The following is a 57,671-nucleotide window of genomic DNA, read 5'->3' as shown; positions in this document are numbered from 1 at the left end:
GGTTGAGCTAGATCCCATAAGGAATGAAATGTTATAAAAAGGTTAACCATGGGAATAAACTTTTAAAAACATCAACTTACAGAGACTCACTTTTGAGATATGCAATTGTAAGCATTTGTTAGGAAAGGAATTTTCTCTTTTTTGCGTGTTACATAACAGATATGAACAGAAACTCAGACATTATACTTAAGTATAAATAAATCAATAAACACACTGCTATCTAATGATAAATAGCAAAAGTAAGTTCTCTTTCATACCAACGGAACATATATATATTTCCATTTTTTTGCTCGCATAAAATAAAAACCACAATTATCTGTGGCTTTTATTTTTAGTCTTGTTGGTTTATTCCAAAGTTATTATTAACTTCGAATAAAGATGCTGCTCTTCTATGGTGCAGTGTCCACTTGTACTGGTAAATAGTGCTCCGGTTTTAAATGCAACCATTCTGGCAACACGGTACCGATCGAGATCGACGACCATGTACCCGATAGCACACCAATAAACATCGCGGTCGAGAAGCCTTCCAATGCATTACCGCCCATAAACCATAGTGCGGCAATCGTAATTAAGGTAGTTCCCGATGTCACCATTGTGCGCGAAAAGGTTCCTAGTACCGCTTGGTCGTTAATGTTTTCCGTGGTTTCATTTTGTTTGGCAATCAGCAATTCTCGTATCCGGTCCGCAATGATAATTGAGTCGTTCAATGAATAACCAAGGATAGCGAGTATGGCGGCAAATACCGTTAGGTTGAACTCCATTTGTGTGATCGCAAAAAAACCCAACACAAGCACCACATCGTGAAGCAGTGCGAGTAGAGAACCACTCGCTAAGCGCCATTCAAAACGGAAGCAAAGATACCCGAGAATACACAAGATACTGATCAACAACGCCATACCACCTTGATCAACAAGATCTTGGCCAACTTGCGAGCCGACTACGCTGTTGCTGATGGTGGTGACATGGTGGGACACACCATCTAACACTTGCTGAATGTTTGGTGCTTGAGTTTCCCCTTCAGGAAGAGAGTAACGAATAATCCATCTCCCCTCTTCACCCGATTTAGTGACCGTTGTTGACTCACCTAATACGGGTTTTAATTGATCCAGAAGTTGGTGATTGGTTAACCCTGCGTCCAACTTCACTTCGGTCACCATCCCTCCAGTAAAGTCCAAACCTAAATTTAAGCCACGCAGGCCCAATGCCACTAAAGAGACCACCATCAACGCCAAGGAAATCACGCTGGTTAGGTAGCGGATAGCGCGGATGTGTTTTTTCATAAATTCAACCATGGTTATACCCTCACATTACGACGACTATCTTTACCCCACACCAAATTGATCATGGCGCGAGAGGCAAACACTCCAGTAAACATACTGGTTAAAAGCCCTAGACCTAACGTTAAGGCAAAACCTTGGATCGGCCCGTTACCGATGGCATACAGCACAACAGCAGTAATCATGGTCGTAATGTTGGCATCAAGAATGGTGGCAAACGCGCTGTCAAAGCCGCTATCGATGGCCTGGGCTAAACTGCGCCCTTCTCGCATCTTGTCTTTGATTCGCTCAAAAATAATCACGTTCGTATCCACGGCCATACCAACGGTCAACACCAAACCCGCGATCCCAGGTAAGGTTAATACGGCCCCCGGTAGCAGGGCGATTAGGCCAAGCAAACAAAGCATGTTTGCAACAAGTGCAACGTTTGCAACCCAGCCTAAACGGCGATACCACAGCGCCATAAACGTCAGTGTTAAGCCCATACCGAGAGCAAGTGCCGCAAAGCCATTTTGGATGTTTTCAGCCCCCAATGACGCGCCAATGGTGCGCTCTTCAACAATCGAAACCGGTGCAGTCAACGAACCAGCACGAAGCAATAACGCAAGTTGTTGCGCTTCATCCATGCTGCCTGCGCCAGTAATGCGGAACTGGCTGCCTAATTGTGACTGAATGGTGGCAACGCTAATCACGCGCTCACTACGAGCAATATCACCATTTTCTTGAGTGGTGTATTCACGATAAACGGTAGCCATTGGCTTACCAATGTGAGTGGCGGAAAAATCGCTCATCTTCTTACCACCAGCGTGATCCAAAGAGATGTTGACTTCCGACATGCCCATCTTGTCAACACCCGCTCGTGCATTGACAATATGCTCACCCGTTAACACTGGTCTCTTTTCAAGCACGACAGAACGGCCATCGGCGTCTTGCAGCACCAAATCATCACCACTTCTGGCATCACTTGGTGATTTGACGGAATAGAATGCTAGGCTCGCCGTTGCACCAATCACGTTCTTCGCTTGCGCTGGATCTTGTACACCTGGTAACTCAATACGAATGCTGTGAGCGCCTTGACGTTGAACCAACGCTTCAGTAATACCAAGCTCTTCAATTCGACCACGCATGATCTTCAAGTTTTGCTGGAGGGTTGTGGTTTGAAACTCCGCAGCATAAGCGTCCGAAGGTTTCACTTCCAATGAGTCGGAATGGGTGCGAACTTGCCAGTTAGGATAGTTGCTGCGTAGATAGTTGCTCACTTTTTCCAACGCCACCGCGTTGTCGCTTTGTACGGTCAGTTGGGCAGTGCCTGTATTGCGAACCTGAACACCACGAAGTTTTTCCGTGCGCAACATAGCACGAATTTCATCCGATAAAACATCACGTTGTTCATCGAACGCTTTATCTACATCGACATTAAGTAAAAATTGCACACCGCCGCGTAAGTCTAGGCCCAACTTGATAGGGTTGAATCCCATATCAGAAAGCCATTGCGGTGCCACAGAAACATAAGAAAAGCTGATGTTGGCATCATCACCAAGAGTGTTGTCTAAAATTTTTCTCGCTTGGCTTTGCGCATTTTCATCAGAGAAAACTAAGGTCGTCACGCCTTCTTTTTCCGTCACTTTGTCGACTGAAACCGATTGATGCTCAAGCAAGCCTTTTAGCTGTACAACGTCGTAATGCTCGGTTGTCGGCCCTTTGGCGTTATTTTGATAAGAAATTTGGATAGAAGGCTGTTCACCAAACCATGTTGGAATGGCGCTTAACGTTAAAATAACCAGTGTCGTAATCAACACCACGTATTTCCAAGCGGAATAGTGGTTAAGCAACTTCTGCGCTGCTTTATGTTTTTTTGTCATAGAGTTCCCCTCCGTCGCAAAAGACAGAGTTAATACAGTCAAAATAAAATGTGTTTTTGTTGGACTGAGTTACGAGAACTGACTATTGAGTGCCACATACATGGCATTGGTTTCTTTCCAACCCGCTAAGCGATGATTGGCGACGTAGTGATACTGAGTCTGAAGCGCTTTACGAGCAATGGCACAGAAAACATCGGCATGAACGTTTGGTAGCGCATCTGAGCTTGCGTGCCCATCGCCAAACATCAAAGGCGTTGTGTCGGATGCGTTTTCTTCTCGCTGAGATACGTTCCAGCGACCTGCGTTGAGAATACCTGCTGCGTCTGTTTTGAAGTGGGATTCTGATACTGGCAGTGGTGAAGAGTCTGATTCTTCGCTCTTCGTTGTTTCTTGTGTCGTGTGGTCGATTTGGTGTTTGAGCACCGTAAATTGACCATTTGATGCATGATTACGCTGATTGCTCTCTGCAATAGATGCAATCACTTCCACTGGCATCATCACCAATGTAAGCAGTAAAGCAAATAATCGCAGTAAGCTGTTGTGCATAACTCTTCTCTGAAGATCAAAAAGAGCAGGCAAGTTTGCCTGCTCTCGCATAGTATGCCCGGATGTGATTTAGCTCAACTAAAAAGTTCTAAAAGTTAACCCTATAAAAGCCGACCGACCAATAAGGTACGTTGATTATCGATAAAAAATCTCGCCCGTTTGTACATCGAGATAAATCTTGTTTTCTTGGGCTAACCCCCCGCAGTAGATGAAATAGACATCCCTATTCTGAAACGTCACCGATCGCACCCAACCACCTAGCTCCTCAAAGTCCTCGGGTTTGCAGGTACCGTCGTTTAGCAAGTTCTGAGTGTACTTGCGAAAAATATCTCGATGCTCTTTTAAATCATCGGATTTGACCAAATAGCCATCCAGAATTTCCAATCGTTCCATCTCTTCAATCACAGGCTTTTCCGCAGAGAGTTTGGCCATTTCAACCCATTCGCCTCTCTCTTCACCACCCTCTTCGTAAACAATATAATCGGTGATCCTCCCCCAACCATCTTGTTTTTCAAGGATCGTCACTTTTTCACCTTTGTATAACGCATCAACAATCAGCGCTTGCGATTCCGCTTTGTTTCTCACCTCGACACGTCGCTCGATCACGTAATATTCGACGATTTCTGGCTCAGCTTTAGAGAGCTCCATTATGGGCTTTGTCGCCATCTCAGGGGCTTCCTGAGGTAATGCTTTAACGACCTCTTCCTGTTCACTCTGCATGAAGAAGACGTAATACCCCGCGCCACCACCAATCAGCAGCAAAACAATAATCAGTATGATCATGATTTTTTTCATGAATAAGTACCACCATCTTTATCTCTTGTGCCAGCAGGACAAATGAGATGTTCATTTTGCAAGTGAGTTATTGAAACAACACATTCCTCTCAGCATGCATGATAAGCGATGCTCTGAATCTCAGATCTTCAAGCCACTGGCGTCTATTCTGCCAGCTCAAGGCATTTTTCTCTAATTACGGACGCCAATAGTTCTCACAAAATCACATATACTGTAAGCATAGCCCTGTAATGACTAACGCTCATGGTGAAACGCGCACTGACAACACTGCTCATGTTTATACTGACGACTCCTTTCGTTGAAGCCGCTCAGTGTAGTCAGCGAGGCTGGAAAAAACTTCAATCTTATCAATTGGAGCTCGAGTCCTACTACAATACTCGTGCAACACAATACAACGCACTGTTAGGTATTCATAAGCAACGGCGTTTGCTTTCTCAGCAGTTTACCTTTGAAGAACTGGTTCAGCTTTGGCAACATGCCGATCCTATTTATCATCGAGATTTCGAGCAGCAAATTCGCAGCGCACGTCAATATGCTAATGCCGTTACATCGCTCAAACAGCAGCTTGTCGATAAGCAGCAAGAAGCAAAAACGATGGCCCAAAGTTGGTTTGCCATGGCAGATGAATGCAAACAACAAAAACACACCGCCAATTTCAACTCTGCGTTGTGGTATAGCCGTTCTTCAAAAGATCTTGCTCAAGAACTCGCAAAATTAGAACAAAAATTCACCTTGCTTGGTCACATCTATGAGAAAGAAGCAACACAATTAGAGAGTGCACAACTCTATTCTGGGCAAACAAACTAGCTCAGATTATTTCACCTTAATAACTGAACAAAACCCGACCAATCAAACTAAAAATAGCGACACACATCACAATAATGCTTTACTTATGTTCGAATTTTGAGTAATTTACTATTCATAAGTTTTCATAAAACATAACAATTGGCTGGTGAAAATGCAAAACGACATGGTTTTCAAGTGGTTGAGTCACATGGATAGTCAAAGCGTTACGAAAAACAAGTTTCTCTCAGTAGTTAGGCACGTGAAAGAGTATGGTTCAATCAACGATCTCGAACTTTGTAAGATCTTTGGTGAAACCATTTGGAGCGATGGTGGTGAGTATCATTCCGCAGCATTCTCCTTCAAAATTGATAAACAAACAGGAAGCTGCGAAATTTCGCAGATTCGTAGCTGTTGACGAATACTAAAACGGAGCAGATAAGCTCCGTTTTTTCATTTCTGATTCAGACCATAAATCGGCACTTGGTGTGAGTTTTTTACTTTCCGAATGGCTAAGTGGGTATGAATGTCTTTGACGTTCTGTAATCTCTGTAATTGCCGAGTAAAAGATTCATAGCCAACAAGATCATTTGCAACCACCTCTAACAGATAGTCATAAGCACCCGAAACCACATGGCAGCTCACAACTTCATCCATCGCTAAAATCGACTGTTCAAAGTCATCGATCGATTTCACTTGATGATTGTTTAAGCTCACCTCTACAAATACTGTCATCGCAATACCGACGCGCTCCCGAGCAATCAACGCATGGTAACCCGCAATCACGCCATTCTGCTCGAGTCGCTTAATTCGACGGGCGCAAGGTGATGGAGAAAGCCCTACTGCATCTGCAATTTCAGCCGCTGTAATGTGAGCATTTTTTTGCAACAGCTCTAATATTTTTTTATCCACGCGATCCATGCTTGCCAACCTTCCCTTAATCACGAGTGTAAATTAATTATTTTTGGCAAATATGCCTTCAATCAGGATCATTATTGCCAATTATTACCTTCAAAGATAGTTAACAATTAGCACCTAGTGAATAACAATTAACTAACCTTTGGGTGTTAGAATTATGCTGCAAGGATACTTAGCCATCGGAACCACACTATTACTTTGGTCTGGCTTCTTTCTCTCGTTGAAAGGTGGTGCAAACTCATTACTGCAACCAGCGGATATCGCGCTCTGTCGATTTCTCATTCCTGCTTTATTGCTGTTACCTATGTTGATGAAATCACACTCAGAAGTGAACGCTGTCCCCCTTCGCTATTGGCTCGGGATGTTTGTCGGCAGTGGCCTACCCTATCTTCTGGTTGCAAGTAGTGCGATGCACTATGTTCCTGTATCACATGGCAGCGCACTCGTCCCTGGCACGCTTCCTCTGTTTGTGACAAGTATTGCCGTTATCTTGTTTAAGCAACCACTCAGCACTCATCGTATCGCGGGGCTGGCTTTAGTGCTTGTTGGTATCGCACTGTTTGTAGTGCCGAACTTAGGTTCATCTGGCAACTCTACCGAGACACAAGGTCACTTACTTTTCCTCCTTGGTAGCTTGATGTGGGCAGTATTTACCATTTGTGCCCGAGTGGCCAATCTGAATCCTCTACTGACATCAGCAACGATAGCGCTTGCTTCTCTGGTTACTCTTGTCATCGCTATTGGATTTGGCTGGCTACCGAGTTATCTTGCTGTCACACCCATATCCAATTGGCCGACAAATGACCTAATTGGGCATTTGCTCACTCAAGGCTTGGGTGCGGGTCTGATCGCCGCTTTTAGTTATCTCTACGCGGTAAAAACACTTGGTGCAGAAAGAAGTGCTGCTTTTGGCAGCGCCACCCCCGTGATTGCCACATTACTCGCTATTCCCATTTTCTCTGAGATGCCAAACACCATAACTTGGGCGGCGCTTTTTCTCGTGAGTGCTGGCAGTTTGGTCGCGAGTAATGTATTTCTGCGACATGATGCTTCTCTGAACTATCAACCTCCGAGTCATGCTGTCGCCTCCTCCTCGGATGAATCGAAAGTTTAGCTAATCACGTCACTCGGGATAGTTCACGAAACCAAACAAAATCTCCAATCTACGCAGCACCACGGTTTGTATATTAGGCTGGGCGGTTTATAGTTTAGGGAGTTGATTTTAAAAGTGAATAACCATGCCGGCGACGTACACCAAAGAGGATATCCCACGCTTTGTAAAACCAGGGATGAGGCTAAACGCCACCTTTGAATTTGGGCCTCAAGACTCTCTCACCTTACCTGCTTTCTTTGTTGGTTTGAAACATGCTCAATACTTGATTATTGAAGTCGTGGATAAAGAAGATTTCGTCTTGAGAAAACTTGAAAACGCCGATGTTATTTTACGTGGGATCGCCGACACGGAACTAGGGCACGTCGTCGCCTTTAAAACCAGCGTACTATCTGTGATCACTAAGCCAGATTTTCTGCTCTTTTTACGTTTTCCTACTGCTTTGGCAACAAAACCGATACGCGAACATGAGCGCTATAAGATTGATCTACAAGGAACGCTCAATCACGATGGAAATTTGTATGAAGGAAGGATGAGCGACTTTTCCCTGTCGGGCTGTGGGTTTATTACCTTGGCTCAGCCGGAGTTTCATAAAGGTGAAATCGTCAAAGTAGAGACACCTTTAAATCGCTTTTTGTCCGCGGATAATCCCGCGAAAGTCGCCAGTATCCGTAAACTCGCTAATGGGTGGTCTGTGGGCATTAAATACGAGAAGCCCGTTCTGCTAAGTAAAGAGCTCAAAAGAGAGTTACTTGAACTCTCTTTTCATGCAGGTTTAGTTTGACCTAGGAGGTCAAGACTCAAACCAAAAGTTCTTTTTGAAATGCACGAGTGCTTCGTGCAATTCATGCTCTTTAATTGGCTTGACAATAACTCGATTTGCGCCAGCTGCTAAAAACTGATTTTTAATCGTTTCTTGTGCATCTGCTGTGCAAGCGTAGATAGGGGTGCCCAGTTTCAACTGTTCGCGAATCTCACGTGTTGTTTCAATTCCTCCCATTTTGGGTAGTTGATTATCCATCATGATCAAATCAAATACGTGCTCGCGAAGCATCTCTAGTGCTTGCGTGCCATCTTGTACCCACTCAACACTCATCCGATATTTTTGGCAAAAAGCTTTTAAAATAAAAGCATTGGTGTGGTTATCTTCCACAAGAAGCACTTTAGGTGATTGTGTAAAAAGCGTCTCGAATCTTTCAGTGAAATGCGGATTGTCAACATGAACCTCCCCTTTTTCGACAGGAAGAGTGACGCAGAATGTCGCCCCATTCCCAAGCTTACTTGAAACCGAGATGTCACCTTCCAACATTTCAACAAGGTTTTTCACTATGGTTAAACCCAAGCCACTACCCGCATATTCTCTTGTAGACAGTGAATCTGCTTGGACAAAAGGCTCAAAAATACTGTCCAGCTTACTCTCATCGATACCAATACCGGTATCTTTGACTTTTATCGACAGCAAAACACACTCTGTTTTCGCGAACTGCTCTAACTCAAAAAAGATCTCAATTTTTCCGCTAGGGGTGAACTTCACTGCATTACTGATCAAGTTGAACATGATCTGATTTAGACGGACTTGATCTCCGTAGAGTTGACAGTTGAGAGGTATTTGGTTGTGGATGATAAACTGAACGTTTTTTTCCACACAGACAGGGCGATAGATATTCTCGAGGGTGTTCACCGTATTGGAAAAGCTGAAGTTTCGCTTCTTGATGTTGAGCTTGCCTTGTTCAATTCTTGAAAAATCGAGAATATCATTCAGCACGGCCAAAAGATGCTCCCCGCTGTCACAAAGTACATCGACTTGTCTTAGGCTCTCTTTATCATGAACCGAACGTTTCAGTAACTGAGCGATACCTAGGATCCCATTGAGTGGTGTTCGTATCTCATGACTCATTTTGGCTAAGAAATCAGCACGTGTTTTGGCTGAATTTTCAGCTTCACGACGTGCGAGGTTACTTTGCTTCTCTGCGTCAATTAGCGTCGTAATGTCTTGACCTTGCACTATGATACCGCTAATGCCATTTTCCACCACAATCGGGGAGAGGTTCCAACGGAAAACTTTTTCTCCAATGGGCACGTTAATCCCTGTTAATGTCGCACCTTGTGCCGCCATCTTAAGATGCGGTGACAACTTCAACTTAAATAACTGAAATAAGGGATTAGTGAAATCTTGCGCAGTGCTATGCTCCACCGCCAACTCTTTCATCGCGGCTGGGTTCACTTGAATGAGCAAACCGCTTTCCGACCAAACCATCATTGGAGAAAGCGCAAAATTAAACAGATCCTGAAATGAGCGTCGTTGAGATTCTAACTGCTCAAACGTATGTTCTAGCGTATGGCCTATATGTGAAAACTCTAAAATATCCGAGCCATCAAAACGCTTATATTGCTCACCCGTTCCTGCAAAACGGCTGTACGCCATCAAAGATTCCAAAGCTCTCGCTACACGATTTTGGATCCAAGATCGAATCACTAGAGACAATAACAACATTAGAATCAAAGATGCGGCTAGGCTTAAGTAATGCTGTCGCTGCAATGAAGCCACGTGACTATTTTCTTGCACCGCTAGAACACTTAATAACGTATCCGTTGAATTGATTTCTATTGGGGTTTGGCTGATGAGGCAGTCATCAAAAGCGGTCGGCTTATCACGCATTCTCAACAACTCACTCAGTTCATAGGGCTCTCGACCACTTAAGGAGTGAGCAATGACTTTATCCCCAAAAAGCATCACGATGTTGTCGCTATTACTGCCCGATTCTAGCATTTCCACTAAAGGGAAATTATTGTCGAGCACCACGGAAATATAATACTGACCTAATACCTCACCCGTCTCTGTTGCAATAACAGGAGAACGCCTGACCAGCATGTTCCTTGGCCCCATTAAGGTATGCAACGACATAAAATGCCAGTTATTGCCAAACAACACACTTTGGGACATTTTGTGCAGGAGTGTTTCGTTTACACCATAAAAATGAGCATTACCATCGTCCCACAGCAGCCCTTTTGTCGTCGTTAGGAAGCGAAATTCTGGAGTATGAGTGGGATCCGCCTGATCCATACTTAAAAAGTAATATTCCAGTTCCTCTTCGTCACCATCTACAAAAAAAGACCTAATCGACTCATTTTTGGAGTTGCTATCGTGGTGAATCTGCAAAATGGAAAGATGGTTATTGAGCAAACTCTTCACTAAGGCGGAAGTTTGTTGTTGTGTCAACCGCACTTCTTGTTTGATGATCCGGCTACTAAAATAGTAACTTTGAACAAAGATACCAATCGCAATAAACCCTAGTACCAAAAAAATGATACGAGTTATTAAAGTGGCGAGCGAGTGATGTTTACGTGATATTTTGTCTGTCATTGTGGTAGGTCGGAGTATCTAAAAGCACGTTTCTTGAGATTTTCTATTCGTTCCAGAGAGTCGTTTTTGGTCACGACCTCAAAATCACCCGAAAACACAGTAGGGACTGGCTTACCTTCCAAATCCCATTTGATGGCTTCAGCCATCGCTATACCAGTGTCATCGTTCATGCGCATAACCGTCAGATCGAGCTCTCCCGCTTCAATTGCCTCGAGCTCAGCAGAACCTCCCCCCCAACCATTAATGACAATGTTACTTCGCCCCATCTCTTTCAAAGCATCCATTGCCCCTAAAGCAACATCCGTTGAACAAGCGTAAATAAAGTCGATGTCAGGATAGCGTGCCAAGCTCGTTTTTGCCGATTGATAACCTGATTCTTTGGTCGCTTTGGTATAAAAAGAGCTCTTTAATTCAAAGCGATTACTGTGGTTCATTTGATGAATAAACGTGTCTCCACGAGCATCGCTGACATAACCTTCTGAATAATAAAGCACAGAGTAACTCGCTCCTTGGGGGTAAAGCTCTTTAAACTTACTCGCTAGTGCAATACTCCCTTCTGCATGGTCGAAGCCAACGTAAAGGAAAGGCTGCCTCTTCTCCCATGCCTGTACTGGTGTGGTGATGTTTTGCAGAATCAACTTGGTTTCCGACGAATCGAGCACGTGCTCAATAAACTTGCGATGGCGGGTGGTGTCTAGCGTAAAAATAAGGTAATCCGATTTACTTTTTAGTGCCTCCATCAGTGACACGCTTTGTTGCTTGATATCGGCATTTGGTCTAGTAAACACTTGATTAATTTGATAACTAATCTGAAGCTCATCCATACGATGCTCAAATGCAGAAAGCGTTCTTACCCAATAATCCGATATTTGTTGGCCGGGCAAGACCACAGAAATCTTGATAGGTGCTGACTGCCCGCGCTGCAAAGGGACAGGGGCATGTCGAACGACTTCAGACAACGCTTCGGTCAACGTGCCTTGGCGAGGAAATTTTTCTAAAAACTCTTGATAGGCCCAATAACCATTGAGCACTTCTGATGTATGACAGTTCACATTAAAACTGGCGGTAGCTAGCAAACAACTGAGTGTTATCTTCTTCATTTAATTATCTTTTTGTTTTTCTTTTAACAAACATTAAGCCTGACTGTGGTAAAGAGTACCGTGAATCTTCACCTGATTCCACATCAATTGCTTTTGAAGCGTCGCTTTCTTTTGGGTGATTAAAAATAAACAAAACCGCCGAGATCGGCGGCTTTAATACATTGATACGTCACTAAACCCGAGATTAAAAAGTAAACGCTAAGTTGCCCGAAACGCCAAACTGATTATCTCCAGCATAATTGCCCGCAATATCTAAGCTCACCACATCGAATGGGCTGATACCAATACCTGCTGTAAACGCATTTTCTACCGTGTCTTCCAAATCAATTTCATAACCTGCTCGTAGTTGAGCCCAACCCCATGCGTTACCTTCAACACCGACACGAACAAATTGTGTTTCATCATTGAGCGATTTGAAACGTTCTTGCTTTGTTAAATCCGCATCGAATGCAACCGTCACAAACTCGGAATGGTAGGAAACGCCAGCTGACACTTGAGTGTTCAGTTCATAAACGTCTCTTTTAACACCCATGGTATCATTTAAATCGATTTCTTGACTTAGTAGGTCTTTGACCGCTAGGCCAACTTGAAAATTGTTTTTGTACCAAACGGCACCGAGATCCAAGTTAAAGGCACTTTGTGAGTTTTCACTTTGATCGTAATCTTCAACATCAAAGTCCTTTACCGTTGGTTTCATGTAGTAAGTTGTCAGCTGTTGAATCTTCGGTGTTACACCAAAAGAAACGCGCTCTTCATATAAAACAAACTCTCTTGCCAGCGCTAAGCCAAACTCCGTATACCCAAACGCAGCTACCGCAACTTCGGTCTCATTGAAACGGTCTTCAACGTTTTGCGCCGTATCTCCTTTATAATCCGCGACATCGGGTGCAGCAATCACTTCGACATAACCTCTAGCAAACAGATTTGCCGATACCCACTTGGTTGGAATAGCCAATGCTAAGCCTAAAGAGCTGCTCACGGTTAATGGAGAGTTGCCTTGCAAATCATCTAAGTACTGGTTCAACTCATCAATGTTTTCTTGGCTAGGAGTCATTACAGATTCGAACTCATCAATGGAATCCTGCAAATCGGATATCGTTTGCAAGCTTTCATCGCTGTCTCGCACATTAACGCCAATCGCTGGTAATAGCAGTGCGAAGTCGTCTTCATTTTTATAGTTTGCAACTAATGCTGGGTTGAAGAAGGCAGCGCTCAGATAGTCTGCAGACGAAACGCCCGTGTTGCCCATACCATTACTGCGCCCATCTGCAACATGATTTGCAGCCAAAGCCGAACACGAAGTAAGAGCCACACCGACACAAAAAGCCACTTTGTTCCACTGTTTCATTTTATAAGATCCATTTGATTAACATTGCTCTTAATGTTAGTAAAAACGAAACATTATTGCATTCAGTCAACTGATGTATGTCGCAAAATTTTATCCATTTGAAGAATCAGATCACCTTTTACTAAGCGCTCTTTGTCTAGTTTGCGTAGAGATTTGATGTGGTGCTCGACTTTCAAGGCAGTGCTGTGGTCGCCAACAGCAAAGACCCATACCAGCTCTAAAGGACCTTTACCGCGTAGCGCTTTTGCCCCTTTACCCTGCTGATGGGCAGAAAAGCGGCGTTCCAAATTGTTGGTGACACCGCAGTACAAAGCATTATGGCGCGTTCTGATCAAGTACACAGACCAATCAGGACACGACTTGGACGTTGTCATTATAGAAGAGATTGAACCAGTGCTTTGAGGTCTGACAACTCTTGTTTCAAGGTTTCGACTTCCTCCTCAAGATGCACGATACGCTCGTCATTTAGAGAAGCAGTCGCCATGTTCACAGGCGATGAGGATTGATAAGAGGCCACATCGACATCGCCACAAAACTGGTGCATATAGCGTGATTCACGTTTACCAGGCTCAATCGATAACTTAACCACAAGCTGGCCACGCTCTTCACTCGCCAACTTATCTAATACGGTTTCGACTTCTTTAACATCTGCGAAAGTCGCCAAACGATTGGTGCGCGTTCTCAACTCTCCCGGTGTTTGTGGCCCCCGCAGCAGCATACAACAAACAATGCCTTTTTCTTGCGCAGACAACTTGAGATCACCAAATTCCGTATTGCAGAATCGATGTTGATATTTGCTCACACGGCTATTAAAGCCACTTTCATCACTGACTAGACGACGTGAAATCAGTTGGTCGACAGCATCAAGAACCTCAGATTCCGACAAGGACATCACAGGCTCGCGATTACTCTTCTGATTACACGCATTGGTCAGTGCATTTAAGCTCAATGGATATTGGTCTGGCGTTGTGACTTCTTTTTCGATTAAACAACCAATGACACGGGCTTCAATGGGGGTCAACTCAGTTCTCATGTTGCTTCTCCTTTTTATTCGTTTCTTTGCTTCACCTTAGCATGTTTCTATCCAGATGAGACAAAAGGTTAGTGTTCTGAAATGAGAGTGAATTTGGTCAATTTTCCGTTTTCGTCCATGAAGACGATCTTTGAACGGTTTAGTTCAACCTCAACGGTTTCCATTTTCACTCTTTCATCTATATAAGCGGACTTGAGCTTTAAGCTGGTTTTGGAACACTTTGCTGGCTCTTGATTCTCACTATTTGGTGAATCAAGATCGGAACCATCGGACTTCATGCTACTGTCTTTGAGAGAGATTTCGTTCATGGTGCTGATAATATCTTGTTATGGTACACAAACACAATTGCATCGCTGGGAAGTGTATTTTTCTTAACCAGACAGACAATCGATTGATCTAAAGACTGTTATGAATATGTGTGATGTGCTTTAATCTCAGCGTGGTTGGTAAAAGTCACTTCAAGATGTTTCTAACAGCAGTGAAATACACATCTTGAAGTCATTTTTGAGAGTTATCATTCACTTTTATTGAAGGTAAGGGACCTATGAATACCGTATTTGAAATTGTTGCTCAGGCACGCCGTAAGAACAAACTACAACGCGAACTACTAGACAACGAAAAGAAAGTTCGCGACAACCGTAAACGTGTTGAACTGCTTGAAAACCTACTGGACTACATTAAGCCAAACATGTCTCAAGATGAGATCATGACCATCATCAAAAACATGAAAGCAGATTACGAAGATCGCGTTGATGACCACATTATCAAGAGCGCAGAAATTTCTAAAGCTCGTCGCGACATCAGCCGCCGTATCCGTGAACTAACGGAAGAAGACAAACAAACAAGTGGCAAAAAATAATTTCGATGACACATTTGCCAAGTTTCAAAGCCTCGCCATGCGAGGCTTTTTGTTATCACTCTTTTCTCTACCAGATGAAAAGACATTACCATTCCTAACTATTAGGTTATTAATTTTTATTACGATAGACTACCAGCAGTTTCCACAATACTAATACACTATGACAAACTCCTTTTCTCCATTAGCACGCCAACTTTTCTCAATGACTTGGCCAATGCTATTTGGGGTACTGTCACTGATGAGTTTTCAGTTGGTTGACAGTGCCTTCATCGGCCAACTTGGTATACTTCCGCTTGCTGCTCAAGGTTTTACTTTACCTCTGCAGATGGTAATCATTGGTATTCAAGTCGGGCTTGGTATTGCAACGACAGCGGTGATATCCAAAGCGCTAGGTGCACAAAACGAACAATATGCCCGTCAACTCGCTGGACTGATTCTCGTCATAGGCGCAATCGGTGTGTCTTTGGTCTGCTTGCTGATTTGGTTGAGTCGACATCTGATTTTGTTTCTGCTTGGCGCACCCGAATCCGTTTATGCAGTAATTGATAGCTACTGGCCTTATTGGCTAGTCAGCGCTTGGGTAGGCGCGATGCTCTACTTTTTTTACAGTATCTGTCGTTCAAACGGAAACACGATGTTACCGGGTACTATGATGATGCTAACCAGTGGACTCAACTTGCTGCTCGACCCACTCTTCATTTTCACCTTTGATTTAGGCATTAATGGCGCAGCTATTGCAACAATCGTCGCCTTCGGGTTTGGCATCGTGATTGTCGCACCCAAAGTGCACCGCCATTCGTGGGTTAGCTTCGACAAAGAAGGACTAGATGTAGCTGAAAGTGTCAAAGCGATTGGGCATATTATGGGGCCTGCGATGATCAGTCAGTTGTTGCCCCCTCTGTCATCGATGCTTGCCACCAAGCTGATTGCTGGCTTTGGTACGGCAGCGGTTGCCTCTTGGGCGTTGGGCTCACGTTTTGAGTTCTTTACCCTTGTTTCGGTACTGGCTCTAACCATGTCAATGCCTCCCATGATAGGAAGACTGTTAGGAGCAAAAAACTTTACGGATATTCGAACGCTCGTTTCCATTGCTTGCCGTTTCATTATAGTGTTTCAAACACTTCTCGCGATCATGAGTATGTTCGCAGCTGGCGCCTTATCTGCCTTGATGACCAGCGAGCAAGCCGTTGAGCAAATTTTGCACATGCACTTATTGATTGTTCCCATTAGTTTGGGTGGATTGGGCATTTGTATGTTGATGGTTTCGATCTGTAACGCATTAGGACGTGCGTACACTGCGCTACGCATTTCTGCTTTACGTTTGTTTGCCTTTTTCTTGCCAGCATTGTGGATGGGTTCAATAATTGGTGGTATTCAAGGACTGCTGATAGGGGCTGCTGTGGGTAATCTATTAGCCGGAGTTGCCGCTTGGTTAACTTATCGCTCTGTAATTCATCAGCTCACCGAGTTAAGTACGAGTGAAAATAGCACATCGAAATCTTAAACAACCAATAACCACAAACAACCGAGATTCTTTTCTCGGTTGTTTTTGTCTTCATAGCAGATCAGCTCGACACACTTCATCTACACTACATGCAAGTGACGCGGCAAACAGATATTAACTAAGCGATTTTCAACTCACTGAACAAGTCGTAAAGCTGGTTGGATTTATAAGGTTTGGGTAAATAGGCATCCATACCCGCTTCAAAACAACTTTGAATATCTTCTTCAAGCACGCTAGCGGTTAGCGCAATAATCGGTGTCTTTCCACTACCCTGCTCATTTTCCCAACGTCGAATTTCTCTGGTGGCGGTAATGCCATCCATCACGGGCATCATGCAGTCCATTAAAACTGCATCAAACTTACCACCTTGAGTAATGGCATCCAATGCCTCCTGTCCATTGCTGGTAATTAAATAGTCGAAGCCCGCTTTTTCGAGGAAGAAGCTAGCAATCTTCTGATTCATTAGGTTGTCTTCTGCGATGAGTATACGTCGATGATTACGACCATAACCTTGAACGACTCGCGCTGTTTGCCTTGGGAACACACTTTCAGACGCCCTATTACTCTGCCTATTTTTCTGTTCTAACGCTTCAATGCTCGCTTTGAAACGTTGCCCTAAAAAAGGTTGGGTGAGAACGGCATGTACTCGCTCAGTATTAACATGGCTAACAAACAAGTGGTGTTGACAAACAATCACGCGTTGCAGGGATAAACTCTGCTCCAACACCTCCAAATCATTCGATGCATTCTGATGCAAACTGTGACAGTAGAAAACCACATCAAAGTCTTTGTTCAGCATGCTGATTTGTTCAACATCTTCGGCCATCGTAAGCTCAATTCCCGCTAATCGACATTCGTTCACTAGTTGACTGGTGTAGCCATAGTTTTGTGCAATCAACAGGCCCTTTCTTATTACTTCAGAGCGCCAAACTTCCCCTGCTAATCTCTCGACTGGGATGGTGAACGAGAAACAACTGCCTAACCCTTTGGTTGATGTAGCGGTTAATTCCCCGCCCATCATGGCAACAAGTTGTCGACAAATGGCCAGTCCCAGCCCAGTACCACCAAACTGCCTTGTGATACTGTCGTCTTCCTGAGTAAACGGCTCAAAAATGGTTTCCAGCTTCTCTTGCTCAATACCAATTCCCGTATCTGTCACTTTGAACGTTAGATGCCCGTGACGGCCCGATTCATCTGCTTGGAAATTGGCAAACGTCGAAATATAGCCTTCTTTAGTAAATTTGATCGCGTTGCCAATCAGATTAGTGAGCACTTGCTTTATCCGATGATCGTCGGCCATCACTTTAGCGGGGATGTCTTCACCTAACGTGATGTGCAACTCAATATTCTTGCTGGTCGCTTTGGATTGAAACAGCGTCATCGCTTGGTACGCTGTTTCACGAATATCTGACTCTTGGAGAGAAATGTTCAAATTTCCCGACTCAATTTTTGAGAGATCAAGAATATCGTTCAATAGAATCAATAGCGATTGAGAAGAGGTATCGATATCGCCCAAAATCTCTTTTTGTGGCACGGTTAAATCGCTCTGAGATAAGATCTCCGTCATACCTATGATGCCATTGAGCGGTGTGCGTATTTCATGAGACATGTTGGCCAAAAATACCGATTTGGCTCGATTTGCAGAAATGGCCGACTCTTTCGCATGAATAATTTCCAGCATCTGCTGCTGCTTTTCTTCAATGATTTGATTAATCTGCTTAGCAAAGAGTGTAAACTCATCATTACCATCCGTCACAATGCGGGAGTGTTGGTTAAACTCGTCATCTTTGGTTAACCCTTGAAGCGCACTTAGTATCGCATTGAGTTTGCTATACACTCTCAACCAAGTTGATGTGCCCAAAGTGAATAGAAAAAACAGCACCGCAAACACCGCTCCCGTCATCGCAGTGAAGTACCACTGTTGGCGTTCGATTTCTTTTTTAAGCTCCGCTTCCGCCTGAATGGAAAAACTGTTGATCAGTAGCAGTAGCGTTTGCAAACGGTAGTTCAGCTCGACGTTATAGACACTAAGATCTTCTTTGGAAAGTTTACCTGCAGCAATCGCATCACGCTCTTGCACGCTCGATTGATACCGCTCTGAAGAGAAAAACTCTAATAACTTTTCCACTTGCAGGTGACTAGCTCCCGTATCAAGAAAACGTTCCAGAGCTTGCTGCTGGCGAACAATTGCTTGATAAAACGCCCCTGAATCAAAAGGGTTGCTGTCATCCTGTTGACGTTTGTAGGTTAGTAATGCCTCTTTCTGCGCCCAAAAAGAGAGTGAGATTAGCTGAGATATCAACATTTCGGTGGTATCGGCACGATCGGAGTAAAGATGGGTATGTTCGTTATGTACTTGCTCCAGAATCTCTTGCAGAACATCAAAGCCCCATTCTGCGGAGATCAGCTTTTCCGCGTTAGGTTGGCTTTTTATCTCTGAAAGCGATTCGATCAACTCTGTCTGTAAACTCGCCAACTCGGGGGTTTGCGACAAAGAGGCCATAAACTGGTTAAAGGAATCACTGCTCGAGAGCTCGTCCAGATAATGCATGTCCCCTTCAACACCTTGGTAGATTTTGAATGCGGTCTCCGTAATCCCATTTTGAATGTGAATACGGCTGATGGTTTTATCAAGAGACTCCAATTGACGTCGATTATTCACTAACTCCTGCACCGTAAAACCCGTGATAAAAATAGCGGGTAATAGTGAAAGCAGGGCGAGACGAGTTTTTATAGAGAATTTCATCATGTTATTTCGTCCTTGCAAGCATCGGGACCTAGCCTATCCTTAATACTAGACCAATTTCATAACAACCAAACAAAACTTCTTTGACGTCGCAGATAACGAGTTTAACAGTGAGAGGTTAATGCCTAAATTTCGTCGCGTGGCTTTAATAATTGTGCTTATTATGCTCTTTCCACACAGTGTCAGAGCAAGTGAACAGTTTGTCATTTTTTCACTAAATAAACAGATACCTACACTAAGCACCAGTCAAGTTAAGATGATCTATAGAGGAAAAATGACTCAAATCGAAGGCACTCCAATTGAGTTAGTTGATCTGCCTTCCGATTCAGAGAATCGTCATTTGTTTTACCAGCACTTACTCAACAAAAACCCTTCCCAAATGGCCGCTATTTGGGCAAAGCAAACCTTTTCAGGACGCACAAAACAACCTTTTCAGCTCTCCGAACAAAGCATTAAAGAGGTAATGGAATGGCTAGCCATTACACCTTCAGGTATTGCTTATTTTCCAGCGAATGAGGTACCCAGTGACGTGCATGTGCTCTATCAATTCACTATCGAGGAAGAATAAATGAGGCTTAAATTTATTTTACCCCTGTTAATACTCTGCCCCCCCACATATGGAGAGTGGGCACTATCAGACACACTTTCGCTTAGTGGTTTTGGCTCAGCATCGGCAAGCAAATCTAACCAATCTATCCCTATCATCCAACAAAAAGAGTTCACCGAAGAATGGTGTTACGACTGTGAAACAACCCTCGGTTTGCAATTGGATTGGTCAATGAACGAAAACTGGCGAGCATCACTACAAGTCGTCAAACAACCGCACGATGAGTTTTCAGATCCTGCGCTCGCATGGGCTTTTGTCGAATATCGCTGGGATGATTGGAGCACAAAAGTAGGCCGTCAGAGAATTCCACTTTTTCTTATGTCTGAGTACTTATTTGTCTCACAAGCCTACCCATGGCTGCGACCTCCCATCGATGTCTATGAAAGCGTGTTAGGTATTTCAAACTACGATGGGCTTTCTCTCGATGTACAGAAGTGGATAACCTCTGATATTCCAGTGCGATTCGCTACTTTTGTTGCCAAATCGAGCAGCGACGATTACTCCTTATATGGACAACCCCTGACCATCGATACCGATATTTCTTATGGCATCACCACCGAAATCGACTTTGATGAGAATCTTGTTCGTGCAGCGCTCATACACACGATATTTGAACAAACATATGCTGCAACCACCATTATTCCCGGAGGGGAACAATCGTTAACCTTGTTCAGTTTGGGCACAATATACAACTGGCAGCAATGGCAATTTATTGCTGAGTTGCTGACCAGTAATCGCTATCACGCCCATTGGTATGTCAGCCTCAACTACCAATGGAACGATATCACTCCCTACGTCACGTACAGTCAAAGGAGAAAATCCGTCGAAAACGAAACATACAGCGTGGGCTTGAAATACTCACTGTTACCTAATTTGAGTCTTTATGGCGAATGGCTTTACATACAAAGCCCTAAAAGTGTGATTAGCGGCCACTTTACACAACCACAATTGCCGCCCGACCAAGCGATAGGGGAAGTGGATCTCTTTAGTTTAGGAATTTCGTTTACGTTTTGAGTTTTAAACGTGACGAATTCCAAATTTAAAGCGCAAATCGATGATCTATTTTCATTTATAGAGTGCTAATAAACATTATTCGCACAAAATAAGTTCGCAAAAATAAAAAAGTCAATAGGTCGTTGGACATCAAAAAACCTATCAATGCCAACAATTTTCCCACTTTAAAGTATTTTTCACTGACTTTATTTTTCCTAGCAGAATAACGACTTGAACTGTAAAATCCCGCCACATAAATATTACAAGACTATTACAACCCTTATCCCTACTTTCTGTTCCCCCTACATTCAGAAAGTAAGGTCAGCCCCAAAAACGTGAAAGGTCTAATACAAACATGAGTCCAGAGAAATATCTCCAAGACTGGCAAACCAGCCAAACGATTGCGGAATCCATCACTCCACTCATCGGCAAGCTGTACCGCCAAAAAGGTGTCGAAATCATTCTTTTTGGTAAAACCCTGATTAATGCAACCACTATCGACATTCTCAAAACTCACCGTGTCGCTCGACACTACACCGGTACACCACTTTCGCTTGAGCAAACCCTCCCCATTATTGAAAAAGTGTGTGAAATGAGCATTTCTGCTTGCCGTGTTGATGTTGGCCAACTTGCTCATCAATATTGGGAAAGCCACGACGATGCGTCTGCACTGGATGACTACTTACAAACCGCGTTAATTGGTGCATTGGATGCAGGCTCTTCGCTCGCATCACGAGATGTTGTGTTGTACGGTTTTGGCCGAATTGGCCGTCTATTAACCCGCCTTCTTATTGAAAAGAGTGGCCCTGGCTATCCACTAAAACTGCGTGCCATTGTTGTCCGTGGTGGACGAGATGGTGATTTGCAAAAACGCGCAAGTTTGCTTCGTCGTGACTCTGTACACGGCCAATTCAACGGCAGTATCGTCATTGATGAAGCAAACAGCGCATTGGTGATCAACGGCAACTTCGTTCAGATCATTTATGCGAACAAACCTGAAGAGGTCGACTACACCGCATATGGCATTCAAAACGCGCTAGTGGTCGACAATACTGGCGTGTGGCGTGATGCAGAAGGCTTAGGCCAACATTTGCAATGCCAAGGCGCTGCGAAAGTCCTACTGACTGCACCAGGTAAAGGCGATATCAAAAACGTGGTATTTGGTGTGAACGAAGATGTAATTAAGTCGGACGACACCATCATCTCTGCCGCAAGTTGTACCACCAACGCCATCACACCGGTGCTGAAAGTGATTAACGACAAATATGGCGTCATCTCAGGTCACATCGAAACAGTGCACTCTTACACTAACGATCAAAACTTAATCGACAACTTCCACAAGGGTGATCGTCGAGGTCGTGGCGCGGCACTGAACATGGTATTGACCTCAACGGGTGCAGCCAAAGCAGTAGCGAAGGCACTGCCTGAGCTGGCTGGGCGTTTAACTGGCAATGCGATTCGCGTTCCAACCCCGAACGTGTCGATGGCCGTCGCTAATCTCAACCTTGAAAAAGGTACAACAAAAGAAGAACTTAACGAGTATCTACGTGAAATGGCGCTGGCTTCACCACTTTCTGCACAAATAGACTATACCGATTCGACAGAGATTGTTTCTAGCGATCTGGTCGGCTCACGTCATGCGGGGGTTGTGGATGGTCAAGCGACGATTGCACAAGATAACCGCGCAGTGCTGTATATATGGTATGACAACGAGTTTGGCTATAGCTGCCAAGTTGTTCACTGTATGGAACAAATGATGGGTGTTCGTTATCAGACTTTCCCTCGTGTGTAATTAGCTTGCTCCACAACTAACGACACCTTGATAACGAAGCCACCAGCGGGTTTGTTTACCTACGGCAAAGCCGCTGGTTCAAATATTTGTTCTCTTATAACGACAATAATAATCTCTCCCCCATTGCGCCTGTACCCCTGATACAGGCGCCTTTTAACCATCATATCGTTGTATTTATCTTACCTTGTGACCGTCGAAGCACACATCGGCTTTCCTCATCCACCTACCAACTTGATCAAATGTCAGCGCTTTGTACTTTTTGAATCATATTCATATTTCGTTCATCTTCACCACCGCAGTATGACTCCATAGAACCACCAAAGAGGCAATATTTATGAACCGCATTATTATGACTGCATTGACTGCGATTACCGCTCTGTTCACGCTCATGTTCAGCTTGCTCTTGGCAATTCCGTTGACCATCGTCGCGCTGATCACTGGTAAAAGAATCGAAAAGCAGCTAAAACAAGCCGCACAACAAGCGCAAGCACAACGCACACAACACGATGACGGCCAGCAGCATCGAGTCATCGATGGTGAGTTCGAAGAAGTCTCACGTTAATGCCAATCGGTCGATTGTGCATACTCTTCAACCCACCCAAGTAATTGCTTCGCCGCTTTCGACAGAACTTGGTTTTGTCGAACAATATAGCCAAAATCGGTTGCAGGAAAATCCTCTAAATGCGTGACTTTCCTGCTTAACGTGGTTTTGGTATGCAAAGAAAAATCCGGCACAATCGCGGTGCCAAATCCAGCCTCCGCCCAATCGATTTGAGCTTCGACACTCCCCACTTCCATCACTCGAAAACGAGGCAGATTCAATTTCGGCAAAGAGGCATCAATCAGCTCCCGAGTACGAGTATCGTGCCCGAGCAAGATGAGTGTCGGCTTGTCTTGCGCCTCCCACGCTTTCTCCAATAAATCATCACCAAATGCACACCATTTAATCTGAGTCAAAGGCGTGAAGTGCAGTGGTTGACTCTCTTTTTGTGCGATCACAAAACCAATATCAGCACGGGCACTTTTGACCAATTCGACAGCTTGAGAAGAGGTGGTATTGAACAAAGCCAAATCGATACCCGGATAGTCATTTTTGAAGCGTTGAAAAGGTTCAATCAGCAGCAAACGCGAAACAATGTCACTGGCTGCAATAGAGAGTGTCCCTTGTGTTAATTCATTAATGGCATTGAGATCGGACTGGCAAATTTGCAGCTCATTGAGCATCAACTTAGCAGACTTTAACAATCGACGCCCCGCCGGCGTTAACTGAACCGGGTTTCGTTCGATCAATTTGGCTTTGGTTGTCTGCTCTAGCTGTTTGATATGCAGGCTGACGTTGGGTTGTGTCATGTGCAGCTCGTTGGCGGTTTTGCCAAAATGTTTCACTTCCGCCAAGGTAATAAACGTCTTCAACCAATTCAGATCCAACACCGCAGACTCCATATGAGTTTCTTATTGACTTGATGAGTATAATTAATTTCTCTTATTAAGACTATCACCCTAAGATGCTTTGGTCTTATTTCGGAGGAATTGTCATGACGTCTATCGTTGTTGTGGGTGCAAACTGGGGTGATGAAGGCAAAGGCCGCATCGTTGATTTTCTAGCAGAAAACGCAGCGGCTAGCGTACGTTTCCAAGGAGGAAACAACGCAGGTCATACCGTGGTGAACCATTTTGGTACATTCAAACTTCATCAACTGCCTAGTGGTGTCTTCAACCCAGGTTGCCTCGCGGTGCTTGGCCCTGGCATGGTAATTAGCCCAGCTCTGCTTTCTCAGGAACTTGCGGAAGTTGAACAATCTGGCGTGAAAGTGAATCTGTGTATTTCTGATCGTGCAACGCTGTGTCTACCGCTTCACGCACTAGAAGATACCCTAGAAGAACAGCGCCTAGGCGACAAGGCTTACGGTTCCACTCGCCAAGGTATTGCTCCTGCTTACGGTGATCGCGTGATGAAAAAAGGCATTCTGCTAGGCTGGCTAAAACAACCTGAAGTGTTGGTCGAGCGTCTGCAATTTATGTTGGATTGGAAACTGCCACAACTACGTGCACTCTACCCTGAGTTCAAGTTTGAACAAACGGCGCAAGAGATGGCCGATTGGCTACTTGAGGTATCTGCCCCTTGGCGTGATGCGATTTGTAACGTGTCTGTTCCTTTAAAAGCACTGCAAGTAGAAAAGCAAAACCTACTTTTTGAAGCGCAACTGGGTGCTGGCCGTGATCTCGTCTATGGTGAATACCCTTGGACAACCTCTTCCAACGTGGTTTCTGCGTACGCAGGCATTGGCAGTGGTTTACCAGCCCTTCGCCCAGAGCGCGTTATCGCTGTCGCTAAAGCCTTCAGCTCATCTGTTGGTACAGGTACGCTGATCACAGCAATGGAAGAACAAGACGCCTTCCGTGAAGCGGCGAACGAGTTCGGTGCAACAACCGGTCGCCCTCGCGATATGGGTTACTTTGATGCCGTAGCCACCCAAAATGGGGTTGAGCTACAAGCGGCAACCGAGATCGCTCTAACCAAACTGGATTGTTTGACTGGCCTTGACGATCTGAAAATCTGTGTGGCTTACCAAGGCGATCACAGTGAGAACCCAATTTGGCCTCAAACCGCAGCATTAGCACCAGTTTACGAGAAAATGCCAAGCTGGAGCGAAGACATCACCGCCTGCCGTCGTTTTGAAGATCTGCCTCAAGCCGCTCAGCGATATGTGTTGCGCATTGAAGAACTGATGGGCGTTCCAGTGACTATGGTCTCTGTTGGCCCTGGTCGTGAGCAAATGATCCTTCGCTAAGCCCTAGTTAGCTAACGCAGAACAGGAAAACCCGGCAATGTGTGTCGGGTTTTCGTTTTCGACGATTAGTACTCACTATCCATCACTTCATGGCGCTCTGCGTGGTAGGCTTCTTCTGTTTTGCCCCTTTTCCAATAAGGTATGGCATAAATGGCTTTCTTTTCTAAGTTGAATTGATTCTTAAGTATCTTGCGACATGCGACAACACTTTCATTTTCGCCTGCAACAAACACAGAAAGCGTACCTAACTTCGGCCGATTCGAGAGTGCTTCAATCGCGCTTGCCAACACTGGTGTTTCTGCATCAGCCTGACGAACAAACCAGGAAATCTCCAGGCCTACAGGGGCTTGAATGGGGTGTATGTCCGCTTCGTCATCTACTTCAAGATAGACATATCCAATGGAATCAGAGGGGAGTTTCTCTAGAATTGCACTTATTGCAGGAACCGCTGAGAGATCGCCTGCCAAAACGTGCCAATCGGCTGGTGCCAATAGTGGTTCAGGCCCACTCGGGCCGATTAATCCGATAGTCGAACCTAAGGTTGCTTTTAGTGCCCAGCCACCACCAGGGGTAACGACGCCGTGCGTGACAAAATCAATATCAAGCTCATTATCAGCTTTTCGGTACTGCCTCACTGAATAGGCCCGTGCCACAGGTTTATGTTCAGGCCAGATAATTTCTTCGCCATGACGCACAGGCAACTGAAGAATGCCACTCTGCTGATTGGGGAAAAACACCTTGATGTGCGACCCATTTTGATCGTCAGGAAACCCTTTCAAATCTTCCCCGGTGAGTGTCACTCTCAGTAAATTTTTGCAAATCCACGCCTTACGAACAAACTCCAAACGCATCGGAGTTACCCGTTCCACCGTTGTTTTTTTTTCTTCCATTTTCACTTAAACCAATGACTAAAAATATCACCAACCCGGCTCATCCAATAATGAACTCGAGAATACTGAACAGTTGAGCTCACACGCTAACTCTCATAGAAATGATTGAGAACATACGCAAAATAATAATGATAATAGTAATCATTTGTATATAATATGCAGCCATATATCGACTATTGTGACTCTTAGCTGCAATACAGGCACAAGACAACAAATGGTATAAACCACGTTAGACTAGGATGAACCACGTGAAAATTAAACAAAGTGTAATGCTGATTAGCGTACTATTCGCAAACGGTGCATGGGCAAAAGATGTTGTCATTGAGCACTATATGGGAACAACAACCGTCCCTGCGTCACCCCAACGTGTTGTGGTGATTGGGCACGGTGCTCTCGACGCACTCGCCTATTTGGGTGTGGAGCCTGTCGCTGTGGCCAAAGCGCCTATTATGCCCAAATATCTCGATAAGTTTCAGGACAGTAAGTACGTCTCGGCAGGCAGCCTGTTTGAGCCTGATTTTGAAGCAATATACTCACAGAAACCGGACTTGATTGTGATCGGTCCACGTGCGGCGCCGAAATACAAAGAGCTATCCGAAATTGCTCCTACCGTTGTTTTCACAACGGACATGAATCAAGGGTATTGGGAAAGCACTCAGAATCAATGGCGTAACCTGGGCAAAATTTTCAACTCAGAGAACAAAGTAGAACAAAAAATAAACCAGTTGAGTCAAGAGTTCGACACCATAAAACACCATAACCAGCAGAAGCAAGTGGACGCACTGACCATTATGGCATCAAGCAACAAGGTGACGACTTTTGGCTCTCAGTCACGCTTCTCTGCTATTTATGAAGATTTTGGTTTTAAAGAAAGCGCATCGAATCTGAAAAACAATAGCCATGGCGATGTTATTTCCTACGAATTCATCAGCAAGACAAATCCAAGTACGCTGCTTGTCATCGATGCAGACAAACTTTCCGGCAAGATTAATGACGTCGATATGCCCTACCTTGACAATGACTTGGTCAAGTCCACCAACGCGTACAAAAACCAGCGAATCACCTTACTCGACCTCGATGCTTGGTATCTCTCAATCTCGGGGGTCTCTGCCACTGAAAAAATGATTGCCGATATCAAAGGAACCATCGAACTTTAGTCACACTTCAATAAAAACGCCTCTGATGCAAATCAGAGGCGTTTTGCTTTTACATACTAAACGAGTTAGAAGTTCAACTGTAACGAAGCACCGATCATACGAGGCTGCTGTTTTAGCTGATCAACGACGTTGTTTTCAAACGGGTAATGCGTTGTCTTATCCGAATCAAACAAGTTAGTTGCAAACAATGCAGCACGGCCGTGTTCAAAGACATAGGCCAATTGAGCGTTGGCAACCCAATATGCATCAATCATGGCAATTTTTGTGTTGCTTCTGTCGGAGTAGTAATCACCCGTGTAAGCAGCATTGGCACTCACTTCAAAGCCATCAAAGAAGCTGTAGAGTGCACCAACATTACCTGTCATACTTGGAGCTCGTGCAAGTTCCCTCGAAGTGCCATTAACTTCTTTGTACTCCGTCTTCAACAAACCCAGATTAGCGAAGAGTTCAAGCGCGTTTGTCGGATACCAACGTGTCCCCAATTCAGCACCATAGGTTTTTGCCTCGTCCAAATTGGTAACAAACATATCGCCATTTGCTCGCTGTTGAGTCATCTGCATGCCATCAAAATCGTTATAGAAGACATTCGACAATAGCTCTAGAGAATGGCCTAGGCTGTGACGAGTGTAGAGCTCGTAGTTCCACAAGAGCTCTTCGTCAAACTCGTACGGATGAAGTCCACGTTGAAACAATTTGAAACCTAAGCCAGCACCGCCAGCGTTGTAGCCTTTTGCCACTTTAAAACCAATGGTTTGGTCCGCGGCAGGCTTATACGCTATATCAAACTTCGGTAAGAAGACACCTAGCGTTTCATCATAGTCAATGTTGAATGCATCAACCTTACGTGTCACTTGCTGTTTTTCAAAACGACCAGCAAGCGTGACATCGATCGATTGGGTAATCGCATACGTCATTTCAGCAAAAAGCGATTGTGTCTCTTTGCTGCCCTCCATCGGTTTCGTCCCTCCCGCATTGGTAAATGACTCATCTTGCTCAGAAGTGTAATAACGAGCCCCCATCAAGGCACTGATACGACCATCATGAGAAAGATATTTTAAAACCGGTTCGATATGGAACTCTGAACCGTCGGTAGTGAAATCAAACAAATCCAAAGGATAAGTGATGCGATCGTTGCTAAATTTGGCGTAAACAACGTTGCTTTCAAAGGTTAACTGGTCATTCAATTGCCATGACACATCCCAACTTGTACTCAACGATTTCGTTTCAAATACGGCTCGATAGGCGTTTAGCCCCTCAAGGTTTGTGCTCTCAGATTGTGGAGCACGTGAATCCATATAGGCAACACCCAACGTCGTTTTAAAACCTGCCACCGATGAAGGCTCATAGAGCAACTTGCCTCTGACGGAGTTCATTTCAATCTGCTTTGTATTACCAGCAGGTTCATAAGCGGCGAGATCAACATAGCTTTCTTTCTTTTGCTGATCAAAACTGAGACGAAAAGCGAGCTCATCTTGAACTATCGGAGCGGAAATCATTGCTGCGGTCTGCGAGTAATTTCGCTCTCCCATACCTGCCTTTACCGCACTTTCAAAGTAGTGAGTAGGATCGTTGGTTTTCATCACAATAGCACCTGCAGAAGCGTTGCTGCCTTGGATGTAACTTTGTGGCCCCAGATAAACTTCCACTTGCTTCATGTCCCAAAGGGAGCGAGGACCAAAAGCAATTTCTGCATAGTTGAGTGAGCGGCCATCAATTGACAAGTTTAAACGAGTCGTCGTGCCGGCAAAGGAAGCCAAGCCTCCCACCGACGGGCCTGAACCGTCGATACCACGTACAGAGGGCAAACTGTTGCCATTGCCCGAATCGACAAGGTTTGGTGTTAACTGCAGAAGGTCGCCAACTTCTGTTGCACCTGGGGTGCTGTTGATCGTTTCTTGATCATATACCTGAACACTGGCACTCGTGTCATAAATCGTTCTTTCTGTTTTCTCACCGATAACAACGACAACCGGCATCTGCTCTGATTTGTCCGTTTTGTTGTTCTCTGTTTGTGCATATGCCTGACCATTGGCACAAAGCCCCATCACGACTGCGGACAAAGCATGCAGTTTAAAGGTTTTTTTATCTGCAACGTTTGCTCGCGCTGGGCGTAAAGCTGCCATTTGAATTTCTCCTTAACTCTAAATCAACAACTGAGTTGTGTTCCTATTCCATGGCCACTGCACACTTTTCTCCTCCCCTTTTGATTAACAAGGCAAAATCGAGAATAGAAAGTCAAAAAGTGGTTTTCCACCTACCGGCGGTTAGAGACCATGTTTTTTTTGCAATTATTGCGGGTGACATACGTTCAAAAGGCCACTGGTTAGACAGAAAGCCAGATACCGAAAATCCAGATGATATAAAACGTATTTCCTAGCGCATTGTAACCAAACAAGATGATAATGCAAATAATTACCATTTAAATTATCGATTGGGTGAATATCGGCTGAGTTCTGTATGAATTGCAAAGAGAAGAGGCTCTGATTGCCAAGAGTGTCGTATCTATCATTGAGACAACAGCGCTGAATCATGTTGTTGTTTCCGGGCTGAGAGACATTACGGATAAAGGTATGTTAGCCACGGATAGCACCAGGCACATGGAGGTTAAGCGAAGAATGTTTAAAGTGTTTAGATAGCCGTGAGTATTTGAGGGGTTTAGGGGTTTAGGGGTTTAGGGGTTTAACGAGCTGGTATTCAAACCGTTGTTGTCAAACGGCACCAGCTCTCTTTCGTCTAAATGAAATGAATGAACAATTACGCTTGCTTAGTTGCTTCTTTGCTGTCTTTCCAGTATTGAATTCGAATGCGATGAAGCTGAGCTTTTCTCGTTTTTTTCATAGCCATCTTCCTTATAGTTAGTTATTAATCCCAATCTATTGGGTTGTTCGGTTGATTTTTTTGCATCAACAACATAGCGAGGATAATGAAGTTTAACAGTGATCGTTTTCACAAATTAACTACAAAAACAACATGGTTACAGTTAGTTTTTGAACAACTGATCCCGTTAATTTTTGTTGCATCGACTACTCTATCCTCTGCTTATGACAGAAAAATGGCAAATTTGTTCCACTTGGCTGACGATTTAAAAACATACAATCTTTATGCCAAAAGAAAACCAAACGACTTTCACCCACCTTACTGGCAGCCAACTCGTCATCGATACTGATTCAATATCGCTTGATGATAGGTCACGCCTTGCGCGTTTTTCTCTGTTTTTAGTGCATCAATGCCCTGTTGCAGTTTTTCAACGAGGTTTTTGGGCACGTGCTTGTTAAACGCAAAGTACAGTTCTCCTTCTTTCAAAACATAAACTGTCTTAAATAACTTAGGATCAAGACCCGCTTGTGAAGTAAACCATAATGCCGCACTCTCATCATACGCCAACAAATCTATCCGTCTTTTCATTAGCTGTTCAGCCAATTGAGTGACGTAATTGGCTTCTTGCATCGCTTCACGTGGTACGCCTAACTCGAGCAACATCTGTTCTCCGACATCATCGCGAATTACCCCAATGCGATAATTGGCCATATCGATCGGTTCCATGATTTCGATATCTGCGTCGATTCTTGCCATCACAACAGCTTTAATTCCTGCAATCGGCCCCGCCCATTGAAACAAGTGCTCTCTATGCTCTGTTCGTGTGGTTGAAAAAAGCACCGCGTTCTCATTTGTCAGCGCAGCTCGGTACGAACGAGGCCAAGGCTGAATAACAATCTGCCCATCACCAACGTTTTCTCCGACCATGCTTGCGGCTTGACGCAATATGTCGATGGAATACCCTTTTGGTGTGTTACCTTCCAAGAAGTTGGCCGGCGGGTAAGACTCTGAATAAAATGCCAGTTGCTGTAATGAGGTGACTGGTGATGTTGCTGCACTGACGGAAAAGGTGAATGCAAGTATTCCGCAAAGTGCCAAGCCGCTTTTTTGAAAGCCATTCATGATCGCTCCGTCAATCGTTTGGTCCTGTTAAAAAACTAGTCAAAGATCACATGACCGTCTAGGGCCAAATCATCACAAACGCCGTTTTTACTTGGCAAAATTGTGGACAGAGCAAAAAGTTAGGTGTTTGAAATCAGGTTATTTCTCGCCAAGCCCTTGCGCACACTGCTGCATAACTTACCAAAACGTCGAATTTCATCAAAATGGGGAATCACACCACGGTTCATTGCATGTTCCCAATAGCTCAGTTCACCATCCACCATCTCTAGCAGTTTTTTCGGGCAGCCTACACACTCTCCTTTCGGACCACAGACAAACGTCTCTGATTCGTACAATGGTAATTCTTTTTTCACCGCGTCAATGATATTGCGCATCGCAGTTTGTCTATCAGGTTTTTTAGTCATCGGTCGCACGCTTGCAAAAAAAAGCCAGAGTATAGCGTTAGATGAAAAATCTGCACAGATTGTCATACGGATCACGTATAACGAAAACTATTAATAAATTATATGACGTCTCAAGAATGTGATTAGATATTCAACTCACCCCATCCTAAACTTTGTTCGTTTTATAAATTATTACAGTTGGCTAACGATGGAATCATATTTAGGTAAAGGAAGAAAACCGCCAGAAAATGACGCCAAATCTCATCACCGAAGAGAACACAATGATGGCTTCGCTGCCTTGCCATTGGGTTTTCTGGATGAGCTGGCGCAATCTTCCTCTTTGGAAGATGTCTTACTGTGCACCTCGTACTGGGTGCGAGAGATCTTTCAGGCCGATCGCGCCAGTATTACCCTCGACGAAAATGAGCGAGAAATGCGGCTTTATGCATTTGATGGTAATGATGTTCAACCGCAAGAATGTTTGATTCCAATTGGAGGTACCTTGGTTGGCGAAGCTTTTACACAACAAAAAGTGGTGATGTCGAGCCATGATCGTTCTGAAGTGCCAAGCTATTGCAAAAGGCTCTCCGCCGCTGGCCTCACCACCTTTATGATTGCTCCTCTAAAGCACAAAGGCGAATGCTATGGCACGCTCAACATTGCCCATAAACAGCTTGATGCCTATAGCGAGCTGGATGCTCGAGTGCTTGAAACTCTCGCCAACTGGGTTGCTGCACAAGTACATAAGCATCAACAAATCAACAAGATGATTGAGCTTGCGCACATTGACCCACTCACTGGCGCGCTCAATCGGCGTGCGTTTGTTGAAGCGACTTACTTTATCAATGACAAACCAAGGCATTACGATCACCATACCGCACTGTTAATGATCGATTTGGACAAGTTCAAAGAGATCAACGACCAATTTGGCCATCCTGCGGGTGACAAGGTACTGATGCAAATCGCAGCGACCTTAAAAAAACAGATCCGCTCTGATGATCTCCTCGCACGCTTTGGCGGCGAAGAGTTCGCCATATTGCTGCATCATGTCAATGCCGAAGAAGCCATGACCCTTGCTGAGACTCTACGCGTGACGGTAGAACAACTCACCATTGAACATCACCAGCATCGGATTCAGTGCACAGTAAGCATTGGTATTGCCCTGCCCAGTTCTCCTAATCAAGGCTTTGAAGAATTGATGCAACTCGCCGATAACGCACTCTATGTCGCGAAACGATCCGGTAGAAACCAAATCATTTTATCTGACATGTCTCTGATCTAACGGGCTCGACGGCCAATTTCGGCTTTCTTACCACCAAATACACCGCCACCGCAGCCAATAGAAAACCCACCATGGCTTTGGTATCAAACGACTCGCCAAACATCAACCAGGCTTGCAACGCGGTGACGGGAGGGACAAGATAAAAAACCGATGCCACACTCGACGCAGCGCCATTTTTCACCATATAGAGCAACAGCAGTATGGCCGCACACGACAGCACAACCACTAGCCAAACCAGTGTCAGAATAAAGGTTGTTGTCCATTGCACTTGCATGGTTTCAAACTGCCACGCAAAAGGCAGGAACAGGCATGCTGCGGCGAGATACTGCACCATAGCACCACCCACCATATCCACCCCATGGCAGAAACGTTTTTGGTACAAGGTGCCCAATGTAATACCCACCAGCGCCATTAGGCACAGCGAAATCGCAAGCGTTTTGTGCGCTTCGGTTTGCCAATCCATCTTGCCAGAAAGCACCAAGCTGATACCTAGCAATCCAAGTGCTAAACCCAACCACTGCGAAAACCGAAAGCGCTCTTGAACCGTGACCACCAAAATCAGCGCGGTTAAAATCGGTTGAATCCCCACCAATAAGGAACTCAATCCAGCCGGCATCCCCAATGAAATGGCCCAATAAGTTCCGCCGAGGTAAAACCCATGAATGCCCAACCCCACAACCCATGAGTGCCAGAAGGCGGCCCCTGTCGGCACTCGGCGGCGCAGCAACACGATCAGCAACAAAAACAGCGCGATGTTTGCCAACATACGGATCGCCAGCAAGGTCGCGGGTTCTGCGTATTGCAGGCCCAATCTGGCCCCAACAAAACCTGAAGCCCAAAGCAGGACAAACAAAAAGGGGATCGAACGGAGCAGCATGAAAATTCCTTGTGGCTATTATTATCAACTTGCTGTTACTGTAATTGGGTACAGAAATGAAAATAAGAGACAGTTTGAAGGGAATTTATGGGTACAGATGAGCGTGATATCACACACAACAAGTACTTAGTAGTCGAGCAATATGTGCGCTCGGCCATCCAATCCGGCTTGTTCCAACATGATGAAAGACTGCCTTCGATTCGTCGTCTCCAGCAGGAGCTGTCAGTGAGTAAAAACACCGTGATTCGTGCCTATCAAGAGCTGGAAGCACAAGGTTGGGTCTATTCTGTTGAACGCTCAGGCTATCGTGTGAAACCCGTCGCGATCGCTCCAGAGCACGCTCATGCTAAACCCACCAAGGTCGATCTGCTTTCTGTCTGTAAAGAATTCCTCACCTATCCGCACGAAAAAGAACAACTGCCAACGGGTTCTGCACACCCCAACATCGATGCCCCTGCCATCAAAAGTTTGTATGCGGAAATTGGGCGCCATAGCCGACGACAAAGTCAGCTTCCTAGCCACTACCAGTTACCACCGGGTGATACCCTTTTAGTCAAACAACTGGCCAAAATCACCGCCGATCTTGGTGTCCCTGTCCAGCTCTCCGAGATCATCACGACCCACGGCGCGCAACAAGCCATCAGTTTGGCACTGCGCGCCACAACAGTGACTGGTGACATTGTTGCCGTTGAATCCCCTTGTTATTTTGGCAACCTCCTTTTACTGGAATCCCTAGGGTTGAATGTGTTGGAGATCCCAAGTTGTCCTAAAACGGGGATGGAAATCGACGCGCTCGAAAAAGCGATGGAAGAGTGGCCGATCAAAGCGATTTTAGTCACACCGAATTTTACCAACCCCACTGGCGCCACCATGACGTTGGAAAAACGTCTGGCCCTTTTGCAAGTCAGCCATGATGTGCCGATCATTGAAGACGACGTATTTGGTGCATTGAGCTTTGATGCCTCACTGCCAAGCTTGAAATCTCTTGATAGCAAAGGGCGAGTCATCTACGTCAACTCCCTTTCAAAAACACTCGACTCTCGTTTGCGGATCGGTTGGCTGTTGGCCGGACGTTATCATGACCAAGTGGAAAAGCGGCTGCTCTGCGATAGCATGGGCAGTTTGAACCTGATGCAAAGTGCGGTCGCGTCGTTTCTCACTACGGGCAAATACCGTGCTCACACCGCCAGAATGCGTCGACAATACCAGTGCCACAGTAAGCGCTTCCACACCATGCTTAGCAAGGCATTAAATCAGATTCCCGCGCTGGAAAATCGCTATCAATTACATCTCAATCAAGGATCGTTTTTGCTGTGGTTAATCCTGCCTGAAGGGGTGGATAGCCATGCGTTGTATCTCGATTGTCGCAAAGAAAAAATTAGCCTATTGCCGGGGACGGTATTTGGCACACACAACCAATATCAACATTGCGTGCGTTTTTGTGTCGCGAACTTTACGAGTGATCACGATTGGCAGCCTGCCATCAATACCTTGGTTCGTCTCATCGCTCGTCATCTTTGATATTCCCTGTAAACGCTAAGTACATTTCCGTTTACGCGGGTTTGATTAACCGTACAATGTGGACATTCGTCATTCTCGCTTCATCATGACATAATCGCCGATTCTTCAGGCAACCATTTTAAAGGACAAAAATGACTGCAACTGCCTATCTTAATAAGCTAAACCAGCAATATCTGACGATTCATCGCACCAAAGAAGATTTCTTCTGGGAAACCTACATGGGGATCAGCGACGATCATCAAGGCTCAACCAAAGCACAGACCGAGTGGACCAACTTCCTTTCTCAAGCTTCAAAAATTAACGAAATTAGACAACAACTTGAAGCCGCAGAAACCATCGCAGACTCAAGCGAGAAAGCGCAGACGATTCAAGGACTCAATGGCTGGTTAGCCATGTTCCAATCGCACGCCATTGAATCCCCCGAAGCGGGCGAGCTTAAGAATGATCTGATTCAGTTTGAAGCAGAGATTTTTGAGAAGAAGCAAAAGCACGTTCTGACTTACGTGAACGAGAAGGGTGAAACGGTTGAAGGCAGCCTGCCGATCCTGAGCTCAGCAATCCGCGCCAACAACCAGGAATCCGTCCGCCAATCTGCGCATCAAGCGTTATTGGATCTCGAACAGTGGTTACTGCAAAACGGTTTCCTTGAGCTGGTGAAAAAGCGTAACGCCTTTGCCCGCACCATGGGCTACGCCAACTTCTTCGATTATTCCGTGGTGAAAACCGAACACATGACCAGTGATGAACTGTTTGTGATTTTGGAGGATTTCGAACAGCGCACTCGTCAAAGTCATCAAAATAGCCTGGATGCATTGGCGCAAGAGAAAGGCAACGATGCCTTAAAAGGGCATAACTTTGTTTACTCTTTCTCCGGCGATGTCATGCGTGACTTGGACCCCTATGTGCCGTTTTCTAAATCGCTACGTCGTTGGGTAGAATCGTTTGGTCGCCTCAATATTGATTACTCCGGAGCGGAACTCACACTCGATCTGTTGGATCGCAAAGGCAAATACCCGAACGGCTTCTGTCATGGCCCGATCCCTTCTTTCTATAACCAAGGAGAGTGGATCGCCGCTAAAGTGAATTTCACTTCCAATGCCAAACCAGACCAAGTCGGTTGTGGCTACGATGGCATGAATACCTTGTTCCACGAAGGAGGCCACGCCGCTCACTTTGCCAATGTGAAGCTCAACGCGCCTTGTTTCTCGCAAGAATTTGCACCAACCTCCATGGCTTACGCTGAAACACAATCTATGTTCTGCGATAGCCTGCTTGACGACGCAGATTGGTTGAAGCGTTATGCATTGGATGACGCTGGCAATCCAGTGCCAGACTCGATCATTCAAGCAATGGTCAATAACCGTCAGCCGTTCAAGGCTTATGCAGAACGCAGCATTCTCGTTGTGCCGTACTTTGAGCGTGCGCTTTATCAAATGAGTGACGAGCAACTCACTGCAGAAAGTGTCACCCAGCTGGCCCGTGATACCGAAATGCGCATTCTGGGTTTGGCGTGCAGCCCGCGCCCACTGATGGCCATTCCACACCTGCTGTCGGATGAAGCCTCTTGCGCCTACCAAGGTTACTTGCTGGCTCATATGGCGGTGTACCAAACTCGCGCCTACTTCACCGAGAAGTTTGGTTACCTATGTGATAACCCAGAGATTGGCCCTCTGTTGGCAGAGCATTACTGGCATGCAGGCAACAGTGTGTCTCATTCTGAGTCAATTAAGCGCCTGACGGGTGAAGGGTTTAATGCGAAATATCTCGCTGACGCCTGTAACCAAACTGCACAGCAAGCGTGGGAAAAAGAGCAGCAGAAAATCGCCGCCCTTGCCGAACGAGAGGTTCACGCTCCTGCTAGCCTTAACGCAACCATCACCATCGTCGATGGCAGTAAGGTGTTGGCTTCGAACGCCATCTCTGACGCCGATATGTGCGATCAATTTGAAGCGTACATCGTCAAAACCTATGGTCGATAAATGATCGATATCCAGAGCCAGCCACGTGCTGGCTCTGCTTTTTTCCTAGTCCCCTCTTCCTCCACCTTCTTCTTCACCTCGACGCCATCGTTGAATGTCTGCTCGATTCCAAAAGCAGAGACACAACACTCGTCTCAACAAATAACGCATTGAATAATAAAACAACTTATATATGATGAAACTACAAAACCAATTGCATATATAGCATGGTGTTTTGTTTTATTATCAATGTTCAAAATTCTCCCACTCGTTTGCATAGAGCGAGAAATGAGAGAGTCAATAACAGACAACGGAGTTGGCCGTGAAAAAACTTATCCTTGCCTCTGCAGTTGCAGCGGCTGCCGTTAGTGGCGCGTATTTCTATAAAGTAGGACTCAATACTCAAGCAGGCGATGACTTCTTGGCTTATGTACCCGCGGATACCCCGCTGATCTCTTTGCAGACCAACGCCATTAATCATTACGAATACTTAACCTCTATGGGTTATCAGAATGAAAGCTTCGCCGATGCGTTCGATCTGAATGAGCTCACCCCAGAGCAAGCCTTTCTTCTCACCTACTTTGATGGCTATCTTAACAGCGCCAGCAATGAACAAAGCCTCAAGAACTACCTCGGTACGGGCGACAACGTGAAACCACTGCTCTACACCTTAGGCATGGTACCGGTTTACAAATTCGAGATTGAAAACCCAACGGCGTTCTGGGCCACCATCGATAAAAAGGAAAAAGAGACAGGCGCGATGCATGAAGTCGGTAAACTTGGCCAAGCCGATTACCGCCGCTATGTTCTCGCGACAGAGCCAAGCGCAGAACAAAACCTTGGTTTTGTGATCGCCCTTGAAGGCAAGGTAGTCACCTTCACGCTCGATGTCCCGATGTTTGGCGCTGAGAACACATTGAAAATGGCACTTGGGGCAGAAAAACCTCAATACTCGTTTGCAGATAGCGGCAAGTTAGCCGCGCTTCAAACTAAATATGGCCAAAATTACCAATTTTACGCCTACCTTGATAACCAAGAAGTGATCAAAGGGATCACGCTCAAAGGCAGCAACCAGTTGGCTCGTCAAATTGATGTGCTGCAACAGATCTCTCCAGAAGATCAAATTGACGTGCTGCGTCAGCCGACTTGTCATACTGAACTGACGGCCATCGCCAGCAATTGGCCTCGTGTTGTGTCTGTCGCGAGTTACCAATCTAAAGACAAACAACTGGTTATGGATGGTAGCATTGTCGTCGAGAGCAACAACCAAGTTCTGATCAATGCACTCAAAACCGTACGCGGCTTTATTCCTAGTGATGAAATTAACCGTGACAGCATCTTTGGTATCAGCTTTGGCTTAGATGTCGCCAAATTAGCGCCAGCGATCAGCAATATTTGGAATGATTTAACGCAACCAAGTTACTCTTGTGAACTCCTCGCAGAAGTCCAACGAGAGGTTCGAGGTGAAAACCCAGCGGCGGCCGTGAGCATGGGCGCAGGCATGGTAAATGGCGTAAAAGGCATTCAGTTTAGCCTGAATGATATTACGATGAACTTACAAGGCCAGTATGGACCTGAATTTGAAAAACTGGATTTCCTATTCAGCCTTTCGGCAGAGGATCCGTCAATGCTGGTGCAAACGGCAAAAATGTTTGTTCCACAACTGGCAGAAGTGAACATTGAACCCAATGGTCAAGCCGTGGATCTCAGTGCACTGGTTGAAGCGCAAACGGGAATGAAAACGCCACTCTTTGCACGCATGAACGACAAACACCTCACGCTCTATGCTGGTGATAAAGCCGCAGCAGGGTCAGAAGTCGTGCTCAAGCAGCCGTTAGAAGCAGGGGGTTTGTGGCAAACCTATATCAACACCTCACGCATACTCGAGTTCGCAACAATGGCTTCTGAGCTCAGCGGTGAGCCCATTCCAACTGAAATCAGTGAAGCCTTAGCGCTGGATTCAACGCTCAATTTTGTTTTTGATGTGAATGATAAAGGCCTAGAAATGCGTTACGACTACCGCATTGATAAGTCCTCAATGAATGTTGCCAACCAATAGTCACTTTCACGATGACGCGTTTATCCAAAGGGACCATTGGTCCCTTTTCTATTCCCGGCTATTTTTGCGCGCCAACAGATGATAGAAAGCCGTCAAATGACGCTCCCTCACTTGGGATTGTTTAACTCTGCACATCACGGAGCAGTCAAATTCGGCGGGGCCAACGCATTTTACTGGCATACCAGCACAAACAAAACGGCCACCAAAGAAAGCAAAGTTCGTTGGTGGCCGTTTACCTATTCGATTTGGGTTTACTTCATTGGCGTACCGTCAGCTGGGTTGATAAACGCCGTCTGTTCAGGATCATCAGTATGATAAAGAGAGGCTTGTCGGTTGTGAATAAGTTGAGCTGCTAACGAAGGGCTTACCGCCCTGTGCTCACCTTTTTCCACTCTGAATTCGCCATCCCAAAAGTTATCCCTGAAGCGTCCTGATTCGAGGAACTCAACAACAACCTTCATCGCTTTCTCCTTTAAATCGCACCGAGTTAATTATAGATATATCAGTAGAAGGAGTGATAATGCGAAGGTGTTATAAACAAGCGAGGCATTACAACCAGAATCCTGTTTTCGCGGCGCAATGTATTGAGCCATAGAGATAATAAAAATGGGCTGAAAAAACAGCCCATTCGACACTCTTGGTGATTATCTTCTAAACACAAAGGGTTAGCGGAAACCATCAAAACGATAAACTTGATCGAGGATTTCGCCTTCTCCCGCGTTCACATCGCTCCACTCCGTACTGTGCCAAAAGCTTTTTAAGGACAGATCGGTGGTATCTGAATTGATCAGTTCACTGATTTCGTAAGAACCGACATAATCGGCATGCGTAACGTCAATCCTCAACTGACCGTTTTCTATCGCCCAGTTAAACGGAAACTCTCCATCCTCAGCATCGACAAACGCCCCAGTGCCCTGCGGATTAAAGTAAAGCCATTCGTCAGCGGTAAACGCGCGTTGCTGATCAATATACTCGTAATAGCCCACCGCCCAATAAGCGCTTCTACCGCTGTCTGTTCCAGCCATGAGCTCGGCAGTCAACACACTTCCATCCCCCATTTGGGCTTTACATTGCGCAACCGCGGTTTGATAAGCTTCAAAGCTTTCGTAGTAAACGGGTTTGTCATTGGGCTCATCCCAAGGGGTGTTGCCCGTATCACAGCTCATCGCGAGCTCGAGTTGTGGTAGAAATTTCATGTATTCAACGGCGGCGATTTCGGAGAGTCTTTCACTTTCTCCTCCCGCAACCACTTCGTCCCACTGGAAGTAGCCTTTGAGGTAGTAACCCGTTTGATACTCGCCGGTAAGGGCAAACATGTCGACATCATCGGTTTGTGGGTACTGAATTATCACAATCCCTTTGTCATTGATTGTCCAGGTCAGATCCTTGAGATAAATGCTATTTTCGAGCATCACTCCAGTGCCGCCTTCCAGGAAGAGGTAACTTTCGTGGACACGATCTTCGGCATCATAGTAGTGCCATTGCATTTTCACTAGCTGCTCAGCCGTCAGCGGTAGATACAAACACGTTTCTAACACTTGATAGAAATCCGCTTCGGTTGGCGACCCGGCAGGGCGATCATTTTGTTCATCCCATGCGGTGTCGCCATCTACGCAGAGTGATTGCTGTGCTTGCAGCACTTTCAAACGCTGCTGCGCTTTTTCACGGCTGGCAAAGTACTCATCGCCTCGTTCAGTCATAAACGAAATGCCGCTGCTGTCTGCTTGCGCATTGAGCATAAAGATCGCTCGAGGAATGATGTCCTGCCACTGCTGTGGCTGCTCAACTTTGCCTTTCAGTAAATAAATACCGTTCACCACATCGAACACATCATACGCATCGGCAAGCCCTCCCGGTGTAAAGGTAACCGTTTGCAACTCATGACCTGATGCGCCATAGAAAGGATCATCGGTGACCAAATACCACTCGCGTGGTTCGCCGCTGTCGTGATAACGGAATGATGGTGTAAACGCAGGTTTGGCGTAAAGATTCAAATTTGGGATCATTTCTGGCGTGATTTGGTCAACCGGTACGCCTTGCTCTAGTAAGCCATCGACTTCGGTGATCAAATCAATATCGCGATCAAACCACTGGGTATAGCTGTAACCCATCCAGATATCGTCATACAGATTAAACACCGTGTATTGATGGCCAAATACATTTGCGGTCGCGGTAAAATCGTACCCTTCGAGTGCAATATGATGCCAAGTCTCGTAGGCACGTTTTTCCGTGCTAGAGATAGTGCGTTCATGGAGTGAGAACTCACTGAATTTCTCACCATCTGGCTTCTCTGCCGACGTGCGTTTTATGGCGTCCGAATCAGCAAGCAAGTAGCGTGAACCAGACACTTTCGTACTGCTGTCGGCCAACAACTCGGTGGTTCTTTCTACCCAATACGCGGTGCGATTCTCCCATTTGAGGTAGTTGTAGTTATAGTCAGCGTACTCTTCGTAGCTACTGTCTGTTGGGCTCGACCAAATAGGCTGATGCTCTGTTAAGCGATAGCTGTTTTCGCTGTCAGCAACGAACAAGCGGTATTGGTTTGTCGAGCCATTGGCTTGCCAATCTCGATGTTCTTCCAACCAGATTGGAATTTGTTCACGACGTTTTTCCACTCCGCGATAAGCGTAATCCTGCACGTGGGTAGCGTCGTCACCAACGTCAAAGCCGTTGACGGTAAATTGATCAAGTTGAGTGGTGATGGTATCTAACTCGCCATCAGCCCCTCGAGTAACGGTGAGATATTGTATGGTATCGATGCCAAGCAACGATTGTGGATGCTGGCGGCTGGCAAAGTTAACCTCATCAAACGTGCGGCCTCCACCATTGTCAGTCCCTTCTAGGGCAGCATCGGCTTCATCAATATATCGCCAATACTGCTCACCCTGCGCGGTTTTGTTCCCGATATCCAAGGACTGACCAACAAACAGAATCTCACCGTCTAAATTAAAGTCATAACGCCATTCGCTAATGCGGCTAAAGCTGCCATCTTTTTGCGTCTGTTCAATGCTGTGTTCTTCGCCCAGCAGATCCCCCTCTACGGTACGGAAAGTCCGTTCAATTTCCGTGGTGACCAAGCCACTGTTAAAGGTCTCGACGCTTGTGTGGTAGGTCACATCAAGAACTTTGGCTTCTTTGCCGAGGTGGGTCACCGTTGGCCAGCGATAGCTTAGCTCTGTGCTTTGGTCTTGGGTTGATTTGTCCGCATTGTCGGGGTAGGCATCAACGAGGCTGTCCACACCATCGTGATCATGGTCGCCTGCTTTGGTGGCATCCTGTGGGAACTCATCCAAAATGGTGTCATAGCCATCTTGGTCTGGGTCACCTGCTTGTGTGTGGTCGAATGGGAAAAGATCATCGACATCGTTGACACCATCATTGTCATCATCAAGGTCGGCGTTATCTCCCAGCTCGTCACCATCAAAATCGCGATATTCGGTGGCATCGTCTGGGTATTCATCAAGTAAATCTGGAACGCCATCGCCATCATCGTCCATGTTGCCGTCGTTGTCGGCATCATAATTAAACTCAGGCTTCTTATCGGCCAGATCTTCTGCCGTGGTATTCTCGATGGTCTGTTTAATGTCCTTATTGACCAGTTCCGTAGTGTGTGCCATTTTTTGGCTCGCCGCAGGATCATCCATCGTGGTTTGATATTGCTCTGGTGTTTCTGCTAACACCACCCCAGAGGTGACCAAACTGCGCGCAGCAAACGCCGCTCGCTGATGTTTCTCCTTAAGAAAGTCACCCAAGACTTGTTCAGGCGTTAAGCCTAATTGTGTGGCAATGTTCTCCACTGATTTCTGTTGCTGAGCCGCCACTAATTGTGCATCCGTTTCACCATCGAGGTGATTCACCATATCGATATGAACAAGCGTAGACAGTGGTGTGACTTCTGCCTCTCCTGCGGGAGCAGACATAACGTATCCCGCGGTGATGGGCTCTACATTTCCGCCTTCCGTATCGATGGTTTCACCGGCTATCGCTTGCACAATAACGGGGAAATTTCGGTGGTTAGCAACACCACTGACATCCAATTGCGCAATGCCCTGCTGATTTGTGTACGCGATGGGCTCACCTTCATCGTGAACCCAGTTTGGGGTAGTGTCCAACCACACCTTCGCATTGTGAAGATAGCCATCAATGGCAGTGACGCTGTAGGGTTTAGCCGCCACAGGTGCGCTGCTGTCCGCTGAGTCACTACCACATCCAACCAAACTGACCATCCCCGCCATGCTAAGTGCTATGACGATTTTATTGGCTCTCATGATTCCCTCCGAATTCCTTTTTATTCTTTCTCACATCGCAATGTTGCGCAGTTACGCAACGGTTACATGGAGCTTAAAAAGGGAACTCGGCCACTTCATCACCCATGTGGGTGACGCAGCACGAGCAATTGAGCGGGGTTTGATTTGCATCAATAGAATTAATAATAAGAACCTATCTATACAGCCAAAGAATGGGAACCGATACGGTAATAGCGTGAGATCAATTGATTTTGATGACGACACCCAGTCTTGTGCAAAATTCGTTTTATCTGACTACGAACCGTCTCTTTTGACACAGAGCGATATCGGGCAACTTCACTGCCATCCATCCCCTGAGCCAACAAGCTTAGCACTTCCAGTTCGGCATCCGTCAGCGATTCGCCTTCTCGAATGTGGGTGCGCACTGGATTCAACTGGGACAGACGTTTAGCCATGGATTGCTGAGCGACCCAGTAGTTGCCCCAAGAGATCAAAAACCACCACAATCGATCCAAATGATCACGATGCTTAGGCTGTAAAGTACTAAAACTGTGGCAACTCAGCATCAAGTAGTGGTGCTCGACCAATCGAAATAGGCCACAGTATGAGTGATGAAGTTGCATGGTCGGGATCAGCACTTCACGAAAAATCGGATTGCGGATCTGCTTAACGGGCAACATTTCCTGCATATAGAGATACTGCCCAATCAATCCCTTGCGCAGGTAATGCTGTAAAAATGAATCATGGCCTTGATGCTGTTGGTATATCTCAAGTTGTTGCGTAGAAAAGCCAAAATCAAATTGCAACTGCGGCACCTGATACGGATCCAAAATCATAAACACCACATTTTCGATGCCTGCGAGAGACAACTCGCGCAATACGATCTCTTCCAACTCAATAGGCGATATATTGAAATGAGTAAAATCGTGTGAAGTGGGAAAATCTGATTTCATCATTTGCCCCGTCAGCTTTTCGTTGCTTGTTTAGGCCATGCTGCCAGTGAACGACCTCATATTTTCATATGAAATATTAGTCGAACAAATACTCAACCAAAGTAACAAAAACCAAACCAATGATCTGACGCACATTTGTTGCGCTATTGACCACGAAAAATGAGGACTATGAATGAAAATGGAGCCTAACACTGTGCTGTGACCGATTGTAACCCTTGTGCACCACAAGCAACGCAACTTAAGTAAGCTGAACTCAGTTAAGGCTAATCGCTTATTGGCGCACCAACAGCATCATCACTTCAGCGTGATCAGTATGCGGGAACATATCGAACCACTGAGCACGTTCGACTCGGTAGCTGGACAGATGCGCCAGATCTTGCTGCATCGTTACTGGGTTACAACTGGAGTAAATCAAATATTGTGGCGCAAGTTGCTCCAACTGTTCACTCAGCGCTTGCCCCAAGCCGCGACGTGGTGGGTTAACCAAAATAAGATCCGCGGCTTGCGTTTGCGCTTGAGAATAAGCCGCCGAATCCAACGCCGAAAAACGTAAGTTATCAATGCCGAGTTGTTGAGCGGACAGCTTCGCACTGTTGATCGCTTCTTCTTCAATTTCGATGCCGATCACTTGCTCTGCGTGCGGTGCGCAGTGAAGCGCAAAGCCACCAACGCCGCAGAAAAGATCCCACATTTGGCGTGGTTTGAGCTCGGCCACCCAATCGCGCGCGGTGGCGTAAAGCTGGGCCGCCACATGCGGATTGGTTTGGAAAAAGCTTTTTGGTCTCACCACCATCGGTACACCGTTAAATTCTTCCAACAAGTAATGCGCATCGGTGAGAAAGATCTCTTGCTCCCCTTCCAAGCGAGCCATGTGGATCGGCTGAATATTCGCGCTGATGACGCGAACAGCAGGAAACGCCTGTTGCAACCTCGGCAAGTTGTGGCGAATGCGTTCAAGTGCGGCCTCACTTTTCACCACAAAACGCAACATGAACTCGCCACGAGCCTGACTGCGTGTCAGCAGAACAAACTTAAGCTCACCTTTTTTCTTCACTTTGTTGTACGGTGGAATACCTGATGTGCGTATCCATTCTTGCAGATAGGCAAGTATTTCTTGGCTGTCTTGGGTATAGAGCGGGCAATGGACTAAGGAGATGGGCGTGCCGTCTTGGACACTTTCGATCCCCAACGTGGGTTGATGCGCGGCACCAAGCGCGACCATTTTCGCTTTGTTGCGGCAATGCATTGAGTCACTTTGAACCGGAGCCAACCACGCACTTTGTGCAACATCAGAAAACAAGGTACGTAACGCGTTGTCTTTAGTTTCAAGTTGCTGAGAGTAAGGGGTATTCATGTGTGTGCAAGAAGTGCAGCTCTTTTGCTCAAAATAAGGACAGGACATGGCAATCGCAACCAAAAAAAGAAAACGGCAGTCTATTCTTCTGCCAGCAATTGACCATTCCAATTATTTGTCATTACGATTAATAGGACCAATAACAAGAGATTCGACATTCTTCATCAGAGCGGATAAAGTTTGTGCACATTTACTGCTAAGGATTGAGCTATGAACGCTGTTATTGACACTCTGCTTTCCCACCGTTCTATTCGCAAATTTACCGACCAAGCGATAACGCCAGAGCAACTCAACACCATCATTCAAGCGGGACTCGCCGCTTCTTCTTCCAGTTTGCTGCAAGTGGTCTCAATCATTCGCATTACCGATCCAGCCAAACGTCAGCAGCTTGCCGAACTCGCTGGGCCACAACACTATGTCGAAACGGCAGCTGAATTTCTCGTGTTTTGCATTGATTATCAACGCCATGCCACGCTCAACTCAGAAGTACAAGCGGGCTTTACCGAGCTGACATTGATCGGCGCGGTGGATGCCGGCATCATGGCGCAAAACTGCTTATTGGCCGCAGAGTCAATGGGGTTAGGTGGCGTTTACATCGGTGGGCTGAGAAACAAAGCCGCCGAGGTGGATGCGCTTCTCGAACTACCTCCGTTCAGTGCCGTCTTGTTTGGTATGTGCTTAGGCCATCCTGACCAAGACCCTGAGCTCAAACCACGGCTGCCCGCGGAGGTCATTCTCCACGAGAACCACTATCAGCCGCTCGATCTCAGTAAAGTAGAGCAATACGATCAAATCATGCTCGACTACTATGGCAAGCGTTCATCAAACCAAAAACAGGCCAGTTGGTCTGAACAAGTAACAGGGAAACTAGCGGGGGAGTCTCGCCCTCACATCTTGCCCTATTTACACAGCAAAGGCTTAGCGACCAAATAGTGATTATCAAACACTGATGACATGACGAGAAGCAGAGCTCAGTTTCGCTCTGCTTTTGTCGTTTAGCCTAACAGCGTCCGTTCTTAGAACATGAATCGCACTTTTTCGTTAACTGCTATACGCGCAAAGAAAGATACGCACAATTTCATTGATGTGCGCCTGTTGCTCTTGCTCATTGGGCTGCGAAAGGTTCGCCACCAATTGCGGCCATAAAAATTGACCGTGAAACAAATTTAACAAGGTGGCCATGATTTGTTGGCTATCGCCAGAGATGAGTCTTCCGTCACTGATGGCATTTTCTATCCATTGTTTGAGTTCTACATCTTTGCCTCCCATCAAGGCTAGGTATCGCTGTGCCAGCTCGGGCTCTCGAATGAATTCACCCACGATCATACGCACCACAGGCAAACCCACTTCACTGTAGAGACCGGTCACTTTGCGCTGCAAGTACGCTTTGAGCTGCGAGTCCAGCGCCACATGAGCTTGATATACAAAAGTGGTGTGCTCTTTTTGCTTTTCCACCATGGCATTAATGGCTGCAGTGAACAGCAACTCTTTGCTTTCAAAGTGTCGATAAAGAGTGCGTTTTGAAGTGGATGCTTTTTCGCATACACGATCCATGTTGGCGGCATTAAAACCAAATTCTATAAATTCATCTTTGGCGGCCTCAATAAGGGCAAGCCGTTTTTGCTCGGTAACTTTCATAGCCATCCTCTTTCCATTGCCGCTTAGTATAGAGCAAAAATGACAAAAGTATACTTTCAAGTTTACTTGTAAAAAATTAGGTGTATGATCGTCACAAAATGGCGTTCAACGGATGAGAGACCATTGACCGGTGCCTAAACCAAGGCGATGTACAACAATGGCTGAACCACTTATGTCGGTTTTGCTCTATTTATTGATGTTTAACGAATGAAAAAAGCCGTTCTGCTCTCCTTACTGTTTGCTGCTTGCTCCACCCCAACCGTAGCAGACTCCTTTTCACTGCCTATCTGGAAAGAAGACGCAGAAGCGCTTGGTTACACCTTGCCAAAACCGATCGGTTTTAACTTGAGTTACATGACGATGGAGCAAGGCATCAATGTCGACTCCATCGATCTACAAGGGTTAGATTTTATTCAACTCAACGCAGATCCTGGTAAACAGTACACCGAGGTGCTGACTCTACGTGCCGATGTTTGGCTGTTTCCCTTTTTAAACATCTATGGCTTAGTCGGCAAACTCGATGGCTATTCAACAACCGATGTCACCTTAACTATTGGCCCATTTCCCAGTAAAAAAATCCAAGACTTTCGCTTGGATCTGGATGGCTATACCACCGGATTTGGCTTTGTACTGGTCGGCGGTTACGAAAACTGGTTTGCCTTGATGGATGCTAGTATTACACAGAGCCGTTTGACGGTGATCGACGGGACAATCGATGCGATTGTGGTGTCACCTCGCGTCGGTTACGACTTCAACAGCAACGGTATTCCACTGCGTTTGTGGGCAGGCGCCATGTACCAAGATGTGGAGCAAACCTTAAAAGGCTCTCTTGACTTACCTCCGTTTGTCACTTCCGACCTCCGTTTTGAGGTACAGCAACACTTGCAAACCCCATGGAACCCCATTGTGGGCATGCAGTATCAAATCAATGAGAGTTGGTATCTGCTCGGTGAGTTTGGTTTTGGTGACCGCCAGAGCATGTTCTTCTCAGTCGATCGGAGATTCTAACCCATGAGCAAAGTTGGGTGTTGCGCTCTGCTGGCTCTCACCAGTGTCAGTGCCTTTGCAAAACCACAAAGCAGTTGGGTAGATAACCTACTGGAGAAACTGGGTTCTAGCGACACCGTCGATACCAGCAAACTGATCGATTGGGGCGTGTTACCGGGCCCCTTTGTCAACCCAGAGCAAGGGCTCGGTATCGGCATCGCGGCCGTGGGATTGTATACACCAACGGGCTGGCAATCTGCCGACCCTTATTCCACCTTAACGCTGACTTCCTATGCTTCGACTTCAGGCTCTTACGGGTTAGGGGTTGAAAATCGCACCTATCTTTGTGGCGATCGCATTCGATTACTGATCGATGGTTGGGTGAGTCATACACCCGGTTATTACTGGGGCCAAGGCGAAAGCGCGGCGCAGACCGACAGCAACAAAACTCAGTACAATGCGCAACGTTACCAATTCAACCCAAAAATCGCTTATGAGATTGCGCCAAGCGTCTATCTCAAAGCGGGATGGCACTGGCAAACCTACCAAGGGGTGACCGTTGACGATGAGACACCCGTAGCCAAAGCGCTGAGTAATGGCAGAAGCAGCGGCATGTTGCTGGGTATGGAATACGACAGCCGCGATTTTGAACCCAATCCGGAAATGGGCAGCTATTGGAATCTTGAATGGAGTGACTTTCGCCATCAGTACGGCAGTGATACCAACTACCAACAATGGTTGATGAATGTACGCCATTATCTGCGAGTTTCTTCGCAAACCATTGTGGCGATGGAACTCTATAGCCAAGCGTTTACCGGTGACGTGCCTTGGTACGATCAAGCCATGCTGGGCGATGACCAACGGATGCGCGGCTACTATCAAGGCCAATATCGCGATCGCAATCAGCTCTCCACCCAAGTGGAGGTGCGCCATAGTTTTAATCAACGTCATGGGATGGTGGCTTGGGTCGGCGCAGGCACCATTGCCCCTCACTACAACGAGTTGCTCGAACAATCTTGGCTCCCCACCGTTGGCATCGGTTATCGTTTTGCCTTCAAAGCGCGTATCAATGTCCGCGTCGATATGGGATTTGGCAAAGAGAGCAGCGGTTTCTATTTTCATGTCAATGAGGCGTTTTAGAAAATCATGATGAAAATGAACAAAACAACTCTTCTTCTATTACTCGCCAGCGTCTCTTCCTCGGCGTTTGCCGAAGTTGATGCCCCCGTGGGCGTGCGACCGTGTTGCGCCTTTGGTTACGACTTAAAAGCTCAGTTGGGGGGCATTCCCGTCCCGTTCTTTTCGGTGGGTAACGTGGTGGACGCCGACAAAATTGGCCAGCACCGCTACAACGATGGCTCACAATCCGTGTCGGGCAATTTGCTCGGTCTGGGCGATGAAAGCAACGGCCTAATTTTTACCCAACAAGCAGGCTTTATTGATACCGCCCACGTTCGAGATACCGCGGATTACACCTTCTATCTCTATCAAGAAAATCTCGCCCATCTTGGTCAGGAATATCAGGTTGAGCTCAAACAAGAGCTGCGTGTGCGGCAGATCCATTGGCAGCCTCAGTTTCAGGCTGAGTCTCTCAGTCAAGCCGAAAAAGTGCAACGCAGTGCTGAAGCGGCTGCGTTCATCGCCTTTCAATTAGCGCAATGGCATGAAATTGCCCAGTGGTTTGGTTTGATGTCCGTCGGCGGCTTCGACGAGTTAGCGTCGGCCTTCTCCCCAGAAGATCTCTACTCCAACATGCTTGGCGCTCAACTGGCGAAACAGGTGATTCTTACCAACCCAACCTTGGATAAGAAAACCTTCTCTAAAAACGTCGATCGCGCCCTGCAAGAACGCCTGAGCGAACTCAAAGCGCAATCGAAAAAGATCACTCAACAGAAGATTGAAGCGCTCGATGGGCTGTGGTGGGACAGCGCACGTCGTTTGCCTGACAAATGGCTGCTGCTCAAGCGTGACTACCATCTAGGTTACACCCTTCAGCCTAATTACCCGGGAAGCGAGCATACTCTGTCGCTCAATGAGTACTTTTCTGATGGTAGTCCGATTTCCGATTGGATCAGTCTGAAACTGATTGCCAGCAACGAGGAGAAACACTTTTCAGCCTTGCCTGACACCCTGAAAAAAGAGCAAGTCTGGACGCATCAGAACTTTGCGAGTTTGGCCGATTTTGCTTATCAGCAAGATTCTCGTCATCACCCTAAGTCATTCTCTCCTCAGGTGGGTGAAGAGTAAGCAAGTGCATAACTTGCGTTTGTTTATGCAAAATCAAGAGGCATATGCATAGCGATTATCATCTGGTAAGAATTGATAGGTTTGTTTATCTATCGATAAAAAAGATAAACAACCTAATTCAACAGATAAATATTCTGGCTTACTTTGTTATCACCTTGTGAATATACTAAATTTTCAGGTGATATAGATCACATCTATTAATCCAATTCATCAATTTACTTTTTTATTTTTAGTGGACACTGCTACCCTGCTGCTCCCCTTGAACTGAACTCAAGGTGCATAACTATAAGGAGTGTTCATATGAATACCAAGAAACCGATGTCGCTAACCGGCCGTGTAATACTTGGCATGGTTACGGGTATCTTGACAGGATTCGCAATTCGCGCGCTATTTGCTGACAATGGATTTGTTGACGCATACATCGTAAATGGACTTTTTGAAGTCGGCGGTAAAATCTTTATTGCCAGCTTAAAAATGCTTGTTGTACCACTGATTTTTGTTTCGCTTGTTTGTGGTACCAGCTCACTGAAAGATATCTCGACCCTAGGTCGCATGGGCGGTAAAACCTTGGCGTTTTACATCACCACCACCGCCGTTGCTATCACACTCGCTCTGACCATGGGCACGGTATTCCAACCTGGAGCAGGAGCAGATCTCACCGCAGCAAGCTCGTTCAAATCGGCAGAAGCACCGTCATTGGGTCAAGTGATCATCGATATGTTCCCGACCAACCCAATCAGTGCGATGGCCGAAGGCAAAACGCTTCAAGTGATCGTCTTCGCACTGCTGTTTGGTATTGCCATCAGTGCAGCTGGTAAACCGGGCGAACGCATTGCGGCGATCTTCTCTGATCTTAACGAAGTGATTATGAAGCTGGTTGCGCTACTGATGAACCTAGCCCCTTACGGCGTGTTCTTCTTGATGGCGAAACTGTTTACTGGCCTAGGTTTGGGCGCAATCATCAATCTAGGTGAATACTTCCTAGTGTTGACGGCAACGCTGCTCATCCACGGTTTGGTCACTTACAGCTTGATGCTAAAAGGCTTCACTGGCCTAAATCCATTGACTTTCTTGAAGAAAATGGAAGATGCCATTATGTTTGCCTTCTCAACGGCCTCCTCGAATGCCACCATTCCAGCCACCATGGAAACGGTTAAAAACCGCCTAGGCGTAGACAACAAAATCGCCTCGTTCACGGTTCCGTTGGGCGCAACCGTCAACATGGATGGTACGGCCATCATGCAAGGTGTGGCGACCGCGTTTATCGCTCAAGCATTCAACATCGACCTCAGCATGGGTGACTATGTGATGGTGATACTCACCGCAACATTGGCGTCTATCGGTACTGCTGGTGTTCCGGGCGTTGGTCTGGTCATGCTGGCGATGGTACTCAACCAAGTGGGTCTGCCACTGGAAGGTATCGCGCTGATCATGGGTGTCGACCGTCTGCTGGATATGATCCGCACCGCCGTAAACATCACTGGTGACGCGTGTGTTTCTGTAATTGTTGCGAAATCAGAAGGTGCCTTAGATCTTGACCGCTTTGCCGATCCGAAAGCAGGTGAGAAAGAAGAAGAAGTACACCTAAAACGTGCTGACGCTTAATGAATCATTACTCGCATTAAGATGAAAACGAACCCCGCGATGATCCATTCATCGCGAGGTTTCTCTTTTCAGGCCAAATAGTTTGCTTTTGCAAATTCATCGCTACACCAACATACGTTGTTGTAGAAACTCAACAAAGGTTTTGATCTGCTGCGGTACATATTTCGACTGCGCGTATTGTGCCAGAATCTGCCCTTGATAGTTGCCGCCCACATGCCAATCACTAAGTAGTTGGATTAACTGACCGGATTCGATGTATTGGCGAATCGTAAATTCTGGAAAAACAGAGATCCCAAAGCCTCGTAACACCGCTTCGCGGCGAATTTCACTGTGGTTGACCGCAAACGACCCTTTCACATTGATCGAGATCTTGCGGCTACCAAGGGTAAAATCCCACAACCTATCACGGGGGTTTTCCCCTAAACATAAGCAGTTGTGTCCTGCTAAATCGTCTGGGTGATTCGGCGTGCCTTGCTGCTGCAAATAGCTTTCGCTGGCGCACAACACCAGACGGCATTGGCCCAAATTTCGCGCCACTAGCCCTTCCGTCGGTTTGTCGGTGATTTGAATAATCACATCCACCTCATCACCAATCGGATCAATATAGTGATCGGCCACCTTAAGTTGCAGCGAAATCTTGGGGTACTCAGCAAGAAAGTCGAGCACTAGCGGCATCAACACTTGGCGAGCGAGCGCTTTTGGTGCCGCGACACGAAGCGAACCCGACACCTCACTCATGTCGGTTTGCGCCGCTGAAACCGCCATTTTGGCGGCATTCATCATGTCACTGCACAGGCTGTACACTTCTTGCCCTGTCGCACTCAAGCGCATTTGTCGGGTCGTGCGCTCCAAGAGCTTTTTCTCTAGCACGCTTTCCAAACGCGTAATCGAGCGGCTCACCGAAGAAGGCGACACACCGAGTTTTTGCGCGGTTTTTGAAAAACTACCGGTTTCGACGACATTCACGAAAATAGCCATCTCTGAAAGCAGTGGAATGAGCCTATTTGTGTCCATGGCGCAATTATCCTTTGCATTTTCACTATATTGTTCCGTTGAAGTTACTTATAGATACTAATTAAGTCAATTGACATTGGTCAGACAACATCAAGGACAGAGAGATGAAGAAAATCAGAAGTATTGAGGATGTGCAAAACGTCGCGAGCCAAGCCAAACATGTGTTGACGCTCTTTAGCGGCGGCTTAGATAGCTCTTACTTGCTCGAGATTCTCAAAAACAGCCGCGCAAAAGTCACGGCGGTGGCCATCGATCTTGGCGATGACATCGAAGAATCCAAACTCAAGCTCATCACCGATCATTACGGCTTCGATTTAAAAATCCTCGATGCAAAACAGGAATTTGTTGAACACAGCCTCTTTTCTGCCATACAAGCACAAGCGCTTTACCTAGGTGACTATCCGGTAAGTTCTTCACTCTCTCGACCAATCATTGTTAAAAAAGCGGTCGATCTGGCGCAGATCCTCGGTTGTGACGCCATCATCCACACCGCGAATCAGTCGCAAAATAGCTTACGCCGTCTCAATGGCGCGATTGAACGCTCAGGCTACCAAGGGTTCTACGGTTCACCTTATGAATATTCCGCCATCAGCCGCGAAGAAAAAGCTCAGACGCTGTTTCACTCCGGTTTAGTTGGCTTTAAATCTCGTAATGTCAGTGGCGATTCCAATTTATGGTGTCGCGAGTTTGAATCCGGCATCTTGGACGATCCGGAAAATTTCACCCTCGCCGATGCGCTTTTTACCTGGTCGCGTTGGCAACCAGAGCACCACCTTGAAGGCGACAGCATCAAGATCGGTTTCAAACAAGGTTATCCGGTTACCTTAAATGACAAACCGATAACCCTACTCGAGTTAATAGCGTTTATTAACAACCACGTTGGCGCGTATGAGATAGGTCGTTATGTAGGGTTCGACCATCTCGATCAAGACGAAAAAGTGTTAGAGGTGCGCGAAGCACCCGCTGCTATGCTCTTGATGAAGGCTTATAAGTTGCTGGAAACGGCCACTTTACCTACCGATGTTCTCAAAGCCAAAGCATGGCACAACGAAACGTGGACTCAAGAAGCGGTCGAAGGTCGCTTCGGCAGTCTGTTGCAAAATGCCAGCTATGCGTTCATCGCTCACACTGCCGAGCATGTCTCTGGCAGTGTCCTCTTTAAACTTTCCCGAGGTAATGCAATCGCCACCAGTATTGTTGCAGATAATGCACGATACCTACGTGATCGCGACAATTGGGAGATAAACGTGGCGCATACCCGCAGTATGCGCTCGGTTCAACTTGAACCGACATCTGATAAACAGCATCAAGTCGCGTAACGGAGGCGCAGATGACAATGACAGAAAGCACGACTCATAAAACCAAACAGAGCGTTCTTCCCATTTCGCAACAGCTGAAAAAGTACAAATACGTCTTTATCAATGGACGACAAATGACGTTATTGCTCAGCACTCATGTTGGCGAAGTGATTCGATTCAAAAACTGCTGGAACCAGTTAGAACGCGATCGCTATATGGCGGATGGAGGGACGTATCGCTACCGCCGCTATGGTCAATTTACCAAGCTCGCACGCAGCAAAGAGATCGTGATGATGCCGCATGAACCGTATGTTCAGCCCTCTTACATCAACACGCTCAACGGTGGCGTGGAAAGGTATTTTGAACCGCTGACGGATCGCTTCGTCACCTCACCTGTTTTGGAAAAGTTGCTCAATATGATGAGCGAAATCTATGACGACGTCGAAGGCGAACCGCAAAACTGGAATATCCGCTTGCACCCTTATCGCATTACCGCAACGGAAGCAGAAGCGGGCGAACCAACGCCTGAAGGGTTACATCGTGATGGCGTGACGTATATCGCCTCGATGATGATCAACAAGATCAATGTATCCGGTGGCGAAACCCGCCTCACCGATGCCAATCAAAACGAGCTCGAGCGCATCACGCTCGATAAAACCTTCGACATCGTCATGGCGGACGATGCCGCTACGATGCACGAAGTCTCGACCATTACTCCCGCGAGCAGTGAGACCTCAGCATCTAGGGATGTACTCGTCATCGCTTTTACAAAAATGGAGAAATAACATGACTACAGCGACGAGTTCGTTAAAAAAAGGAAGTTTTAAGTTTCCCCTCACTGAAACACTGCTGCTGTTAGTGGCCGTATTTTGGGGAACCAGTTACGGGCTCACAAAAAGCGCTCTAGTGTATACCAGCGTTTTGCTCTTCATCTCGATTCGTTTCTCGATCACTTTCCTGTGTATGCTACCTGTCGTGATTCGAGACTTTCGCCAAGGACTCAATAAGGACTGGAAGATTGCCATACCGACCGGCTTTATCCTCTCGGCGATTTTTTTCTGCGAAGTGTTTGGGGTTTCACAAACCTCTGCATCCAATGCCGCATTTTTGATCAGCCTCACCGTTATCCTAACGGCGTTTGCCGAACTGGTGATCAATAAAAAGCGCATCAGTAATACTTTATTGGCTCTCACTGTGTGCAGTGTCATCGGCGTACTCTTGCTCACCAGCGATCAAGGCATCGAGCTTTCGCTCAACACTGGTGACTACTTTATTTTAACCGCAGCACTGCTGCGTGCCTTAATGGTCACCATGACCAAACGTTTCACCGAAGGCAAAGCCATCACCACCTCAACGCTCACCTCTCTGCAATCTTTCGTGGTGGCCAGTTGTGCAATCGTCGGCGTGTTGGTGTATGTACCAGCCGCAGAGATTGTACTGCCCGTCTCGCTCGAATTTTGGCTCACAGTGGCATACCTCGTGCTGTTTTGTACGCTGTTTGCTTTCTACGTGCAAAACTACGCCGTGCGCAGAACCTCACCGACTCGCGTTTCACTCCTAATGGGCAGTGAACCTCTGTTCGGCGCCATTTTCGCGATGGTGTGGTTACAAGAATCCCTCACCGCGCTGCAATTGCTCGGTGGCGCACTCATCCTGTTTAGTGTGATTGTCACCTCGACTCGGGATAACTGATCGGGTTCCCCCTCTTTGAATCCGTCACTTTAAGACAAACCAAAGCGAGCCTCGGCTCGCTTTTTTCACTTATCTCAAAGAGCTTATGCCAAACCTTAGTATCAAAAACCATTTGGATTGTCGATGATATAAAGCCAGCCACCATCGACATAGTGCATCACTTCAAGCGCGACACCAGAGGTAACGTTAGGGATCTCCCACTCAGAACGGACCTGTGCAAGCGTACCGTTAATGTGAATAGAAACACTTTTGGTCACCATCTCTACATCACCGGACATATACCCTTTTAACGCCTGTCCGATTTCCTTTCGCCCTATAGCCTGCTTCCCTGAAGCATCCAACACTAAGACTGCATTCTCATCAAACAATGACGTTAAACCTGTCAAATCTTTCTGAATGAAATACTCACCAAATAGAGCATGCAGCTCAGAAGGACTTTGTGGTTTTCGGTAATCCACCGAAGCGTGAAGGGAAAAAGACATTAAGCCAATAACCAATAGCAATAAACGCATAACTGAACACTCCATTACAATTTTTCAGAATGAAAAGCGGCTTTGATTTCGCCTCTTTTCGTTGCCAATAACAATAATGAAGCTGGTTACTTTTTAAAATTAGGGACCCAAAAGTAACTAGTAACCTGAGGGTAACTGACTAGGCTGTGTTAGACTTGTTGATTAGTCTATCAAGCGACAATGATCGATTATTGAAAATGGAAAAATTCCCCATGCCCCACCAATTACAACCTGATGGCTACTGTAGTGTTGATAAATATTTAACGCTTATCTCCACTAAGTGGACAGCTCATATTGTCTGGCTGCTAGGGCAACAAGAAACTATGCGTTTTGGCCAAATACGTAAACAGTTAGCTTTGGTTTCCAGCAAAGTCTTGACTGAACGTTTAAAACTACTGCAAGAGCATGGTTTCGTATGGCGAAAGCAAGAAGATACCATCCCCGTTACGGTTAATTATCAGGGCGGGAGCATACTTTGGTGGATTTATAACCCCAAGAAGACTCTTGCCCTATAATCATCGTTCCAACCCGCTTTCTTCATCTTCACTTTTTGGCTCGGAGCACCACAGTCGCATTGCTTGAGCATATTCATGACAAAACGTCTAAACAACGCGATGTTTTCAACAGC

The 57,671-nt window shown here is 46.1% G+C and carries 48 protein-coding genes and 2 pseudogenes; 24 read left to right on the top strand and 26 right to left on the bottom strand.

The genetic code is table 11. From position 1 onward, the window contains the following. Positions 1-389 precede the first annotated feature (389 nt). From secF to FC652_RS00235, 4 genes are all read right to left on the bottom strand, one after another. The gene (gene secF / locus FC652_RS00250) at positions 390-1,292 is read right to left on the bottom strand and encodes a protein translocase subunit SecF (RefSeq protein WP_011152465.1); all 903 of its coding nucleotides are present in this window, start codon (positions 1,290-1,292) and stop codon (positions 390-392) included. 2 nt (positions 1,293-1,294) lie between these two features. Further along, the gene (gene secD, locus FC652_RS00245) at positions 1,295-3,139 is read right to left on the bottom strand and encodes a protein translocase subunit SecD (RefSeq protein WP_176297026.1); all 1,845 of its coding nucleotides are present in this window, start codon (positions 3,137-3,139) and stop codon (positions 1,295-1,297) included. A 69-nt stretch (positions 3,140-3,208) separates the two neighbouring features. After that, complete coding sequence (locus FC652_RS00240) at positions 3,209-3,685, bottom strand: hypothetical protein (protein ID WP_176297025.1); 477 nt, start codon at positions 3,683-3,685, stop codon at positions 3,209-3,211. Between the two features lie 135 nt (positions 3,686-3,820). Further along, positions 3,821-4,480, bottom strand: a complete 660-nt coding sequence (locus FC652_RS00235; RefSeq protein WP_176297024.1) for an SH3 domain-containing protein — start codon at positions 4,478-4,480, stop codon at positions 3,821-3,823. A 243-nt stretch (positions 4,481-4,723) separates the two neighbouring features. Here FC652_RS00235 and FC652_RS00230 point away from each other — a divergent pair, with 243 nt between their 5' ends. Then, positions 4,724-5,287 (top strand): hypothetical protein, encoded by a 564-nt coding sequence (locus tag FC652_RS00230; protein ID WP_176297023.1) that lies wholly within the window; start codon positions 4,724-4,726, stop codon positions 5,285-5,287. A gap of 429 nt (positions 5,288-5,716) precedes the next feature. Here FC652_RS00230 and FC652_RS00225 read toward each other — a convergent pair whose 3' ends face one another. Continuing rightward, on the bottom strand, positions 5,717-6,184 hold the full coding sequence (locus FC652_RS00225; RefSeq protein WP_176297022.1) for an Lrp/AsnC family transcriptional regulator: 468 nt from the start codon (positions 6,182-6,184) through the stop codon (positions 5,717-5,719). Positions 6,185-6,338: 154 nt separating this feature from the next. On the opposite strand from FC652_RS00225, the gene FC652_RS00220 reads away from it, so the two are divergent. After that, the gene (locus tag FC652_RS00220) at positions 6,339-7,295 is read left to right on the top strand and encodes a DMT family transporter (RefSeq protein ID WP_176297021.1); all 957 of its coding nucleotides are present in this window, start codon (positions 6,339-6,341) and stop codon (positions 7,293-7,295) included. A 124-nt stretch (positions 7,296-7,419) separates the two neighbouring features. Beyond that, positions 7,420-8,076, top strand: a complete 657-nt coding sequence (locus FC652_RS00215; protein WP_176297020.1) for a PilZ domain-containing protein — start codon at positions 7,420-7,422, stop codon at positions 8,074-8,076. 9 nt (positions 8,077-8,085) lie between these two features. Here FC652_RS00215 and luxQ read toward each other — a convergent pair whose 3' ends face one another. The 6 genes from luxQ to FC652_RS00185 form a co-directional block, all read right to left on the bottom strand. After that, the gene (gene luxQ / locus FC652_RS00210; protein ID WP_176297019.1) at positions 8,086-10,656 is read right to left on the bottom strand and encodes a quorum-sensing autoinducer 2 sensor kinase/phosphatase LuxQ; all 2,571 of its coding nucleotides are present in this window, start codon (positions 10,654-10,656) and stop codon (positions 8,086-8,088) included. Next, positions 10,653-11,756, bottom strand: coding sequence for an autoinducer 2-binding periplasmic protein LuxP (locus tag FC652_RS00205; protein ID WP_176297018.1), 1,104 nt, complete (start codon positions 11,754-11,756; stop codon positions 10,653-10,655). The genes luxQ and FC652_RS00205 overlap by 4 nt, the downstream gene beginning before the upstream one ends. A gap of 184 nt (positions 11,757-11,940) precedes the next feature. Then, positions 11,941-13,104 carry a conjugal transfer protein TraF gene (locus tag FC652_RS00200; RefSeq protein ID WP_176297017.1) on the bottom strand — a complete coding sequence of 388 codons (1,164 nt, stop codon included), beginning with the start codon at positions 13,102-13,104 and terminating at the stop codon, positions 11,941-11,943. A gap of 62 nt (positions 13,105-13,166) precedes the next feature. Further along, complete coding sequence (locus tag FC652_RS00195; protein ID WP_176297016.1) at positions 13,167-13,478, bottom strand: GIY-YIG nuclease family protein; 312 nt, start codon at positions 13,476-13,478, stop codon at positions 13,167-13,169. After that, positions 13,478-14,137 (bottom strand): YceH family protein, encoded by a 660-nt coding sequence (locus tag FC652_RS00190; RefSeq protein ID WP_176297015.1) that lies wholly within the window; start codon positions 14,135-14,137, stop codon positions 13,478-13,480. The genes FC652_RS00195 and FC652_RS00190 overlap by 1 nt, the downstream gene beginning before the upstream one ends. Before the next feature lie 68 nt (positions 14,138-14,205). After that, positions 14,206-14,415, bottom strand: coding sequence for a hypothetical protein (locus FC652_RS00185; RefSeq protein WP_176297193.1), 210 nt, complete (start codon positions 14,413-14,415; stop codon positions 14,206-14,208). A gap of 266 nt (positions 14,416-14,681) precedes the next feature. Between FC652_RS00185 and FC652_RS00180 the strand changes: the two genes are divergently transcribed. Together FC652_RS00180 and FC652_RS00175 are read left to right on the top strand one after the other, a co-directional pair. Continuing rightward, complete coding sequence (locus FC652_RS00180; protein WP_176297014.1) at positions 14,682-14,996, top strand: DUF496 family protein; 315 nt, start codon at positions 14,682-14,684, stop codon at positions 14,994-14,996. A gap of 160 nt (positions 14,997-15,156) precedes the next feature. Further along, the gene (locus FC652_RS00175) at positions 15,157-16,500 is read left to right on the top strand and encodes an MATE family efflux transporter (RefSeq protein ID WP_176297013.1); all 1,344 of its coding nucleotides are present in this window, start codon (positions 15,157-15,159) and stop codon (positions 16,498-16,500) included. A gap of 118 nt (positions 16,501-16,618) precedes the next feature. Here FC652_RS00175 and FC652_RS00170 read toward each other — a convergent pair whose 3' ends face one another. Continuing rightward, positions 16,619-19,249 carry an ATP-binding protein gene (locus FC652_RS00170; protein WP_176297012.1) on the bottom strand — a complete coding sequence of 877 codons (2,631 nt, stop codon included), beginning with the start codon at positions 19,247-19,249 and terminating at the stop codon, positions 16,619-16,621. A 271-nt stretch (positions 19,250-19,520) separates the two neighbouring features. On the opposite strand from FC652_RS00170, the gene FC652_RS00165 reads away from it, so the two are divergent. From FC652_RS00165 to FC652_RS00150, 4 genes are all read left to right on the top strand, one after another. After that, positions 19,521-19,814, top strand: a complete 294-nt coding sequence (locus FC652_RS00165; protein WP_237286238.1) for a hypothetical protein — start codon at positions 19,521-19,523, stop codon at positions 19,812-19,814. After that, positions 19,815-20,867, top strand: a complete 1,053-nt coding sequence (locus FC652_RS00160) for a sulfate ABC transporter permease (protein WP_176297010.1) — start codon at positions 19,815-19,817, stop codon at positions 20,865-20,867. A 334-nt stretch (positions 20,868-21,201) separates the two neighbouring features. Then, a complete protein-coding gene (locus FC652_RS00155; RefSeq protein WP_176297009.1) occupies positions 21,202-22,638 on the top strand; it encodes a glyceraldehyde-3-phosphate dehydrogenase in 1,437 nt (478 codons plus the stop codon). A gap of 334 nt (positions 22,639-22,972) precedes the next feature. Continuing rightward, positions 22,973-23,200, top strand: a complete 228-nt coding sequence (locus tag FC652_RS00150; RefSeq protein ID WP_011081691.1) for a hypothetical protein — start codon at positions 22,973-22,975, stop codon at positions 23,198-23,200. Here FC652_RS00150 and FC652_RS00145 read toward each other — a convergent pair. Continuing rightward, positions 23,197-24,069 carry a LysR family transcriptional regulator gene (locus FC652_RS00145; protein ID WP_086016971.1) on the bottom strand — a complete coding sequence of 291 codons (873 nt, stop codon included), beginning with the start codon at positions 24,067-24,069 and terminating at the stop codon, positions 23,197-23,199. The genes FC652_RS00150 and FC652_RS00145 overlap by 4 nt on opposite strands. Before the next feature lie 104 nt (positions 24,070-24,173). Between FC652_RS00145 and FC652_RS00140 the strand changes: the two genes are divergently transcribed. Beyond that, positions 24,174-25,430 carry an adenylosuccinate synthase gene (locus tag FC652_RS00140; RefSeq protein ID WP_176297008.1) on the top strand — a complete coding sequence of 419 codons (1,257 nt, stop codon included), beginning with the start codon at positions 24,174-24,176 and terminating at the stop codon, positions 25,428-25,430. 65 nt (positions 25,431-25,495) lie between these two features. Here the strand turns inward: FC652_RS00140 and FC652_RS00135 are convergent, their stop codons facing one another. Then, on the bottom strand, positions 25,496-26,320 hold the full coding sequence (locus tag FC652_RS00135; protein ID WP_176297007.1) for a siderophore-interacting protein: 825 nt from the start codon (positions 26,318-26,320) through the stop codon (positions 25,496-25,498). A gap of 248 nt (positions 26,321-26,568) precedes the next feature. Between FC652_RS00135 and FC652_RS00130 the strand changes: the two genes are divergently transcribed. Then, a complete protein-coding gene (locus FC652_RS00130; protein WP_369597871.1) occupies positions 26,569-27,477 on the top strand; it encodes a siderophore ABC transporter substrate-binding protein in 909 nt (302 codons plus the stop codon). Positions 27,478-27,542: 65 nt separating this feature from the next. Here the strand turns inward: FC652_RS00130 and FC652_RS00125 are convergent, their stop codons facing one another. The 3 genes from FC652_RS00125 to FC652_RS00115 form a co-directional block, all read right to left on the bottom strand. Beyond that, a complete protein-coding gene (locus tag FC652_RS00125) occupies positions 27,543-29,600 on the bottom strand; it encodes a TonB-dependent receptor plug domain-containing protein (protein ID WP_176297005.1) in 2,058 nt (685 codons plus the stop codon). Between the two features lie 1,030 nt (positions 29,601-30,630). Then, a complete protein-coding gene (locus tag FC652_RS00120; protein WP_176297004.1) occupies positions 30,631-31,416 on the bottom strand; it encodes an ABC transporter substrate-binding protein in 786 nt (261 codons plus the stop codon). Between the two features lie 119 nt (positions 31,417-31,535). Further along, on the bottom strand, positions 31,536-31,820 hold the full coding sequence (locus FC652_RS00115; protein ID WP_043921217.1) for a hypothetical protein: 285 nt from the start codon (positions 31,818-31,820) through the stop codon (positions 31,536-31,538). Between the two features lie 187 nt (positions 31,821-32,007). On the opposite strand from FC652_RS00115, the gene FC652_RS00110 reads away from it, so the two are divergent. Beyond that, complete coding sequence (locus tag FC652_RS00110; RefSeq protein ID WP_176297003.1) at positions 32,008-33,081, top strand: sensor domain-containing diguanylate cyclase; 1,074 nt, start codon at positions 32,008-32,010, stop codon at positions 33,079-33,081. Here FC652_RS00110 and FC652_RS00105 read toward each other — a convergent pair. Then, a complete protein-coding gene (locus FC652_RS00105) occupies positions 33,053-33,958 on the bottom strand; it encodes a DMT family transporter (RefSeq protein WP_176297002.1) in 906 nt (301 codons plus the stop codon). The two genes, FC652_RS00110 and FC652_RS00105, sit on opposite strands and share 29 nt — an antisense overlap. Positions 33,959-34,045: 87 nt before the next feature. Here FC652_RS00105 and FC652_RS00100 point away from each other — a divergent pair, with 87 nt between their 5' ends. From FC652_RS00100 to FC652_RS00090, 3 genes are all read left to right on the top strand, one after another. Continuing rightward, entirely contained in the window at positions 34,046-35,479 is a 1,434-nt protein-coding gene (locus FC652_RS00100; protein WP_176297001.1) for a PLP-dependent aminotransferase family protein, read from the top strand. Between the two features lie 131 nt (positions 35,480-35,610). Beyond that, positions 35,611-37,458 carry a M3 family metallopeptidase gene (locus tag FC652_RS00095; RefSeq protein WP_176297000.1) on the top strand — a complete coding sequence of 616 codons (1,848 nt, stop codon included), beginning with the start codon at positions 35,611-35,613 and terminating at the stop codon, positions 37,456-37,458. A gap of 301 nt (positions 37,459-37,759) precedes the next feature. After that, the gene (locus tag FC652_RS00090) at positions 37,760-39,496 is read left to right on the top strand and encodes a hypothetical protein (protein WP_369597870.1); all 1,737 of its coding nucleotides are present in this window, start codon (positions 37,760-37,762) and stop codon (positions 39,494-39,496) included. Between the two features lie 251 nt (positions 39,497-39,747). Here FC652_RS00090 and FC652_RS00085 read toward each other — a convergent pair whose 3' ends face one another. From FC652_RS00085 to rlmC, 4 genes are all read right to left on the bottom strand, one after another. After that, positions 39,748-39,957 carry a hypothetical protein gene (locus FC652_RS00085; protein ID WP_176296998.1) on the bottom strand — a complete coding sequence of 70 codons (210 nt, stop codon included), beginning with the start codon at positions 39,955-39,957 and terminating at the stop codon, positions 39,748-39,750. 204 nt (positions 39,958-40,161) lie between these two features. Then, positions 40,162-43,764: a hypothetical protein gene (locus FC652_RS00080; protein WP_176296997.1), complete on the bottom strand. Its 3,603-nt coding sequence runs from the start codon at positions 43,762-43,764 to the stop codon at positions 40,162-40,164. A gap of 176 nt (positions 43,765-43,940) precedes the next feature. After that, positions 43,941-44,696 (bottom strand): helix-turn-helix transcriptional regulator, encoded by a 756-nt coding sequence (locus FC652_RS00075; protein ID WP_176296996.1) that lies wholly within the window; start codon positions 44,694-44,696, stop codon positions 43,941-43,943. A gap of 271 nt (positions 44,697-44,967) precedes the next feature. After that, the gene (gene rlmC, locus FC652_RS00070; protein WP_176296995.1) at positions 44,968-46,098 is read right to left on the bottom strand and encodes a 23S rRNA (uracil(747)-C(5))-methyltransferase RlmC; all 1,131 of its coding nucleotides are present in this window, start codon (positions 46,096-46,098) and stop codon (positions 44,968-44,970) included. 162 nt (positions 46,099-46,260) lie between these two features. Between rlmC and nfsA the strand changes: the two genes are divergently transcribed. Beyond that, positions 46,261-46,983, top strand: a complete 723-nt coding sequence (gene nfsA / locus FC652_RS00065) for an oxygen-insensitive NADPH nitroreductase (RefSeq protein WP_176296994.1) — start codon at positions 46,261-46,263, stop codon at positions 46,981-46,983. Between the two features lie 108 nt (positions 46,984-47,091). Here the strand turns inward: nfsA and FC652_RS00060 are convergent, their stop codons facing one another. Further along, positions 47,092-47,688, bottom strand: coding sequence for a TetR/AcrR family transcriptional regulator (locus tag FC652_RS00060; RefSeq protein ID WP_176297192.1), 597 nt, complete (start codon positions 47,686-47,688; stop codon positions 47,092-47,094). A gap of 207 nt (positions 47,689-47,895) precedes the next feature. Between FC652_RS00060 and FC652_RS00055 the strand changes: the two genes are divergently transcribed. The 4 genes from FC652_RS00055 (at position 47,896) to FC652_RS00040 (ending at position 52,527) form a co-directional block, all read left to right on the top strand. After that, entirely contained in the window at positions 47,896-48,696 is an 801-nt protein-coding gene (locus FC652_RS00055) for a TonB-dependent receptor (RefSeq protein WP_176296993.1), read from the top strand. A gap of 3 nt (positions 48,697-48,699) precedes the next feature. Next, positions 48,700-49,815 (top strand): BamA/TamA family outer membrane protein, encoded by a 1,116-nt coding sequence (locus FC652_RS00050; protein WP_045598579.1) that lies wholly within the window; start codon positions 48,700-48,702, stop codon positions 49,813-49,815. Between the two features lie 6 nt (positions 49,816-49,821). Continuing rightward, positions 49,822-50,922, top strand: a complete 1,101-nt coding sequence (locus tag FC652_RS00045) for a DUF4056 domain-containing protein (protein WP_176296992.1) — start codon at positions 49,822-49,824, stop codon at positions 50,920-50,922. Between the two features lie 300 nt (positions 50,923-51,222). Continuing rightward, positions 51,223-52,527 (top strand): dicarboxylate/amino acid:cation symporter, encoded by a 1,305-nt coding sequence (locus FC652_RS00040; protein WP_176296991.1) that lies wholly within the window; start codon positions 51,223-51,225, stop codon positions 52,525-52,527. A 102-nt stretch (positions 52,528-52,629) separates the two neighbouring features. Here FC652_RS00040 and FC652_RS00035 read toward each other — a convergent pair whose 3' ends face one another. Further along, the gene (locus FC652_RS00035; RefSeq protein ID WP_176296990.1) at positions 52,630-53,541 is read right to left on the bottom strand and encodes a LysR family transcriptional regulator; all 912 of its coding nucleotides are present in this window, start codon (positions 53,539-53,541) and stop codon (positions 52,630-52,632) included. Between the two features lie 104 nt (positions 53,542-53,645). Here FC652_RS00035 and FC652_RS00030 point away from each other — a divergent pair, with 104 nt between their 5' ends. Genes FC652_RS00030 through FC652_RS00020 form a run of 3 tightly spaced genes read left to right on the top strand, consistent with a single transcriptional unit; the run spans position 53,646 to position 56,531 of the window. Further along, positions 53,646-54,860: an argininosuccinate synthase-related protein gene (locus tag FC652_RS00030; protein ID WP_176296989.1), complete on the top strand. Its 1,215-nt coding sequence runs from the start codon at positions 53,646-53,648 to the stop codon at positions 54,858-54,860. A gap of 11 nt (positions 54,861-54,871) precedes the next feature. After that, a complete protein-coding gene (locus tag FC652_RS00025; protein WP_176296988.1) occupies positions 54,872-55,624 on the top strand; it encodes a 2OG-Fe dioxygenase family protein in 753 nt (250 codons plus the stop codon). A 1-nt stretch (position 55,625) separates the two neighbouring features. Beyond that, a complete protein-coding gene (locus FC652_RS00020; RefSeq protein ID WP_015727476.1) occupies positions 55,626-56,531 on the top strand; it encodes a DMT family transporter in 906 nt (301 codons plus the stop codon). A 101-nt stretch (positions 56,532-56,632) separates the two neighbouring features. Here the strand turns inward: FC652_RS00020 and FC652_RS00015 are convergent, their stop codons facing one another. Further along, positions 56,633-57,043, bottom strand: coding sequence for a DUF4440 domain-containing protein (locus FC652_RS00015; protein WP_017791475.1), 411 nt, complete (start codon positions 57,041-57,043; stop codon positions 56,633-56,635). A 212-nt stretch (positions 57,044-57,255) separates the two neighbouring features. On the opposite strand from FC652_RS00015, the pseudogene FC652_RS00010 reads away from it, so the two are divergent. Then, positions 57,256-57,501, top strand: a pseudogene (locus tag FC652_RS00010) (winged helix-turn-helix transcriptional regulator); the annotation flags it as partial. Between the two features lie 26 nt (positions 57,502-57,527). Here the strand turns inward: FC652_RS00010 and FC652_RS00005 are convergent. Further along, a pseudogene (locus FC652_RS00005) lies at positions 57,528-57,671 on the bottom strand (ISAs1 family transposase); the annotation flags it as partial.

This window comes from Vibrio sp. 05-20-BW147 (assembly GCF_013369385.1).
GTDB lineage: Bacteria > Pseudomonadota > Gammaproteobacteria > Enterobacterales > Vibrionaceae > Vibrio > Vibrio floridensis.
This window is presented reverse-complemented; position numbering and strand designations above follow the sequence as displayed.

Bases quoted from the DNA above. Each gene is read 5' to 3' on its own strand.
- FC652_RS00060 (WP_176297192.1), bottom strand. From the start codon at position 47,688: ATGAAAGTTACCGAGCAAAAACGGCTTGCCCTTATTGAGGCCGCCAAA.
- FC652_RS00030 (WP_176296989.1), top strand. From the start codon at position 53,646: ATGAAGAAAATCAGAAGTATTGAGGATGTGCAAAACGTCGCGAGCCAA.
- FC652_RS00040 (WP_176296991.1), top strand. From the start codon at position 51,223: ATGAATACCAAGAAACCGATGTCGCTAACCGGCCGTGTAATACTTGGC.
- FC652_RS00075 (WP_176296996.1), bottom strand. From the start codon at position 44,696: ATGAAATCAGATTTTCCCACTTCACACGATTTTACTCATTTCAATATA.
- FC652_RS00230 (WP_176297023.1), top strand. From the start codon at position 4,724: ATGGTGAAACGCGCACTGACAACACTGCTCATGTTTATACTGACGACT.
- FC652_RS00170 (WP_176297012.1), bottom strand. From the start codon at position 19,249: ATGATGAAATTCTCTATAAAAACTCGTCTCGCCCTGCTTTCACTATTA.
- FC652_RS00190 (WP_176297015.1), bottom strand. From the start codon at position 14,137: ATGAGAACTGAGTTGACCCCCATTGAAGCCCGTGTCATTGGTTGTTTA.
- FC652_RS00235 (WP_176297024.1), bottom strand. From the start codon at position 4,480: ATGAAAAAAATCATGATCATACTGATTATTGTTTTGCTGCTGATTGGT.
- FC652_RS00025 (WP_176296988.1), top strand. From the start codon at position 54,872: ATGACAATGACAGAAAGCACGACTCATAAAACCAAACAGAGCGTTCTT.
- FC652_RS00195 (WP_176297016.1), bottom strand. From the start codon at position 13,478: ATGACAACGTCCAAGTCGTGTCCTGATTGGTCTGTGTACTTGATCAGA.
- FC652_RS00140 (WP_176297008.1), top strand. From the start codon at position 24,174: ATGACGTCTATCGTTGTTGTGGGTGCAAACTGGGGTGATGAAGGCAAA.
- FC652_RS00240 (WP_176297025.1), bottom strand. From the start codon at position 3,685: ATGCACAACAGCTTACTGCGATTATTTGCTTTACTGCTTACATTGGTG.
- FC652_RS00120 (WP_176297004.1), bottom strand. From the start codon at position 31,416: ATGAATGGCTTTCAAAAAAGCGGCTTGGCACTTTGCGGAATACTTGCA.
- FC652_RS00050 (WP_045598579.1), top strand. From the start codon at position 48,700: ATGAGCAAAGTTGGGTGTTGCGCTCTGCTGGCTCTCACCAGTGTCAGT.
- FC652_RS00135 (WP_176297007.1), bottom strand. From the start codon at position 26,320: ATGGAAGAAAAAAAAACAACGGTGGAACGGGTAACTCCGATGCGTTTG.
- nfsA (WP_176296994.1), top strand. From the start codon at position 46,261: ATGAACGCTGTTATTGACACTCTGCTTTCCCACCGTTCTATTCGCAAA.
- FC652_RS00175 (WP_176297013.1), top strand. From the start codon at position 15,157: ATGACAAACTCCTTTTCTCCATTAGCACGCCAACTTTTCTCAATGACT.
- FC652_RS00055 (WP_176296993.1), top strand. From the start codon at position 47,896: ATGAAAAAAGCCGTTCTGCTCTCCTTACTGTTTGCTGCTTGCTCCACC.
- secD (WP_176297026.1), bottom strand. From the start codon at position 3,139: ATGACAAAAAAACATAAAGCAGCGCAGAAGTTGCTTAACCACTATTCC.
- FC652_RS00160 (WP_176297010.1), top strand. From the start codon at position 19,815: ATGAGGCTTAAATTTATTTTACCCCTGTTAATACTCTGCCCCCCCACA.
- FC652_RS00180 (WP_176297014.1), top strand. From the start codon at position 14,682: ATGAATACCGTATTTGAAATTGTTGCTCAGGCACGCCGTAAGAACAAA.
- FC652_RS00115 (WP_043921217.1), bottom strand. From the start codon at position 31,820: ATGACTAAAAAACCTGATAGACAAACTGCGATGCGCAATATCATTGAC.
- secF (WP_011152465.1), bottom strand. From the start codon at position 1,292: ATGGTTGAATTTATGAAAAAACACATCCGCGCTATCCGCTACCTAACC.
- FC652_RS00150 (WP_011081691.1), top strand. From the start codon at position 22,973: ATGAACCGCATTATTATGACTGCATTGACTGCGATTACCGCTCTGTTC.
- FC652_RS00100 (WP_176297001.1), top strand. From the start codon at position 34,046: ATGGGTACAGATGAGCGTGATATCACACACAACAAGTACTTAGTAGTC.
- luxQ (WP_176297019.1), bottom strand. From the start codon at position 10,656: ATGACAGACAAAATATCACGTAAACATCACTCGCTCGCCACTTTAATA.
- FC652_RS00020 (WP_015727476.1), top strand. From the start codon at position 55,626: ATGACTACAGCGACGAGTTCGTTAAAAAAAGGAAGTTTTAAGTTTCCC.
- FC652_RS00015 (WP_017791475.1), bottom strand. From the start codon at position 57,043: ATGCGTTTATTGCTATTGGTTATTGGCTTAATGTCTTTTTCCCTTCAC.
- FC652_RS00220 (WP_176297021.1), top strand. From the start codon at position 6,339: ATGCTGCAAGGATACTTAGCCATCGGAACCACACTATTACTTTGGTCT.
- FC652_RS00125 (WP_176297005.1), bottom strand. From the start codon at position 29,600: ATGGCAGCTTTACGCCCAGCGCGAGCAAACGTTGCAGATAAAAAAACC.
- FC652_RS00155 (WP_176297009.1), top strand. From the start codon at position 21,202: ATGAGTCCAGAGAAATATCTCCAAGACTGGCAAACCAGCCAAACGATT.
- FC652_RS00110 (WP_176297003.1), top strand. From the start codon at position 32,008: ATGGAATCATATTTAGGTAAAGGAAGAAAACCGCCAGAAAATGACGCC.
- FC652_RS00185 (WP_176297193.1), bottom strand. From the start codon at position 14,415: ATGAAGTCCGATGGTTCCGATCTTGATTCACCAAATAGTGAGAATCAA.
- FC652_RS00225 (WP_176297022.1), bottom strand. From the start codon at position 6,184: ATGGATCGCGTGGATAAAAAAATATTAGAGCTGTTGCAAAAAAATGCT.
- FC652_RS00045 (WP_176296992.1), top strand. From the start codon at position 49,822: ATGATGAAAATGAACAAAACAACTCTTCTTCTATTACTCGCCAGCGTC.
- FC652_RS00165 (WP_237286238.1), top strand. From the start codon at position 19,521: ATGACTCAAATCGAAGGCACTCCAATTGAGTTAGTTGATCTGCCTTCC.
- FC652_RS00215 (WP_176297020.1), top strand. From the start codon at position 7,420: ATGCCGGCGACGTACACCAAAGAGGATATCCCACGCTTTGTAAAACCA.
- FC652_RS00085 (WP_176296998.1), bottom strand. From the start codon at position 39,957: ATGAAGGTTGTTGTTGAGTTCCTCGAATCAGGACGCTTCAGGGATAAC.
- FC652_RS00095 (WP_176297000.1), top strand. From the start codon at position 35,611: ATGACTGCAACTGCCTATCTTAATAAGCTAAACCAGCAATATCTGACG.
- FC652_RS00205 (WP_176297018.1), bottom strand. From the start codon at position 11,756: ATGAAGAAGATAACACTCAGTTGTTTGCTAGCTACCGCCAGTTTTAAT.
- FC652_RS00035 (WP_176296990.1), bottom strand. From the start codon at position 53,541: ATGGACACAAATAGGCTCATTCCACTGCTTTCAGAGATGGCTATTTTC.
- FC652_RS00080 (WP_176296997.1), bottom strand. From the start codon at position 43,764: ATGAGAGCCAATAAAATCGTCATAGCACTTAGCATGGCGGGGATGGTC.
- FC652_RS00105 (WP_176297002.1), bottom strand. From the start codon at position 33,958: ATGCTGCTCCGTTCGATCCCCTTTTTGTTTGTCCTGCTTTGGGCTTCA.
- FC652_RS00200 (WP_176297017.1), bottom strand. From the start codon at position 13,104: ATGAAACAGTGGAACAAAGTGGCTTTTTGTGTCGGTGTGGCTCTTACT.
- rlmC (WP_176296995.1), bottom strand. From the start codon at position 46,098: ATGTCCTGTCCTTATTTTGAGCAAAAGAGCTGCACTTCTTGCACACAC.